Origin of the sequence: Rathayibacter sp. AY1B7 (genome assembly GCF_002932735.1) — a bacterium.
In the GTDB taxonomy this organism is placed as follows: Bacteria; Actinomycetota; Actinomycetes; order Actinomycetales; family Microbacteriaceae; genus Rathayibacter.
In genome coordinates, this window is sequence record NZ_PSWK01000026.1 from 1 (window position 1) to 53023 (window position 53023).

A 53023-nucleotide genomic window follows, 5' to 3' on the forward strand; every position below is an offset into this window, starting at 1 on the left:
GGCGAGTCGGATCTGCGCCTGCAGGTCGGCGGTCTCGAAGCGGACGTCCGGCTCGAAGCCCGCGACCCGGCAGGTCTGCTCGGCGAAGTGGCGGCTCGCGGTGCCGCGCGGCTCCATCACCCAGGCGGAGTCGCGGGCCGAGGCGAGGTCGACCACGGCGGAGTCGCGGCTCACGGCGAGGCGGATCGCGTCGGTCGTCAGGTCGCTGCGCACCAGTCCGGGCAGCCAGAAGGTCGAGTGGCCGGGGTACTGCTCGGCGACGACGAGGTCGAACTCCCGCGCCCACGACGTCTCGTGCAGCGCACCCTCGGGCTCGCGCTGCACCATCTCGACACGCACCTCGGGGAAGCGGTCGGCGACGGCCCGGAGCGCACCCGGCATGAGCGCGAGCGCGGCCGACTGGAACACCGCGACGCGTACCCGGCCGGTCACCGACTCCCCCGAGGCCGCGAGCGCCGCCTCCGCCCGCTCGAGCAGGGCCATCACCTCGCCGGCCGCCTCGACCAGGATCTCGGCCTGGGGTGTGAGCTGCATGCGCCGGCCCGCCTTCCGCAGCAGCTCGACGCCGGCCTCGCGCTCGAGCACGGCGAGCTGCTGCGAGACGGCGGAGGGACTGTAGGCGAGGGCCTCGGCCGCGGCGGCGAGAGTGCCGCGGATGGCCACCTCGCGGAGCAGGACCAGGCGGCGGACATCGAGCACGGCGTCCCTCCGATCGTTCAGCTGAGCTGACCGGTACCGGTAAGGAACGGTCGCTTCTGCTCAACGGTAGTCGGTCGAATACTGAAGGCACCCACCTCAGAGCAGAAGGACCGCACCATGACGGATCTCGCCAGCCCCGCTCTCGCCACCGGCCCCGCGGCCGACGGTCCGTCCGCCGATTCGATCGATCCCCGCCTGGTCGACGAGAGCGTCGCCCTGGTGCGGCGCTGGCTGCGCGAGGCGTCCGCGATCCCGATCGACGCCTCCGGGGCGCAGCTGGCGGGCGTGCTGAAGGACCCGGCCGGCCTGGACTTCACGGTCGGCTTCGTCGACGGCGTCGTCCGCCCCGAGGACACCCGCGTCGCGGCGGCGGCGCTGAAGGCGATCGCGGGCGGCGTGCCGTCCTTCCTCCCTGCTCCGATGCGCGGCGCGGTCGCCCTCGGCGGCGTCATGGCGCCGCTCCTCCCGGACGTCGTGGTGCCGATCGCGCGCCGGGTGCTGCGACGGATGGTCGGCCACCTGATCATCGACGCGACCGACTCGCGCCTGGGCCCGGCCATCGCCGCGATCCGCCGCGACGGCGTCCGGCTCAACATGAACCTGCTCGGCGAGGCCGTCCTCGGCCGCGAGGAGGCCCACCGCCGCCTGGAGGGGACGCACCGGCTCCTCGCCCGCGACGACGTCGACTACGTCTCGATCAAGGTCTCCTCGAGCACCGCCCCGCACAACCCGTGGGCCTTCGACGCCGCGGTCGACGACATCGTGGAGGAGCTGGCGCCGCTGTTCGCCCGGGCCGCCGCGTCCTCGCCGCAGAAGTTCATCAACCTCGACATGGAGGAGTACAAGGACCTCGACCTCACCATCGCGGTCTTCACCCGCATCCTCGACCGACCGGAGTTCCTCGGTCTCGAGGCCGGCATCGTGCTGCAGGCCTACCTGCCGGACGCGCTCTCGGCGATGATCCGCCTGCAGGAGTGGAGCGCCGCCCGCCGGGCCCGCGGTGGCGCCGGCATCAAGGTGCGCCTGGTCAAGGGCGCGAACCTGCCGATGGAGCAGGTCGAGGCCTCGGTCCACGGCTGGCCGCTGGCGACCTGGAGCAGCAAGCAGGACTCCGACACGAACTACAAGCGCGTCGTCGACTACGCGCTGCACCCGGAGCGGATCCGCAACGTGCGGGTCGGCGTCGCCGGGCACAACCTCTTCGACGTCGCGTACTCGTGGCTGCTCGCCGGCGCCCGCGGCGTCCGCGAGGGGATCGAGTACGAGATGCTCCTCGGCATGGCACAGGGCCAGGCGGAGGCGGTGCGCCGCACGGTCGGCTCGCTCCTGCTCTACACGCCGGTCGTCGCGCCGGCCGAGTTCGACGTGGCGATCGCCTACCTGATCCGCCGGCTGGAGGAGGGCGCGTCGAGCCAGAACTTCATGTCGGCCGTCTTCGAGCTCGAGGCCGACCCGGCGCTCTTCGCGAGGGAGGAGGAGCGGTTCCGCGCCTCCGTCGCCGCCCTCGACGGGGCCGTCCCCCCGGCGCACCGCGTGCCCGACCGGTTCGCCGCGAGCGGCCGCCCGGGACCGGGCGACTTCCGCAGCACCCCCGACACCGACCCGTCCGTCGCCGCGAACCGCGAGTGGGCGCAGGCGATCCTCGCGCGCGTCCCCTCCTCCCGGGCCGGCGCCGACGCGATCGAGGCCGCCACGATCGGCACCCTCGACGAGCTGGAGTCGGTGCTCTCCGGCGCCCGCGGCAGCGGCTGGAGCGACGTCCCGGCCGAGGAGCGTGCCCGCATCCTGCACCGCGCCGGCGACGAGCTGGAGGCGCGCCGCGCCGAGCTGCTCGAGGTCATGGCGGCCGAGGGCGGCAAGACCCTCGACCAGGGCGACCCCGAGGTCTCGGAGGCCGTGGACTTCGCCCACTACTACGCCGAGCGCGCCCTCGAGCTCGACGCGGTCGACGGCGCCCGCTTCCACCCGGCCGCGCTGACCCTGGTCGCTCCGCCGTGGAACTTCCCGGTCGCGATCCCGGCCGGCGGCGTCCTCGCGGCGCTCGCGGCCGGCTCCGCCGTGGTGCTCAAGCCCGCCGGTCCGGCTGCGCGCTGCGGCGCCGTGGTGGCGGAGGCGCTGTGGGCGGCGGGCGTGCCCCGCGAGGCCCTGCGCCTGCTCCGCCTGCCGGAGGAGGAGCTGGGGCGCGACCTGATCGCCTCCCCGCAGGTCGACCGCGTGATCCTCACCGGCGCCTACGAGACGGCGGAGCTGTTCCGCTCCTTCCGGAACGACCTCCCGCTGCTCGCCGAGACGAGCGGCAAGAACGCGATCGTGGTCACCCCCTCGGCCGACCTGGACCTGGCGGTGAAGGACGTGGTGGCGAGCGCCTTCGGGCACGCGGGCCAGAAGTGCTCCGCCGCCTCGCTCGTCGTGCTGGTGGGCTCCGTCGCGCGCTCGAAGCGGTTCCGCGCGCAGCTGCTCGACGCGGTCTCCTCCCTCACGGTCGGCTACCCGACCGATCCCGCGACGCGGATGGGGCCGGTGATCGAACCCGCCGAGGGCAAGCTGTTGCGCGGCCTGACCGGGCTCGGCGCCGGTCAGACCTGGCTGCTGCAGCCGCGGAGCCTCGACGACTCCGGACGCCTGTGGAGCCCCGGCGTCCGCGACGGCGTGCGCCGCGGCTCCGAGTTCCACCGCACCGAGTACTTCGGGCCGATCCTCGGGATCATGACGGCGGCGACCCTCGACGAGGCGATCGCGATCGTCAACGAGGTCGACTACGGGCTCACCTCGGGCCTGCACGCGCTCGACCCGGAGGAGATCGGCACCTGGCTCGACGGGATCGAGGCGGGCAACCTCTACGTGAACCGCGGGATCACCGGGGCTATCGTGCAGCGCCAGCCGTTCGGCGGCTGGAAGAAGTCGGCGGTCGGCCCAGGCACCAAGGCGGGCGGACCGGACTACCTGCTCGGCCTGGGCTCGTGGACCGCGGCGCCGTCGGAGGCGACCGCTCCGGTCGTCGGACCGGCCGCCCGCCTGCTCGCCGCGTCGCGCGCGGAGCTCCCGGCGGAGGAGCACGCCGCGGTGGAGCGGACGGCGCGCAGCTGCGCGGCGGCGTGGGCCGCGGGCACTCCTCGCGACGTGACGGGGCTGGAGGCGGAGCGCAACGTCTTCCGCCGCCTGCCCTACGACTCCGCCGTGCTGGTGCGCCTGGCCGCCGGGGAGCCGCTGGGCTCGCTCATGCGGGTGGCCGTCGCGGCGGCGACCGCGCAGGCACGCGTGGTCGTCTCGAGCGCCGCGGCGCTGCCTCCGCAGCTCGCCGCCGGTCTCGACGAGGCGGCCGGCGCCGTCGTGGTCGAGGACGACGCGGCGTGGGAGGCGCGGGTGCGCGCGCACGGCGCCGGACGGGTGCGCCTGCTGGGCGCGTCCGCCGCGACGGTGACGGCCGCGACGGGCGGGCGCCCCGACCTCGCGGTCTACGCCGGCCCGGCGACCGAGGCGGGCCGGCTGGAGCTGCTGCCGTTCCTCCGCGAGCAGGCCGTGTCGATCACGGCCCACCGCTTCGGCACGCCGGACAACCTCACGGACGGGCTGCTCTGACCGGCGTGATCCGACCGGCGTGACCCGACCGCCTGCCACGAGGTGCCGCTCCGGTACGCCCGCTCCGGTACGCCCCCTCCCGCGTGTCGCGTACCGGAGCGGCGTCTCGCGGGAGAGGGCGACGGAGGGACGACGGGGCGGAGAGGGATCAGCCGCAGGCCGCACGTCAGTCCGCGTCAGCTCCGCGACGGGGCCGCAGGGGTGGAGCGCGCGTCGTTGCTGGCGCGCGGGCCCTCCGGGAGGAGCGCGGCGCGTCCCACGCCCGATCGACGGCGGCGGCCGGGGTCAGCAGGATGTGCGCATGACCCGCCAGGAGAACGGCCGGCGCACCGCCGCGCCCGCCCGCGCGCCACACCCGCGCACGCGCCCGCGCCCGACCATCGGCTCCGCCTTCGACCCGCGGTCGAACAGCATCAACGCCCTGCGGCTCGGGCTTGCGGTCCTCGTCATCGTGTCGCACTCCTTCCCCCTCGGCGGCTACGGCGACGACCCCGGGTTCGGAGGCTCGACCCTCGGCGCCTGGGCGGTCGGCGGGTTCTTCGCCACCTCCGGCTTCCTGATCACCGCGAGCCGGCTGCGCTCGCGATCGCTGGTCGACTTCCTCTGGCGGCGCTTCCTCCGCATCTATCCCGCCTTCCTCGTCTCGCTCCTGGTCGTGGCGTTCGTCGCCGCACCGCTCGCGTCGCTCCTCCTCGGAGCCGGCGAGTACAGCGCGGCCGGGGCGGTGCGCTTCGTGGTCGCCAATGCGGCCCTCTACATCCGGGAGTACGGCATCGCGGGGATGCTCGGCTCCGTGCCCTACCCGGGCGCGTGGAACGGCTCGCTCTGGAGCCTGTTCTACGAGTTCGTCAGCTACGTCGTGATCGGCCTGCTCGTCTCCCTGGCGCCCGCGCGCTGGGTGCGCCCCCTCGTGGTCGCGGGATTCGCGGGCCTCACCCTCGTCGCGGCGGTGCTCGCGACGGACCTCGTCCCGTTCCCGGCGCCCCTCAACCAGACGGTGACGCTCGTCGGGTACTTCCTCGCCGGCGCGCTCGTGCACCTGTACCGCGACCGCCTCCCCCTGACGGGCGCGCTCACCGCTGCCGCCGCCGTGCTGCTCGTCCTCGTGATCGCGGCCGGCCTCTACCGCGTGCTCGCCGGCCTCCCCCTCGCCTATCTGATGGTCGCGCTCGGCGCCCGGCTCCCCCTGCGTCGAGTGGGCGCGACCCACGACGTCTCCTACGGGATGTACATCTACGCGTTCCCCGTGCAGCAGCTGCTCTCGCTGGCGATCGTCGGAGCCGGAGCCGCCGTGCCGCTCTGGGCGTACATCGCGCTCTCGGTCGCAGCGACGGTCCCCCTCGCGTGGGCGAGCTGGCTGCTGGTCGAGCGCCCCGCGATGCGGCTGAAGCGCCTCACCGCCCGGGCTCCCGTCGACGTCGAGGGCCACGTCCTGCGCTGAGGCCCGGAGCCGCGAGCCCGGAGCCGAGAGCCCGCGGCCGAGAGCCGAGCCGAGAGCACGGAGCCGCGAGCCCGGAGCCGTCCTCGCACATCCGCCTGCCCGCAGCCGTCCATGCCCGGTCGCGCCCCCGGAGCCGCCCGCCCACAGCCCCCGCCGGTACCCGCGAGCCCCGCGCAGCCGCCGGACTCCGACTCTCCGCGTCAGCCGTCCCAGCCGCCGGGGAGGTCGCGGACCACCCGCCAGCGAGGGTCGAGCTGCGTCGCCGCCCCTCCGTTCCACGCGCGGCTGTGGAACCACGGCGCGATCACGTCGGCTCCGCCGTGCACGTGGTCGCCGAGATGCGCGCCCCAGTACGAGAAGGTCGAGTTCGTCAGCACCAGGCGGCGGGACGCGGCCAGCAGGGCGAGCTGCTGCGGCACCGGCGTCCCCGCCCCCGGGAAGCGCACCTCGAGGCCCTCGAGGACGCGGGCCAGCTTCACCCGGCACCAGTCGAGGTCGTCCGACACGATCAGGACGCTGCGCACGGGCTCCCGCTCGCGGGCCAGGGCGAGCGCCGCGTCGACGTACTCGACCACGTCGAAGGAGTAGCGGCCGCGGAAGGCCGGGACGCTGTAGTAGTCGCCGCGCCGGATGTTCACGGTGAGGTCCGCCTCCGGTCGCGCCGCCGCCACCAGAGCGGTGAAGGGACCGCCGGGCGGGAGCAGCATCGTCGCGACGAAGTCCGCCAGCTCGTCCGTCGTGAACTCCACGCCGAGCTCCTGGTGGACGCTCCCGAGCTCGCGGGGGCTGAAGAACGACATCCCCGCCGGGGGCACCACGAGCTCCTCGACGACCCGCGGGAAGACCTCCGCCCACTCCGCGGTCCTCCGCGTCGAGCGCACCGCGGTCGGCACCCCGCGGCTCCGACGGGCGTGGGCCTGCAGCCAGAAGTAGGCGAGGTTCCCGACCCCGAACGACTCGCCGGGCAGCAGCACCGTCGTGCCCCGTCGGCGGAGGGGCGCCAGCAGCGTCGAGCGGACGTCGCCGAGCGTCACCACCGCGGGCCTCCCCCGCTCACGAGAGCTCTCCGAGCGCCACGAGCTGGGCGAAGCCGGGGTGCGCGGCCCGCACCTCCTCGAAGGTGCCGGCCCCCTCGATCCGGCCGCCGTCGAGGAAGAGCAGCCGGTCGGCGCCGCGCACGGTCGAGAGCCGGTGGGCGACCACGAGGACGGTCATGCTGCCGTGCAGCTCGGCGACGGCCCGCGAGATCTCGTGCTCCGTGCGGTTGTCGAGCGCCGACGTCGCCTCGTCGAGGACGAGGACGGAGGGGCGCCGGTACAGCGCCCGGGCGAGGCCGAGCCGCTGGCGCTGGCCGCCGGAGAGGCGGACGCCGCGCTCGCCCACGCGGGTGTCCAGACCCTGCGGCAGCCCGCCGACGAACTCCTCGAGCTGCGCCGTCCGCAGCACCTCGCGCACGCGCTCGTGGTCGACCTCGGCCGCCGGCACCCCGAAGGCGACGTTCGCGGCGACCGTCGCGTCCAGGAGGAACACGTCCTGCGGCACCACGCCGAGCCCCGCGTACCAGGCCGCCGGGTCCTCGTCGATCGGCCGCCCACCGCAGAGGATCCGGCCGCTCGTGGGCGGGAGCAGGCCGAGGACCAGGTCGAGGAGGGTGCTCTTGCCGGCGCCGCTGGATCCGACGAAGGCGGTCGTGGCGTTCCGCTGGATCACCAGCGAGACGTCCCGCACCACGTCCACGTCGGAGTCGGCGTAGCGGTACGTGACGTGCTCGAGCGCGATGTCGCCGGAGTAGCGGCCGCCCGGCCCGGGCGTCTCGTCGTGCGCCCCCTCGGAGGCGAGCTCCTCGGCCGCCTCGGAGACGATCCGCAGCCCCGCCTGCCCGCTGCGCACGATCGCGAACGTGGCCGAGACGCGGTTGAGCGTCGGCAGGGCGCGGAGGGAGGCGGCCGCGAAGACGCCCAGGACGGAGAGCGCCTCGGCGCCGGAGCCGGTGGCGACGAGGATCCCCGAGACGCCCACGACGGCGACGACGAAGCCGATCTCGAGCAGGTACTTCGGCAGCTCCGAGACGAGCGAGAGGGAGCGCAGAGCCTGGGCGCTGCGGCGCTTGGCCCCGCTGAAGCCGGCGACCAGGCTCGCCGCGCTCGAGGTCAGGCGCGCCTCGCGGAACCCGTCGAGCGAGGGGAGCAGGAACTGCCACGACTCCAGCGCGGCCTCCGCCATCTCCTCGCCGATCCGGCCCTGCCGCCGCCGCAGGAGCGCCTGGACGCCGCCGAGCAGCACCGCGAAGAAGACGGCCGCGAACAGGGTCGCGACCGGCGAGGCGACCAGCAGGATCGCCACGATCGCGACGAGCACCAGCAGGTCGGAGGCGATGCCGATCACGCCGAGGAGCACGCCGGCCGCCTGCGCGCTGGCGTCGTTGATGGTTCGGTACACCTCGGCGAGGCGCCGGGAGCGGTGGACGGCGTAGGGCGCGAGGACGTACCGCCGGAGCAGCTCCGTCGCAGCGTCGGCCGATATCCGCGTGGTGCGGCCGAGCAGCCACCACCGGAAGACGATCGTCCCGGCGCTCTTGAGCACGAAGACGACCGCGACGAAGCCGGCGATGATCGGGAGGAGGGTCTGGACGTCCGTCGAGCCGAGGACGCCGGAGAGGACGCCGAGCGCGCCCGTGGTGGTGTCGGTCCCGGTGAGCAGCGCCATGAGCGGCACCATCGCGGCGACGCCCAGGGTGTCGAGGACCGCGAGCGCGAGGGAGCCCGCGACGGCGGCGGTGATCCAGCCCGGAGAGGCGGCGCCGGCCAGCGAGAGGAGGGTGCGCAGCCCCGGCCGCAGGGACCCGCCGCTCACGCCGCCACCCCCTCGTACACGGCGGCGATCCCGCCGCACATGGCGGCGACGTCCCGCACGGCGCGAGGAGCCGCGGCCCTCGACGCCTGCCGCTCCAGCGCCGCGGCCACCGCCTCCGGGTCGTCGGCGTCGACCAGCGAGTCCCGCTCGACGATCTCGGGGTTCCCGCCCACCGCGGAGGCGACCACGCCGATCCCGCGGGCGGCCGCGTCGAGCAGCGTGTAGGAGCAGTTCTCCCAGACCGAGAGCTGGGCGACGACGTCCGCCGCGGCGAGCGCCGCCTCCGGATCGGCGAAGCCGGGGAACGACACGGCGTCGCCGAGGCCGAGCCGCTCGGCCCGGGCGCGCAGGGCGCCGTCGAGCGGTCCCTCGCCGGCGACGGTCAGCGTGGCGCCGGGGACGCGCCGGCGCAGCACCGCGAAGGCCTCGAGCAGCGCGTCCAGGCGCTTCTCCGGCGCCAGGCGCGCGAGCGAGAGGACCCGGAGGGAGCCCGGCTCCCCCGGCTCGCGGTCGCGGGGCGCGGCGTCGACGCCGTTCAGCACGACCTGCACCGGCAGGCTCGGCCGCCACTTCTCGATCATGGTGCGGCGGGTGGCCTCCGAGACGGCGATCGCGCCGTCGAAGGACCGCAGCCGCGCGTGGTGCGCCGCCGCGGTCGTCCGCGCCCGCAGGGCGGTGCGGTGGTAGACGTCGGGCCCGGCGATGCCGTGCTCCGTCGTGACGCGGCGGACCCCGCGGGGCAGCGGGGTCGCCGCGGTCACGAGGTCGGCGTGGGCGAGGTGGGAGTGGACGACCGCCGGGCGGAGAGCCGCCGCGGTCGCGCGCAGGGTCGCCACGGAGGCGGCGGCACCGGCGGACACTCCGAAGCGCCCGGTCGTCACGGCCGAGCCCTGCTCCCGCAGCCGCTCGGCGAGCGCTCCCTCCGGGCAGAGCACGACGAGCCGGTGGCCGGGGATCCCGTGCCGGGCGGCGTCGAGGACGTGGCGGGCCACCCCGCCGAACTCGCCGACCGGCACCGCCCAGAGCGCGAGCGGGGTCACAGCCACTCCTCCAGCCGCTCGAGCGCGGTCCAGAAGCCCTCGCCGCTGTTGACGTGCCCCTGCCAGATCTCGGGGATGAACGGCACCCCGGGCGCCAGCTCGTCGAGCGACGCCGCGAAGTCCGGCCAGTCGATCTCGCCCTCGCCGATCTGCACCCCCTCGCCGTCGACACCCGTCGCATCGACGAGGTGCAGGTGCGCGCTGAGCGGAGCGAGCAGCGCCACCGCCTCCGAGAAGGCGAGCCCGAGGTGGTTCGCCGCGAGCTTGGTGTGCGAGGCGTCGAGGCAGAGCGGCGTGCCGGTCGCGGCCGCGAACTCGGCGGTGTCGCGCGGGTCCACGAAGAGGTTGTGGAACTGCTGCCCGCCCATGAGCCACGGGTAGGGCGGGAGGGTCTGCGCCAGCACGCGGACGCCGCTCGCGTCGATCCGCTCGAGGGCGTCGGCGACGCGCTCGTAGAGGGGAGCGCGCTGATCCGGAGCCACGTGCGCGTGCCGGGTGAAGCCGCCCATCGTGACGACCATCATCGGGTCCTCCTCCTGGCGGAACCAGCGCGCGAGGCTCCGGGTGGTCTCGACGGTGCGCTGCACCTCCGCGATCGAGCGCTCCCACACGTCGTCGTCGAAGGAGGCGAGGTCGACGAGGAAGTCGCCCGCGAACAGGTCCGGCAGGTGGGTGGTGAAGCCGGAGTCGAGGCGGCGGGTGAACACGTCGTCCGGCTCGATCTCCAGGTCGCGGTACGAGAAGTGGAACTCGAGGAAGTCGGCGTTCGACTCCGCGGCGAGCGCCGCGTGGTCGTGGTACCGCACCGGCAGACCCCAGGGGCGGCGGAACCGGAACGGCCGACCGGACGGCGTGCTCTCGCGCAGGTCGCCGGCGAAGAAGAACCCGCCCTCCTCGACGTCGCGGTGGAGCGCGCGGCCGAGCAGCTGCGGCAGCTCGTTGGGCTGGAGGCCCCGGCCGGGGCTGCGGACGACGACGTCGGCGGCGCGCACCACGTCCCCGATCGAGAGGTCGCGGGAGGCGACCAGCGACTTCGCGAGCGAGACGCGGTTCATCGACTCCCCCGTCGAGACCGATCGGGCGTCGCGCGTGCCGAGCGAGTCCTCGATGTCGCGGATCTCGCCGACCATGCGGCGGAACTCGTCCGGGAGCAGGGATACCGTGTGGTCGTTGCCCTCCATCCCCCGGTCGACCGTGAAGTGCTTCTCGACGATGCGGGCCCCGCGGGCGACCGCGGCGACGGGGACGTGCCAGCCCCGCTCGTGGCCGGAGTAGCCGACGACGCCGCCGCCGATCTCGGCGAGCCGGTCGAGGTAGGCGAGGTTGAGGTCGCGGTAGGGCGCCGGGTACGTCGACTGGGTGTGCAGCAGGGCGAAGGAGGTGCCGAGCGAGCGCAGCAGCGCGACCGACTCGAGGATCTCGGACTCGCGGGACATCCCGGTGCTGAGCAGCAGGGGCAGTCCCCGGGTGCCGGCGTCCTCGATCAGCCCGTGGTTGGTGAGGTCCGCCGAGGCGATCTTGAGGCCCGGGATCCCGTAGTCGACGAGCGCCTGCACGCTCGGGGCGTCCCACGGGGTGCAGAGGACGTCGATCCCGGCCTCGGCCGCGTGGTCGAAGACCCGGAGGAGCGGCTCGGCGGGCAACGAGAAGCGGCGCAGGAGGTCGATCGTGTACTGGGCGCCGAGGTCCTCCCCCGCGGTGGCCCCGCCGGCGCGCCGGTAGAGAGAGTCGAGGTCGCGCAGCTGGAACTTCACCGCGTCGGCTCCCGCCTCGACCGCGAGGTCGACCAGCCGCCGCGCCAGATCGACCGAGCCGTTGTGGTTGTTGCCGATCTCCGCGATCAGGAAGGCCGGGTGGCCGTCGCCCACCTCGTGGCGGCCGATCCGCAGCGCCCGATCGCCCTCGACCGCGATCGCGACGAGGTGCCCGCGGTCGTCGACGAGCGGGAGGTGGCTGATCCCGTCGCGGCCGAGCCGGGCGGCGATCGCGGTGGCCGGCTCGTCCGCTCCCGCCGTGCGGACGGCGGTGTTCGCGACGGCGAGGGCCGGGACGTCGAGGGAGGCCGTCGGGTTCGCGATGACCCAGCGGCGGAAGTCGCCGTCGGACACCGACCCGCGGAGGATCCCGTGCCCGTCGACGCAGAAGACGATCCGCTGCTTGTTCGCGTTGATCTTGGCCAGCGCGGCGAGCACCGGGTCCTCGGCGAAGACGATGAACGGGGCGAGGTGCCGGTCGATGATCATGCGCCGCCTCCCGCCGACAGGCCGAGGAGGGTCTGCTCGACCACCGCGAGATCCGCCTCGGTGTCGATGTCCCCGCCCTCCGCCTCGTCCATGACGAACAGGCCGACCCGGCCGCCGATCCGGTTGCGCTCGCGCTCGTAGACCTCGGTGCGGGTGAGGTAGAGGGACCCGGTCTCGCGGTAGAAGAAGTCGGCCTCGGCGAGGTCCTGGCGCCGCGGCCGGGCCGTGACGTCGTACTGCGGCACGGAGGCGCCCTCCTGCAGCCGCCAGAGGAACGGCGTCTGCGGGACGACGCCCACCAGCGAGTCGACCCCCGTCGAGGCGAACTGCTCGAGCGCGCGGGCGAGGGTGCCCGGGAGCCGGATCGGCGAGGTCGCCTGGAGGAGCATCACCGCGTCCGGGCGGCGCCCCAGCGCGGCCCGGTGCTCGATCGCGTGGAGCACGACGGGCTCGGTCGCCGTCTCGTCGCGCGCCAGCTCGGCGGGCCGGAGGAACGGCACGTCCGCTCCCGCCCCCTCCGCGATCGCGGCCAGCTCGGGGTCGTCGGTCGACACGAGCACGTCGAGACCGGCGGCGAGCGCCTGCTCGATGCTCCAGACCACCAGCGGGCGGCCCGCGACGGGGCGGGCGTTCTTGCGCGGGACGCCCTTCGAGCCCCCGCGCACGGGGATGACGCAGAGAACGGTCACGGGGTGCCTCCTTCGGCGATGGCGAGTGCCCGGCGGGCGACGGCGACGGCCGGCTCGACGGACGGGACGGGCGGAGCCGCGGTCGGCGTCTGCCCGCCCCAGCGCGCGAGCCGGTACCGGCTCCAGAACTCGAGCACCCAGGCGGGCGGGTCCTCGCAGACGACCCACGCGGGGATCCCGGCGGCCGCGGCCTCGAGGACCCCGGTCGAGAAGATCGAGGCGACCGGCCGGGCCTGCGCGGCGAGGTCGCCGCCGCGGAGCACCCGGATGCCGCGGCGCTCCCACCGCGCGTGCTGCCAGCGCGAGCGGCGGTCGGCCTCGGCGGGGTGGGGGCGGTAGTCGGCGCCCGCCTCGCGGCAGAAGCGGGAGGCGGTGGCCGCGGCCGTCCGCCGGGGCAGCTCCGCGCCGTGCAGCTGGCCGAGGAACAGGGGCCGCTCCTCGAGCCGCTCGGGGCGCGGGCGGCGCGACGCGGTCCAGAGCAGCTGGCTGCCGACGACCTCGGTCTCCACGTCGCTGCGGCCGGAGGTCCAGAAGGTCGCGTCCTCCTCTGAGAACGCCAGCAGCGTCGCTCCGGGCGGGAGCGGCGGGGCGGAGGGGGTGAGCAGGCCGTGCTGCACGACCAGGAAGCGGGCGCCGAGGATTCCGGACCAGCGGTGGGCGGCCGCTCCCGCCGCGAGGAAGTGGCCGGTGGCGATCACGGCGCGGAGGCTCCGCAGCTCGGCGGGCGGGTCCGCCTCCGGGTCGACCGGGTGCGCCCTCCAGCGGCCCGGCAGCAGCCCGGACAGCGCGTCGCCGGCTCCGGAGGGAGCGAGGACCGCCGCGGGAGCCCCGCCGAGAGGAGCGAGCGAGGCCGCGGTCGAGGCGAGGGCGCTCGCCGTCGACGCCTCCACCGCGAGCAGGACGGCGGGCCGGTCGCCGCGCACGTGCAGCACCAGGCGGGTCGGCTCGGAGCGCCGCAGCGCCGCCCGGGCGGTGCGCAGCGGGTCGCGGCCGCGCTGCCAGCGGCGCCAGGCCTCCAGGTCGGTCGGGTGCGTCAGCGCCACAGGGCCCTCACCTCCCGCATCCGGTGCACGAAGGTGTGCTCGGCGCCGGTGCGGCGCGCGCCCGCCTCGCGGATGCGCCGCGCCCAGGAGGGGTCCGCGCCCGCCCGCCGCACGTGCTCGACGAGCTGGTCCCGCTCCTCGAAGACGAGCACCTCGCTGCCCACCTCGTAGAACTCCGCCACCTCGGGGCGGTCGATCAGGGTCAGCGCCCCGACGCCCGGCGCCTCGAAGGCGCGCATCGAGAGCCCGCCGTGGCCCGCGCCGTGCAGCGCCAGGGTCGCGGTCGAGCCGGCCATCACTCCGTAGTAGCCCGCCCGCGGGACGTCGCGGCGGGCGGGGACGCCGGCCGAGCGCCAGCGGCCGGTGCGCGCCACGTCCCAGGGGTGCCGCGACCACTGCCGCCCGTACGCCTCGACCGCGACCCCGCCGGCCGCGAGCTCCCGCAGCACGCGCTCGCGCTCGGGGTAGCGGGCGCCGACGAAGGTCACCGCGGCGGAGGGGCGGGGGCGGAAGGAGAGGAGGGAGTCGAAGGCGTCGGGCAGGTGCCCGGCCGGAACCCCCGCGCGGGCGAGCTCGGCGACGTCGGCGGCGGAGTAGCTGACGATCGACACCGCCTCCCCGGCGAGGGAGCGCAGGCGGTCGACGGGGTGCCCCATGTTGCGGAGCTCGTCGTAGAGCCAGAGCACCACGGGGACGCCGGCGCGGCCGATCTCCTCCCACCAGGCGTCGCCGAGGGAGTCGCCCTTCACCACGAGGACGGCACGGGGCCGGACGGCCCGCAGCGCCGCGATCGCGCGGTCGGTCTCGGCGCGCATGGACGAGCGCCGGAGCCGGCCCCCGGGGAGCCGGTGGCCGAGGGCGTCGCGCACGTGGCCCAGCCCGGTCGCGGCGTCGTAGCGGTGGACGACCACGTCGTCGCCCAGGTGGGCCAGCGCCGATTCGAGCGCCTCCCAGTAGCCGTGGAAGACCGGGCTCACCACGAGCACGGGCCCGCTCACCGGGACGCCGCCTCGGCGGCGGCGACGAGCCGGAGCTCGCGCCGGAGGACGGTCAGCGGGCGCACGTCGCTGCCGGCGGCGGCACGCACCGCGTTGGCGGCGAGGTTCACGGCGGAGGCGGCGCGCAGGGCCGCGGCGAGGGCGGCGGGGCGCCCGCCCCACTTGCGGGCGTAGCGCAGGCGCGAGGCGACCAGCCAGATCAGCCGGCGCGCGGGGTCGGAGGAGCCGCCTCCCGTGTGCTCGGCGACGACGGAGCCGGCGAAGACCGAGGGCACGCCGCGCTCGCGCAGCCGGCGCTGGAGGTCGACCTCCTCGCAGTTCATGTGGAAGGACTCGTCGAACCCGCCGACCGCGCGGAACTCGGCCACCGGCAGCAGCATCACGGCGCCCACCACCCAGTCCACCGGCACCGTCGCGCCCGGGGCGCACCGGGTGTCGTGGCCGACGGCCGCGTGCAGCCGCGGTCGCCAGCGCGCGAGCGGAGTGAGCCACTCCACGACGTAGTGGTGCGGCCGCGGGAAGCGCCGGCCGACCCACTGCCGCTCCCCGCCCGCGTCGACGAGGTCCGGAGCGACGACCGCGGGCAGCCACGGCCGTCCCGCCTCGAGCAGGTCGCGGAGGAAGGAGGGCCCGACGACGAGGTCGCTGTTGAGCACCAGGAGCAGCGGGTGGCGCGCCCGGGCGGCGCCCGTGTTCACCGCGGCGCCGAAGCCGCCGTTCCGCTCGCGCCGCACGACCTCCACTCCGTCGATCCCGGCCGGGAACGGGACCGGGGAGGCGTCGTCGACGACGACGATCTCGAGGGCGGGGGGCGACTCCTGGCTGCGGAGCCGCTCGACGAGGGCGAGCGCGGGCGCGGGGTCGCCGTAGTGCGGGATCACGACGCTCACCCCCTCGGCGGTCACCTCGCGACCGTCTCGGCGGCGCGGTCCCGGCGGAGCGAGCGGCGGGTGCTCCGGACGGTGGCGGCCGGGGGCTCCGCGCCGACGGGCAGAGCGCCGAGAGCGGGGAGGATCACCCGGAGCAGGGCGTCGATGTCCTCGACGGCCGCCGCGGCGACGTCCGGTCCGCGCCCGAACGGGTCGGCGAAGTCGTCCTCGGCGCCGTAGGGGGCGGTGTCGTCGGCGAGCAGCCGCAGGAGCGGGACGCCGGGGGCGGCTCCCGCCAGCCGCGCCGCCCGGCGGACCGTGGTGGTGCGGCGCGCGGCGGCCGGGAAGTGGCGGGTGACCCACTCCCGCTGGCCCGCCTCGAACACCAGCACGGGATCGGTGCCGGCGAGCATCCGGCCGTCGGCCTGGCGCGCGCGGTGCCCGGCCGTGGAGAGTCCGCGGGCCCGCAGCGCATCGCTGAGCTCGGGGTCGATCCCGCGGCCGGCCTCCGCGTGCGTTCCCGCGCTCTCGACCCGCCAGTCGGAGCCGGCGCCGAGCAGGCGCGCCGCGATCAGCTCGGCCGAGGGCGACCGGGCCACGTTCGCATGGCAGAGCAGGAGCAGGCGCCCGCTCATCGAGCCGCCCGGCGGGACGTCTGCGGAGGCAGGGCCCGCGACTCCACCGGGGCGAGCTCGGACCGGCGCGGTGCCGCCGCCGCGCGCTTGCGCCCCGTCGCCGGCTGCGGCTCGGCGTAGTACGCGTTCTTGCGGTCGTAGTAGTAGTACCCGGTGTCGCCGTCGCGGGCGGTGACCATGTTGAGCACGGTGCCGAGCACGCGGGCGCGGACCTGCTGGACGATCCGCCGGGCGGCGACCACCTCGGGCCGGTGCGTCTGGTTCGAAGCGACGACGAAGACGACGCCGTCGACGACGGTCGCGACGATGGAGGCGTCGGTGACGGGCAGCACGGGCGGCGCGTCGATGATGACGAAGTAGTCCTTCGAGAGGCGCGCGACCAGGGCGCGCATCGCCTCGGAGCCGAGCATCTCGGACGGGTTCGGCGGGATGTGCCCGGCCGGGAGGGCGTAGAGGCCCGCGGTACCGGTGGGGCGGATCGCGTCGTCCACAGGGATCTGGTGGCTGAGGACCTCGCTGAGGCCGATGGCGCCGTCGATGTCCAGCATCCGCGCCACGGAGGGCCGGCGGAGGTCCGCGTCGACCAGGAGGGTGCGCTGCCCGGACTCCGCGGTGACGCGGGCCAGTCCGGCGGCGATCGTGGACTTGCCCTCGGCCTGGTTGGCGCTGGTGATCACGACGCTGCGCGTCTCCTCGTCGACGCTGGAGAAGCGCAGGCCCGTCCGGAGCGAGCGGAACGCCTCCGCGGTGAGCGCGTCGGTGCCGCGGCGGCCGCCGGTCCGGCCCGGGCGTCCGGCCTTGGGGATGCGCCCGAGGACGCCGACGCCGAAGAGCTCGGTGAGGTCGTCGACGGTCCGCACGCGGATGTCGAGGGCCCGGCGGAGGAAGGCGAGACCGAAGCCGAGCACCAGGCCGCCCAGGGCGCCGAGCAGGATGTTCCGCACCCAGTCGGGGCTCGTCGGGGCGGCGGGCGGCTCCGCGTTCTCGAGCGGGACGACGGTGATCTGCGGTGTGCGGTCGGCGGTGGACTGCGTCTCGATGTCGGTGATGACGGCCGCCAGCGCCGCGAGCGCCCCGTTGGCCAGGGCTGCGGCGTTCTGCGCGGTCCCGGCCGCGGCGGTGACCTCGATCAGGGTGCTGCCCGGAGCGACCCTCGCGGTGAGGCGGCCGCTCAGGGCCTCTCCGCCGGGGTTCGCCTCCGGGTCGGCCTCGATCCGCTCGGAGACGGCGCTGCTCGAGATCAGCGGCAGGTAGGCGTTCGCCCGGGTCACCGCGGTCTGCGACCCGCTGATCGCATCGGCCGAGCTGCCGTCGCTCGCGGCGATCACAAATCCGGCCGAGCTCGACTCGTAGACCTTCGGAGTGAGGAACGAGAAGGCGGCCATCGCCAGAGCTCCGACGAGCACGGCGCCCACGAGGGTCCGCCAGTTCCGCCGGATGAATGCGATGAGATCGACGACAGTCACTGCGCACCTTTCTGCGTGCCGCGCATGCGCCGCGCGACGATGCTGAGGTGTCGGTCACGCTAGCAATGCGGAGCGCCTTTCCCTAGGCGGTCCCCGACCCCTCGGGAGGCCCTTTCTGCGAGGATGACGACATGTCCGCGCCAGGGGGAGAGATCGTCGTCGAGAGGCGTTCCCCGCTCGTTCACGAGGCCTTTCCGATAGCACATTCCGCTCGGATACTCGATGCCGTCCTGATGGGCCTCCTGGTCTACCGGCTCCCCACCCCCTTCCTCCCGGGGAGCGTCCCGCTGGCCCAGACGGCGCTGGCCGCCCTGGTCCTCGTCAGCCTCTTCCGGCGGCCCACCCGCCGTCTCGGACGGGCCGCCTGGTACCCGTGGCTGTGCCTCGCCCTGCTCGCCTTCGTCCTCGCCGGCTCGTCCTTCGACGGCCTCGACGCCCTGCGCCGGGCGGCGAACATCGCGCTCGTCATGCTCGCCGCGGGCTTCCTCGCGAGCGGGCGGATCGACGTGGTCTCGGGGCTCAAAGGACTCGCCGCGGCGCTGTCGCTGAACGCCGTGCTGTTCGTCGCGGGACTCGCCCCGGACAGCTACCAGGGCGCCCTGACCGGCTACCTGCAGGACAAGAACGTGGCCGGTCTCGTCTACGGAGCGGCGGCGCTGCTGGTCTCGGCGCTCAGCTCGCGGCTGTGGCTGCGGGTCGGCGTGCTCGCGCTCGGGGCCGCCGCGGTCGTCGCCACCGACTCCCGCACGTCGATGGCGGCCTACGCCTGCGCGCTCGTGTGGCTCGTCGCGGCGCCGTACCTGCGCCTGCTCTTCCGCGCGCTCCTCGGCGGCGGCCTCGTCCTGCTGTTCCTCTGGGCCGAGCGGAACCTGGCGACGGCCGGCGGCTACGGGGTGGAGCGGGCCGGCTCCGACGCCCTGCGCGCCCGCATCCTCGACGCCTCGGTCGACAAGGTGGCGCTCTCGCCGTGGACCGGCTCCGGGCTCGGCGAGGCGACCGCGCGGGTCGACGGGATCGACTGGTTCTTCCACAACTCCTACCTGGCGCTGATGGCCGAGGGCGGCGTCGTGCTGCTCGTCGGCGTCGTCGGCACCGTGCTCGTGGCCGGCTTCGCGACCACGGCCGCCGGGGCCGGGAGCCGCCCGGGGCACGCGGTCGGCGCGGCGAGCATCCTGGTGCTGCTGTGCGCGACGCAGCTCGGCGAGGTGTTCTTCGCCCCGATCTCGTTCGTCGTCGTCGGCGCGGGTCTCGCTCTGCTCGCGGAGCAGTCCGCCCGCGTCCGCGCTCTGCCGCCGGAGTAGCGCCTCCCGCGTCCACCCGATCCGGCGCGTATCCGCGGATCCGGGGCGCGCAGGTCCCGGTCGGCGGGCGCTTCCCGGTGGGGCGGAGCTCGCCTGGTGCGGCCCCGGCCGACCGCCGCTCAGGCGCGGCCGCGCTCGCGGACCGCGTCGCGGAGTACCGCGCGGACGCCCGCCCACATGTGCCGCGCGTTCAGCTCGGCCAGCACCCGCTCCCGGCCCGCGCGGGCGACCTCGGCCCTCTTCCCGTCGTCGCTCAGCACCGCCTCCAGCACCGCCGCGATCCCCGCCGGGTCGTGCAGGGGCAGCGCGAAGGACGTCTCGCCGTCGCGGACGTAGCCGGTCATCGCGGCGCTCGCGGTGACCGCCGTGCAGGTCCCGCAGCCGGAGGCCTCCAGCAGGACGCTCTGGCCCGTCGGGTAGGCGAGGTCGTGGCTGGTGACGACGACGAGCTCGGCGTCGCGCAGGTTGTCGCGGTGCCGGCCGACCGGGACGGGATCGTGCAGGACGACGTTGGCCGGCAGCGCCCGGGACGGCCGCCGCGCAGGAGTGGTCACGATGTCGAACCGCCGGTGCGGCAGGCGCTCGGCGGCGGCGACCAGCGAGTCGAAGTCGCGCCCGCGGTCGACACCGACGGCGAGCACCTCGAACCGCTTCGGACGCGGCGGAACGGGCCGGTAGTAGTCGGAGTCGACCCCGAAGAGCACCGGTGCGATCCGCCGCTCGTCGACGCCGTGGCGGGCGAAGACCCCGCGCTGGTTCTCGCTGAGCACGATGATCCGGTCCACGCCCTGGAGCAGCCGGACCACCTGTCGGCGCCGCTGCGGCGAGCCGGTGAGCAGCTCCTCCGCCCACCAGCAGGAGAGGACCACGAGCGGCGTGCGGCCGTACGGCCCGAGCCGCGCGCGCCGGAGCAGGGCGGGGAGACCCGCCTCCGGCTCGAGGACGCAGAGCACCGCGTCGGCCGAGCGGACCGCCCGGAGCGCGCGCAGCTGCGTGTCCACGTTCAGCCCCGTGCGGTGCTCCACGACGTCGCGCAGCTTCACGTGCGCGGGCCGAGACGCGTGACCGGGGACGAGGAGCCGCGTCGAGTCGTCCCGGAGGAGGTCGGCCCGGTACGGCAGCCTCCCGCGGGCGAAGGGCTCGCCCGGAGCCAGGCGCAGGGTCGGGTGCTTGAGGAACAGTCCGAGCACTCTCAGGACTTCCGGTTCGGGGGTCATCGTCGTCCTTCTCTGAGTAGATGAGGAGATGCTCCTGGCGGCATACTCCGGAAAGCGGATCGATCCCGTGGCGGGAGGATCAGGAATCACCGGAGAGTGCCATTCGCGCCAGAAGTCCGTCGATAGCCGACTTCCCGGAGGACGGGGAGTAGGAATCGTTCCAGCGGGCACGATCACTCTCCCGCGACTCCGATAGTCCTCTCTTCTTCCGGGCTCTGATCAGCTCGGCCAGAGCCCGCGGATCCCCGGCTCGGAACGTGGCGTCGATCGACGGGCCGACGACCTCGGGGAGCGCACCGGCATCGCTCACCACCACGGGGACGCCGGCCGACATCGCCTCCGTCACGACCAGGCCGAACGACTCCGGCTGCACCGACGGCACCACCAGGAGGTCGATCCGCGAGAAGAGGTCGCCGGGCTGGATCCACCCCGGCCGGTCCACCAGAGCGGCGACCGGGGCGAGGGCCGCCTCCACCTCGCGACGCTCCCGCTCCGCCACGAACCGGGGCTCGCCCGCCAGCACCAGGCGATACGCGCCCGGTTCCCCGGCCTCCAGCAGCGCCAGCGCCTCGGTGAGGACCCGCACCCCCTTCGCGAGCGAGGGACGCCCGAGGAAGCCGAGGACGGTCGTCCCGTCCTCCCGCGGCCACGCCTCCGGCAGGTCGACGCGGCGGCTCCAGTTCGGCAGCACGGTCGACCCGGGGACGACCCCCGCCAGGTAGCGGGAGGGGACGAGGGTCGCCAGGGCGCCGCGGCGGGCGACGGGCGCGAGCAGCCGCTGCAGGCCGGACGGGCGCTGGTGCAGGTGCACGATCCGCCGCGGACGCCCTGCCGTCGCCACGGCCGGCACCAGACCGTTGCACCACAGCACGCCCTCGCGGGAGGAGGCGTCCCAGCGCCGCAGCGCGCGCATCCAGGCGGGTCTGCCCACGGCCTCGAGCTCGACGACCCGGTGGCCGGCGGCGAGGGCGGCGACGACGAGCGCACGCGGCTCCGAGGGGCCGACGACCACGACCGGGACCTCGAGCGCCTCGAGCGCCTCCGCGATGCTCAGCAGCATCACCTCGCCGCCGCCGATGTCGCCGTTGTTGGTCGCGAGCGCCACCGGAGGCCGCCCGGCGCCGCCCGCTCCCCCGTGGATCATCCGCCGCCCCGCCCGCCTCCGCGCGGCGCCCCCGCGGCCCGCGGGCCCATCCTCACCGAGACGAGCGCTCCGCTCCACCGCCCCCGGCCGGGCTCCGCGGGCCGCAGGAGCGCTGGAATACTGACCGGATGGAGCTCGTGGGCGTTCTCTGGGCCGACGAGGCCGTGCCGCTGGTGTCGGCGTTCGTCCACCGGCGGGCCGACGCGGCGGGCCTGCGCGCACTCGTGCTCAAGGGACCGACCGCCGCCGCCGACCGGCTCCGGCCGCCCCGCGCCTCCGGCGACGTCGACCTGCTGGTCGCCCCCGACGACCTGCCCCGGATCCTGGCCCTCCTGGCCGCCGACGGCTGGACCGAGCGGCCCTGGCCGGACGGACCGACGCTCGCGGCCAAGCACTCGCGCTCCTACCGGCACGCCGCGTGGCCGGTCGACATCGACGTGCACTGGCGCTGGCCGGGATTCCTCGTGCCGCCGCGCGACGCCTTCGAGGCGCTGTGGAGCCGGCACCGGATCGTGGAGCTGGCCGGCCGTCCGGTCGCGACCGCGAGCGTCGCCGACTCGGCGCTCGTGCTGGCGCTGCACGCGCTCCGCGACGCCTGGCAGATCACCGACCCGCGCCTCACGCGGCCCTCCGACTACGACCTGCTCGTCGAGGCGGTGGCCGCCCGCGCGGAGCTGCACGCTCCGCTCCGGGCGGCGGCGGAGGAGCTCGGCGCCGTCCAGACCGCGCAGCCCTTCCTCGACGCGCTCGGCATCCGCGCGCGCGCCGGGGAGGTGCCCGCGGCCGAGCTGCGGGCGTGGCGGATCAACGCGAGCTCGCCCCACGCCTCCGCGGGGTGGGTGCAGGCCGTGCGCGCGGCCGGCTGGCGGCAGCGGCCGCTGCTCCTCGCCCGCGCCGTCTTCCCCGCCCCCCACGCCCTGCGTGCCGCCGACCCCGCCATCGGCCCGCGCCGGATCGACGTGGCGGCCGGCTGGTGGCGGCGGCTGCGCCGCGGCGCCCGCACGGCTCCGCTCGCGTGGGACCACCTCCGACGGACGGACAGGACCTGACATGACCCGCCGGCTGATCCGCGCCCCCTTCGGGCTCGGCGTGCGCTTCACCTTCGACGACACCGTCCCCGACCGCTTCGTGACGGAGGTGGAGGAGTCGTGGAACGACGTGGACGACGACGCCGATCGCCCGGGCTCCGAGTACCGGGTGTCGCTGACCGAGCCGGTCGGGGAGCCGGGAGTGATCGCGCAGCCGACCGAGGACGCCCTCGCCGAGCACATCGGCGCCGCGCTCACCCTCGCGGCGGCCGACGCCTGCGAGGGCCGGCTGCTCAGCGTGCACGCCTCCGCGGTCGCCCTGACCGACGGCCGCGTCGTCGCGTTCGTCGGCCGGCCCGGTGCCGGGAAGTCGACCCTCGTGAGCCTCGCCGCTCGGCGGTACGGGTACGTGACCGACGAGACGCTCGCCGTCCGCCGCGACGGGCGGGTGCTGCCGTTCCGGAAGCCCGTCGCCCTCCTCGACGGCGGCGACTGGAAGCGGCACCGCTCCCCCGCCGCGATGGGCCTGCAGCCGCTGCCGGACGCTCCGCTGCGCCTGGCCGCCCTGCTCCTGATCGCCCGCGACCCGTCCGGCCCGGCAGAGTCCCGGCTCGAGCCGATCGCCTTCGACGAGGCGCTCTCGGTGCTGCTGCCCGAGCTGAGCCACTTCGCACGGCTGCCCGCGGCGCTGCACCACCTCGCGGGGCTGCTCGACTCCGTCGGCGGGGCCCGGGTGCTCCACTACCGCGAGGCGGAGACGGTGCTGCCGCTCCTGGAGCGCCTCGGGGAGGCGTCGCCGGTCGTCGCCGACGCGCCCGAGGCCGATGCGGCGGCGCCCGGCCCGGGCCTGCTCGCGCGCGCCGCCGGCGTCGAGTGGGTCGAGCGCGACGGAGTGGTCAGCTGCCTCCTCGACGAGCGGGTCGAGACGCTCACCGGGATCGGCCCGGTGCTGTGGCGTGCTCTCGGGACGCCCGCGACGGTCGACGCGCTGACCGGGGCCGTCGTCGCCGAGCACGGCGCCCCGCCCGCGGGCGACCCCCGGGCGCACGTCGAGGCCGTGCTCGACGCGATGGTCGAGCACGGCCTCGTGGTCCGCGGCGCCTGACGGCGCCGAGCGCGGCTAGCCCGTGCGGACGTTCGGCCCGACGGAGCCGCGGGCGATGAACAGGTCGAGCAGGTTCACGAGCCCCACCGCGCGGATGTAGAGCGCCGCGACGTCGTAGCGGCCGACGGGGAGCGCCTCGAGGGCGGCGGGCCCGGTCGGGTTGGTCGAGCGGTTCTGCGCGTTGACGTCGATCTGGATGACGTCCCGCAGCGCGGTGAAGACTGGGGTGAGGACCGCGTTCTGCAGCGTCGTGAGCAGCGGCGGGAGAGTGACGGTGAGCAGGGTGGTCACCAGCGTCTGGACGCCCAGACCGACGACACCCGCACTGACCAGCGGGACGCCGTTCACCCGGATGGCGGCCCCGAGCCGGGTCGTCAGGGTGGAGAGGAGCGCGGCGGTGAAGTTCCCCACCGCCGTGCCCGGCACCTGCAGGGCGTTGTCGACGAAGAGGGTCGAGTTCGGCGGAAGGCCGTTGACGTAGGGCGAGGTCGCGCCCTGGCCCGGTGCTCCGCCGAGCAGCGAGAAGAGATCGACCGTGATGGTCGCGGGGTTCGTCGACAGCTGCGCCTGGATCGGCTGCGTGCCGCCGGGGATGCTGCCGCCGAGGACCGACGTGGTGTCGACCGTGACCGTCAGCCCGAGGCCCGAGAGGTTCACCACGGCACCGAGCAGCGTGTTGATCGCCGTCGTGATCGCGGTCAGCGTCGGCGAGGTCAGCACCAGGTCCAGGCGGCCGACCTGGTAGTCGCGCTGCAGGTTGTCCGACCCGGGCACGCAGGCCGACTGGAGGGACGCGCGACCGGTCAGGGCGCCGATCCGCAGGGTCAGGTCCGTCACGTTGGTGAGCAGAGCGGCCACTCCCGCGCCGCCGGACGCCGCGAGGATCGCCCGGAGGTTCACCGTCCCGAAGTCGGGGAAGCTCCCCGCCGTCGAGTCGAGCGCCAGCTGGCCCGCGTCCGTGATCGCGCCGGAGGCGCCGCGGACGGTGCCGTTCGTGTTCGCCGACGCGTACTGGTTGAGGGTGCCGACGGTGGCGGGAGCCGCCAGCGTGAGGAGGGAGGAGAGCGTGCCGGTCAGCCCGGTCGCGTTCACGTTGATCGCGTTCAGCACCGTGGCGTTGACGCCGCCGGTCACGACGGCCGGATTGCCCTGGTCGGGAGCGATCGCCGTCACGCCCGCGACACCGGCGACGGTGTCGAGGTTCACGCCGCCGAGGAAGCCGCTGAGGAGGCGTCCGCGGGCGACCGCCTGGAAGACCGTCCCCACCGGGAAGCAGCTGATCGAGACAGCGGAGGCGGACTGCGCCAGCATCACCGCGGGCACCGACCAGACCGCTCCGGCCACGACCGTCCGCCGTGCGAAGACGCCCGCGGAATTCGCGCTCTTCTTCTCGCTCTTATCGCTGATATCGCTGGATGCGAGCGGATTAGACTCCGACATTGGCGGCCCTCCGGTGCTGTCGCTCGACGTACACCCCTTGGCGCGTCGGCGGCAAACATAGCGAGAGAGGCGTCGCGATAAGAGGCGCTGGCGGATTTCTACTCGCACTGGCGGTGATCAGCGGAGAGGACGCGGAGAAGATGGCAGAGGACCCCCGGCTCCTTCTCTGGCGGCGCCGCCCGGACACGGCCTCCGTCGATCTGAACGGGCGCGTCCTGGTGCTCCCGCTGGACGTCTCCCCGATGGGCAGCCCCTACGCGCTGCGCGAGAGCGTGGCCGCGACCTGGCGGGCGCTCGACGACGAGCCGCAGGACTTCTCCGGCCTGGTTGACCGGCTCGCCCGCCTCCACTCCACCGATCCCGGCGCCATCGCCGACGACCTGGCGCGCGTGCTGAGCGGGCTGGAGGAGCTGCTCCTGGTCGAGAGCAGCCCGCGCGGCGAGGAGTCCCGATGAGCGTCGCGAGCGTCGTCGTCCCCAGCTACGCGGGGGCGGCCCGCCTGCCCCGCCTCCTCGCCGCCCTCGCGGCTCAGACCCACCGCGATCTCGACGTGGTCGTGGTCCTCGACGGCGTCGTCGATGCCAGCGAGCGCGCCCTCGACGCCTCCCCCGTGCCCGTGCGCCGCGTCGTGCTCCCCGAGAACCGGGGGCGCTCCGCCGCGCTCACCGCCGGCTTCGACGCCGCGCGGGGCGACGTGCTGATCCGCTGCGACGACGACCTCGAGCCCGGCCCGGGCTGGGCCGCCGCGCACGTCGGGGCCCATCGGGACGCGGTCGCCGGCGTCGTCGGCCTCTGCCCCGACGTCGACCCGGGCACCGCCTACTCCCGCGCCTACGGCCGGCCCGCCGGCGAGCGCTTCCGCCGCGGCGCCTACGCGGCGGGTTCCGACGCCTCCTGGCGCTACTGGGGCGGCAACGTCTCGGTGACGCGGGCGACGTACGACCGGGTCGGCGGCTACAGCACCGACTACCGCGAGTACGGCTGGGAGGACGTCGACTGGGGCTACCGGCTGCACCGCCTGGGAGTGCCGGTGCGGATCGAGCCCGGCGCCGAGGCCCTGCACCACGGCGCCTCCGTCTCGGCGGCGGTCCGCAGCCGGCGCGCGTTCCTCTCGGGGGCGGCCCGCCGCACCTTCGAGCGGCTGCACCCCGAGCAGGTGCGGGAGGCGGTGCCCGCGGCCGGCGCGTGGGACGCGGCCGTGCGCCTCCTGGCCCGCGGCGGGAGCGAGCGGCGGACGGCACTGGTCGCGGGAGTCGCGGACGCCGCGCTCGGAGTGGTGCCCCGCCCGGTCGGCGAGAAGCTGGTCGCGCTCGCCGTCGAGTCCGCGGCGATCGCGGGCTACGACCGCGGCAGAGGGCGTCCCGCGCACGGGTGACGGCGGCGCGGATCGACGGACCCGCGGGCCCGGCAGCGGCGCCGACGCCGTGCGGGAGCCGATCTAGGCTCCCCCGCATGCGAGTCCTTCTGGTGGGCGGAGCGGGCTACATCGGGAGCCACACCGCCGTCGCGCTCCTCGAGAGCGGCCACGAGGTGCTGGTCGTGGACGACCTCTCGCACGCGAGCGAGCGGACCCTCGACGCGGTGGAGGAGCTGACCGGCTCAGTGGTCCCCCGCCTGATCGCCGACGCGCGCGACACGGCCGCGCTGACCCGCTTCCTCGCCGCCCACGGACCGGTCGACGCCCTGGTCCTGCTCGCCGGGCTCAAGTCGGTCGGCGACTCGGTGCGGCGGCCCCTCGAGTACTGGACGGTCAACGTCGGGCTCGCCACCGCGGCGTTCTCGGTCGCGGCGGAATCGGGGATCCGCACCGTCGTGTTCTCGAGCTCGGCGGCCGTCTACAGCCCGGGCGGCGCGATGCCGGTCGGGGAGGACTCCCCCGCCGGGCTGAGCGCGGCGAGCCCCTACGGCGCGACCAAGCGCGTCATCGAGGAGATCCTCGGCGACGCTGCGCGCGCCGATCCCCTCCTGCGCGCGGTCAGCCTCCGCTACTTCAACCCCATCGGCGCGCACCCGTCGGGGCGGATCGGCGAGGATCCGGCCACGGCGCCGGGGAGCCTCCTGCCCGTGCTGACGCGGGCCGCGGGCGACCCCTCCCGGTGCGTCGACGTCCTCGGCGACGACTACCCGACCCCCGACGGCACGGGGCTGCGCGACTACATCCACGTCTGCGATCTCGCGGCCGGGCATGTCGCGGCGCTCGAGCGCGCGCGGCCCGGGCACCGGGTCTACAACCTCGGCACGGGCTCGCCGACGAGCGTCCTCGAGCTGATCGACGAGGTCGAGCGCGCGAGCGGGGAGACGGTCCGGTGGCGGGCCGTGGGGCGCCGGCCGGGCGACCTCGCGGCGAGCTGGGCCGACCCGGCACGCGCCGAGCGGGAGCTGGGCTGGCGGGCGGTGCGCACCGTCCGCGAGGGCGTCCGCGACCAGTGGCGGTGGCAGACCCTGCAGCGCATCGGCGTCTCCTGATCCTTCCGGCACGGCGTCACTGAAAGAGTGATTTCTTCCTCTCCGCGACTCTCCTCCATCGTTGTGATCTCCGAGGGAATAGCGCCTCCGCGACGCACTCCAGACGATCCTCGCCATTCCACTCGCGGCTTATCCGGATCATCGGACTCTCCTTTCCCCGTCGTTCTGCGACGACTCGTACTCGCCTTTCGATTCCTTCTCCACGAGCCGGTTAGCTTCTACTGCACTGCTGATCGGTCACCGACGACGGATAAGCATTCGGAGCCGCTCCCGTCTCCGGATGGCCGCCCGATCCTCACCGCACGCCCGGGGGAAGGGGCCCATCATCACTGCCGTCATCGACGCGACCACCCGTTCCCGATCCGTCCCGCCGGTCGGTCCCGGCCTGATCGTGCACGAGTGGGTCGAGCGTCGCGGAGGCGCCGAGCGCGTGCTCGAGGCGATGACCGAGGCCTTCGCCGACGCCGACGTCCGCGTCCTCTGGAGCGACTGCGCCGAGGTCGTCGGCAGGCCCGTCTCGGAGTCCTGGCTGGCGCGCACGCCGCTGCGCCGCCACAAGGTCCTCGCCCTGCCGGCGATGCTGCCCACGTGGCGGCTCCCGGTCGGCGCCTCCCGCGAGTGGGTGCTGGTCAGCTCGCACCTCTTCGCCCACCACGTCCGCACCAGCGGACCGACCCGCAAGCTCGTCTACGCGCACACCCCGGCCCGCTACATCTGGGAGCCCGACCGCGACGGCCGCGGCAGCAGCCTCGCCGCCCGCACCGCGAGCCTGCTCCTCAAGCCGATCGACCGCCTCCGCGCCGCCGAGGCCTCCTCCATCGCCGTGAACAGCCTCTTCACCGGGCAGCGGGTGCGCGACGCGTGGCACCAGCCGTCGCGGGTCATCTACCCGCCGGTGAACACCGAGCTGCTCTCGACGATCACCGACTGGCGCTCCCCGCTCGACGACGACGAGCTGCGCCTCCTCGACTCGCTCGCCCGGCCGTTCATCCTGGGCGCCTCGCGGTTCGTCCCCTACAAGCGCCTCGAGAAGGTCATGGACGCCGGAGCCCGCACCGGGCTCCCGGTCGTCATCGCCGGGCACGGCCCCTGGGAGGCGCGGCTCCGCGCCTACGCCGAGGAGATCCGGGCCGACGTGACCTTCGTCATCTCGCCCTCCGACCAGCTGATCCGCGCGCTCTACGCGCAGGCGCTCGTGTACGTCTTCCCCGCCGTCGAGGACTTCGGGATCATGCCCGTCGAGGCGATGGCCTGCGGGACGCCGGTCATCGGGACCGACATCGGCGGAGTGCGCGAGAGCGTGTCCCTCGCCGGCGGGGGCGTCATCGCCGACCTCGAGGGCGATCCGGACTGGAGCGACCTGCTGCGGCGTGCGCTCGCGCTCGACGTCGACGCCTTCCGGGCTCGCACCCGGGTCTTCTCGCGCCGGCGCTTCATCGCCGAGATCCAGGACTGGGTCGCCGAGCAGACCGCCTGACGACGGCGCTCCCCGCCGCGGGAGGCCGTCCGTGCGCGCGTCACCGTGCGTGCGGACGACGCCCCCGCGGAGGGATCAGAACAGGCCGCGCGGGGGCTCGATCGAGGCGAGGACGCCGGGGGCGGCGATCACGCTGAGGCGGCCGACCTCCTCCGGGGTCAGCTCGGGCAGGCGCTGCGCGAGGTCGAGGAAGCGCTCGATCTCGGACTCCTCGAGCACGTCGGCGGCGAGCGTGCGGAACTTCGACACGTACTGCTCGCGGCTGAACGGGTGCGCGCCCAGCGGGTGCGCGTCCGCCACCGCGATCTCGTCGACGATCGTCGTGCCGTCCGTCATCAGGATCTCGACGCGGGCGCCGAACGCCTTCTCGCCCGGATCGGTGGAGTGGTAGCGGCGCGTCCACTCCGCGTCCTCCTGCGTCGTGACCCGGTGCCAGAGCGCGATGGTGTCGGCGCGGGCGGCCCGCTCGGGGGCGTAGCTGTGCACGTGGTGCCAGGCGCCGTCCTGCAGCGCCACCGTGAAGATGTACGGCACGGAGTGGTCCAGCGTCTCGCGGGACGCGGCCGGGTCGTACTTCTGCGGGTCGTTCGCGCCCGAGCCGATCACGAAGTGCGTGTGGTGCGAGGTGTGCAGGACGATCCGCTCGACGCGCTCGGGATCGGCGGCCTCGGGGTGCGTGCGGTGCAGGCGGCGGGCGAGGTCGATCAGCGCCTGCGCCTGGTACTCGGCCGAGTGCTCCTTCGTGTACGTGTCGAGGATCGCGCGCTTGGCCTCGCCGCGGTCGGGCAGCGGGACGTCGTAGCTCGCGTCAGCGCCGTCGAGCATCCAGGCGATGACGCCGTCCTCGCCCTCGTAGATCGGCGACGGGCTGGTCTCGCCGCGCATCGCCCGGTCGACCGCCTCGATCGCCATCTTGCCCGCGAAGGCCGGCGCGTACGCCTTCCAGCTCGAGATCTCGCCCTTGCGCGACTGCCGCGTGGCGGTCGTCGTGTGCAGGGCCTGCGCGACGGCCTGCTCGATCGTCGCGACGTCGAGGCCGAGCAGCGTGCCGATCCCGGCGGCGGCCGAGGGGCCGAGGTGCGCGACGTGGTCGATCTTGTGCCGGTGCAGGCTGATCGCGCGCACCAGGTCGACCTGGACCTCGTAGCCGGTGACGATGCCGCGGACGAGCTGCGCCCCGCCGATGCCCGCGTGCTGGGCGACGGCGATCAGCGGAGGGATGTTGTCGCCCGGGTGCGAGTACTCGGCCGCCAGGAACGTGTCGTGGTAGTCGAGCTCGCGCACGGCGACCCCGTTGGCCCAGGCCGCCCACTCGGGCGAGACCCGGCGGGCCGGGTCGACGCCGAGGACGACCGAGCCCTGGCCGCCGATGGAGGCGGGGTGCGCGAGAGCCTGCGCGCGGGCGGCGACGACCGGGCGGCGCAGGAGCGACGCGGTGGCGACGGCGGCGTTGTCGATGACCCGGTTGACCACCATCTCGGCGACCTCGTCGTCGATCTCGACCGGATCGGCGGCGACCTCGGCGATCGCGTGGGCGAGCTGCCCGTGTCGCGGGAGCTCCTCGTCGCTGCGGTGGACGCGGACGTGGTGTTCGTGCACGGGCGGCTCCTTCGTCTCTCCCCCAGGCTATCGCCCGCCTCCGGCCCCGGCCGCGCGGGCAGAATGGGCGGATGTCCTCCCCCACGCGCGTCGCGGCGCTCGACTGCGGCACCAACTCCCTCCGCCTGCTGATCGCCGACGTGGAGGGCGGCCGCCTCCGGGACGTCCAGCGTCGCACCGAGCTCGTGCGGCTGGGCCGCGGGGTCGACCGCACCGGCCGCTTCGACCCGGCCGCGCTCGAGCGGACCCTCGCCGTCACCCGCGAGTACGCGGCCGCCGCGCAGGAGGCCGGCGCCGAGCGCCTCCGCTTCGTCGCCACCTCGGCCACCCGCGACGCGGCCGACCGCGAGGACTTCCTCGCCGCCGTCGAGCGGATCCTCGGCGTCACCCCGGAGACGATCTCCGGCGAGGAGGAGGCGCGGCTCTCCTTCCGCGGCGCGGTCTCGGCCGTCGACTCCGCCCGGCCCGTGCTGGTCGTCGACCTCGGCGGCGGCTCGACCGAGCTCGTGCTCGGCGGAGCGGAGCCGGAGCAGGCGCACTCGATGGACGTCGGCAGCGTCCGCCTGACCGAGCGCCACCGCCGGGCCGCCGCACCGACGGAGGGCGAGCGCGCGGCGATGCGGGCGGACGTGGCCGCCGCGCTGGCCGCCTCCTCCGTCGACCTCTCGCAGGCCCGGAGCGTCGTCGGCGTCGCCGCGACCGTGCTCACGATCACCGCGCACGTCCTCCGCAGCACCGACCGCGCCGCGCTCGAGACGTCCCTCCCCCTCTCCGACGTCCTCGCCGCCTGCGACGAGCTCGCCGCGCTGTCTCCGGAGGGGACGGCGGCCCTCCCCTGGGTGCGCCCGGGGCGCGAGGACGTGCTGGCGGCCGGCGCGCTGGTCTGGGGCGAGGTCCTCCGCGCGGTCCACGAGGCGTCGCCGGGCGTCGACCGGGTCCGCTCGACCGCGCACGACATCCTCGACGGCATCGCGCTCGGCCTCGCCTGACGCCCGCGCGGGTCAGGCGGTGAGGGCGCTCCCGGAGTCGCGCGGGAGCCGGGCGGCGGCGGCGAGCGGCACGAGGGTCAGCACCGCGAGGGCGAGGAAGGCGACGCGGTAGGGGACGAGGCCGGGCCCGATCGCGGTGCCGACGGCGAGCGCCACCGCGCCCACCGCGACTCCGAGTCCGGCCGCGATCTGCTGCGTGGTGGCGTTGAGGGTGTTCGCGCCCGACATCCCCTCCTGCGGGACCTCGGCGAACGTGACGGTGTTGTAGGCCGTGAAGCCCGCCGAGCGGGCCACTCCGCTCAGCACCAGCAGCGCTACCATGAGCGCCACCGGAGTCGCCGGCTCGAGGAACGCCATCGCCGCCATGCACGCCGCCCCGACCGCGCTCGCCGCCACCAGCACCCCGCGGAAGCCGAGGCGCCGCAGCAGCGGAGTCGTGGCCGGCTTGATCGCCAGGTTGCCGGCGAAGAGCGCCAGCACCACGGAGCCGGCCTGCACAGGGCTCCAGCCGAACGCGTCCTGGAACAGCAGCGGGAGCAGGAACGGCACCGCGTTCACGGTCGCCCGGTAGAGCGATCCGCTCGCGTTGGCGACCCGGAAGGTGCGGAAGCGGAAGGCGTCGAGCCGCACGAGCGGATGCTCGGCGCGGCGCAGGTGCCGCACGGCGAGCGCCGTCACGACCGCGCCGACGAGCAGCGGCGCCACCGCCCGCCCGTCGAGCTCGGAGCCGGTGAGGAGCCCCGCCGCTCCGACCAGCGCGCCGAGACCGACCGCGACGAGCGCCAGCCCCGTGACGTCGAGCGGGGTCGGCGCGCTCTCGGAGGTGGCGGGGACGATCCGGCGCGCGATCGCGAACGCGACGACCCCGAGGGGCAGGTTGATCAGGAAGATCCAGTGCCAGGAGGCGACGGTCGTGAGAAGGCCGCCGAGGAGCGGCGCGATCACGGGGGCGACCAGTCCCGGCCAGACCAGGATCGCGATGGCGTGGATGATCCCCTCCCGCGGAGTCGCCCGCAGCACCGCGAGCCGGCCGACCGGCACCATCAGCGCACCGCCGACGCCCTGCAGGACCCGGGCGCCGACCAGAAGCGGCAGCGTGGGGCTGAGCGCGCAGAGCAGGGAGGCGAGGGTGAAGACGGCGATCGCGCTGGTGAAGACGCGGCGCACGCCGAAGCGCTCGCTGAGCCAGCCCGAGGCCGGGATGAGGACGGCGACGGTGAGGAGGAACGCGGTGACGGTGATCGAGACCGCGGCGGAGTCGACGCCCAGGTCGGCGGCGATCGCGGGCGCGGCGGTCGTCACGATCGTGGCGTCGAGGTTCTCCATGAAGAAGCAGCCGGCGACGAGCAGCGCGAGGGAGCGGTGGCGGGGGTCCGTGCTGTCCTCCTCGGCGTGGGGCTGTCGGCGGCGAGCGTAGCGCGGCGACGGCGCGGCCGCCGGGCGGGTACCGTCGCAGCATGAGCGCTGCAGCCGAGACCAGGACGATCCAACTCCGACGCTACGAGCTGATGGACGGGGTGATGGACGACTTCCTCGCCTGGTTCCCCGAGCGGATCGTGCCGGCGCGCGAGGCCCACGGCTTCCGGATCGAGTTCGCCTACGCCGACCGCGAGGTGAACGAGTTCGTCTGGGCGGTCAGCACGGCCGGCGACGCCGACGCGTTCGCCGAGGTCGAGCGGGCGTACCTGGCCTCGCCCGAGCGCGACGCCGCCTTCGCGGGCGAGCCGAAGCGCGTCGCGGTGCAGCACGTGCGGCTGGTCGAGCGGATCGTCTGACCCGGGCGGCGTCCTGCCGGGGCGCCGCCGACTCCGGGCGCCGTCGGGTCCGGGCGCCGTCGGGTCCGGGCCCGTCAGCTCCGGGCGCGCCGCACGGCCGCGAGGACGCCGCGGACCACGAGCGTCCCGACCGCGATCGACCCGATCGCTCCGGTCAGGCGCGCCCAGACGTGCTTCGGCCGGTCGATCCCGGCGCGGTCGGCGGGCGAGGGGAGCGAGGCGGGCGCGAGCGTGCGGCCCGCGGCTCCCGCCTCGGCCATGTGGGCGAGCCGGCGCACGGCCTCGCGGTTGCGGATCCAGAGGAACGAGTGCATCAGCGGCTTCGGGACGAGCGTGCCCGGGCCCTTCACGGGCGCCTCGTGCATCCGCACCTTCGCGCCGCGCGCGTGCGGCTCGACCTCGACGCGCACCCGGGCCTCGCCGAGCGGCCAGCCGGCGGCCTGGATGACCATCCGGCGCGGCGGGTCCCACTCGAGAACCGTGGTGCGGTCGTCGATCACGAGCGGCCAGAGGCCGAAGGAGTGGTGCAGCTGCGAGCCCACGTGCGGGAAGTCGGCGTCGACCTTCCGCATCCGCGACGCGCCGACGACCCAGCTCGGGAACAGCCAGCCGGAGGCGAGCACCGCGAAGACGGACTCGGGCGGGCAGTGGACGACGCGGGTGGTGCGGGACATCGCGGGCTCCTTCGAGTGGTGGTGGGGCGCGTGGCGGCGCCGTCCCTCAGCCTGGCAGGCCGGGGGCGGCGACGGGCGCAGCGCAACAGCGGCGGCTCAGGCCGGGCGCGCCTCCGGCGACAGGTCGGGCGACTCGCGCACCCCGAACTCGTGCCGCAGCGCGCTGCGGGCGGCGTGCCAGCCGGCCATGCCGTGCACGCCCGGCCCGGGCGGGGTGGACGAGGAGCAGAGGTAGAGCCCCTTCGCGGGCGTCCGCCACGGGTCGGTCGTGGGGACCGGGCGCGAGAGCAGCTGCGCGACGCTCGCGGCGCCGGCGGCGATGTCGCCGCCCAGATAGTTCGGGTTGTAGGCCTGCATGTCGCGGGCGGTCATCGAGGAGGCGCCGATCACGCGGTCGTGGAACCCGGGGGCGAAGCGCTCGATCTGGGCGGTGATCGCCTCCTGCTGGTCGGCGGGCGAGTACCGGGGGACGTGCGTGTACGCCCAGAGGACGTGCTTGCCCTCGGGCGCCCGGGTCGGATCGGCGATCGAGGGCTGCGCCACCAGCACGTAGGGGCTGCGGCTGTGCCGGCCGCGCTTCACGTCGCGCTCGGCGGCCGCGATCTCGGCGCGGCTGCCGCCCACGTGCAACGTGCCTGCGCCGGCGAGCTCCGGGTTCGTCCACGGCACCGGCCCGTCGAGGGCGAAGTCGACCTTGGCCACGCCGTTGCCGTAGCGGAAGCGCTGGAGGGCCGCGGCGTACGCCGGGGGCAGCCGGTCCCCGGCCATCGCGAGCAGCGCCGTCGGCGTGCCGTCGACGAGCACGGCGCGGGCCGGGGGCAGCTCCGAGAGCGAGGTCACCTCGACGCCGGTCTCGATGGTGCCGCCGTGCGCCCGGAGGTCGTCGGCGAGCGCGTCGACGATCGACTGGCTGCCTCCGATCGGCACCGGCCAGCCGCGCGCGTGGGCGTAGGCGCCGAGCGCCAGGGCGGCCGCGGCCGTCGACGGGCTCGGCATCGGGCGGATCGAGTGCGCGGCGACCCCGGAGAACATCGCCGGGGCGACGTCCTCGCGGAAGCGCAGATTCCACACCGGGGTGCCCTGCTCGAGCACCCGCAGTCCGAAGCGGATCAGCACGCTCGGGTCCGTCGGGATCCGCAGCAGCGCGTCGTTGGTGAAGCCCGCGACGCGGTCGGCCCGCTCGGAGAGAGGTCCCATCAGGGCGCGCCACGCCGCTCCGTCGCGCCCCAGCGCCTCGACCGTGCGGTCGAGGTCGCGGTAGGCGATGCCCGCGCGGCCGCCGTCGAGCGGATGCGCGTACGAGATCTCGGGGACGACCAGCTCGATGCGCCGGTCGAGCCCGAAGGCGCGGAAGAAGCCGGACGCGAGCGCCATCGGGTGCACCGCCGAGCAGACGTCGTGGTGGAAGCCGGGCAGCGTCAGCTCCGCCGTGCGCGCGCCGCCGCCGATCGTCTCGTTGCGCTCGAGCACGGTGACCGAGAGCCCGGCCCGCGCGAGCGTGACCGCGGCGGCGAGGCCGTTGGGCCCCGCCCCGATGACGACGGCGTCGACCACGGTCACTTCCTCCGCAGGGCCGAGACGACGCCCGCGGCGCCGGCGGCGAGGGCCGCGGCGGCCCCCGCGTAGCTCAGGGCGCGGTGGCGGATCATCCAGATCTGGGGCGTCATGGTGTGCGCGCGGTCGCTGAAGAGGCCGCGGGCGCCGTGATCGCCGGGGACCGGCTCGTACACGTTGTTCGGGAGCATCGGCTCCGTCTTGTCGGGGGCCTGCTGACCGTCGAAGGCGCTGCGGGCGAGGTACCAGTCCATGAAGCGCCCGGCGAAGCGGTCGCCGAGGATGGTGCCCGCGGTCGGCTCGCCGACCCAGGTGCGGCGGCGCGGCTTGTCGGCCACGTCGGCGATCGCGATCGCGCCCACCTCGGGCTCGTAGATCGGCGGCACGGGCTGCGGGTGGTGCGGCAGCTGCGACTTCACCCAGTTGAACTGGATGGTGTTGAGCGCCGGCATGTCGACCTCGGACAGGCGCACGCGGCTCTTCGCGTGCAGCAGCTCCGCGGTGACGGCCTCGGTGAAGCCTCGGGCGCCGAACTTGGAGGCGCAGTACGCGGCCTGCAGCGGGATGCCCCGGTGCGCGAGGGCGGAGCCGACCTGGATGACGTGCCCGCGGTCGCGCGGGGTCATCCGGGAGAGGGCTGCGCGGGTGCCGTTGACGAAGCCGAAGAAGTTGACGCCCACGGCGCGCTCGAAGTCGGCGGGCTCGGTCGAGAGGAACTCGCCGAAGACGCCGACCATCGCGTCGTTGACCCACAGCTCGATCGGGCCGAGCTCGGCCTCGACCCGGTCGGCCGCCGACTCGACGGCCTCGCGGTCGGCCACGTCGGTCGGGATGCCCAGCCCGCGCCGGCCCTTCTGCTCGATCTCGGCGACCGTGGCCGCCAGTCCGTCCTCGCCGCGCGCCAGCACGGCGACGTCCCAGCCGCGGGAGGCGAGCTCGCGGACCGTGGCGCGTCCGAGCCCGGCCGTGCCGCCCGTGACGACGGCGACTCCGCGGCTCATGCGCGGGCCTCGCGGGAGGAGGTCTCGAGGCGGGGGTGCTGCGTCATGGTGCGGGCTCCTTCGTGAGGGCGCGGTGTGCGTCGGGAGTCCCACGCTAGGCGGGAGCGGCGGCGCGGCGCGCGGGGTTGCGCCCGATCGGTGGAGAGCTCGGTGGATCCGCGCCCGGGGAGGAGAATCGCTCCCGACAGCTCCCGGCTCTCCTCCAGAGACCGCCGCCAGACTGACGCCCGCCCGAGCACCCTCCGACCGGATCGACGCATGACCTCTCTCCTCGACCTGAGCCTCGTCTCCGGCCCCCTCGTCGTCGCCGTCTACGTGCTCGCGATCGGAGCGCTCCTCCTCCTGCTCGCCGCCCACGTCCGCGCTCCCCGCCGCGGGCGCTCCCGGCGCGGCGGGATCGCCGTCGCGGTCCTCCTCCTGGGCCTGATCGGCGGCGCCGCCCTGGCCGCCCTCGTCGACGGGCCCGACGGCCCGTTCGGCGTCGACTTCACGCCGGTCACCCGGGTCGCGATCGGCCTCGGGATCGGCGGGCTGGGCGTCGCCCTGGTCGTCCTCGGGCACGCGATCGCCCGCCGCCGCGCGCGGGGGGTTCTCGCATCGCTCGCGGCCGGAGTGCTCGTCGTCGCGGCGGCCGCGATGACCGTCAACATCGACTTCGGCCAGTACCCCACGGTGCGCAGCGCGCTCGGGATCAGCGCGTACTCCGACTCCTCCGTGCCGGTCGCCGCCGCGGACGGACCGCACTCGGACCTCGCGACCTGGACGGCCCCGGCCGGGATGCCCGCCGTCGGCTCGGTCTCGACGGTCGCCATCCCCGCCACCGCGTCGGGCTTCCCGGCCCGCGACGCCGTGGTCTACCTCCCGCCCGCGGCCCTCACCGCGGCACCGCCGCTGCTGCCGGTGATGATCATGCTCTCGGGGCAGCCGGGGTCGCCCTCCGATCCGCTCTCGACCGAGAAGTTCCAGCAGACCCTCGACGCCTACGCCGCCACGCACGCCGGCCTCGCGCCGATCGTCGTGTCGCCCGACCAGCTGGGCGATCCGGACAGGAACCCGATGTGCGTCGACTCGCCGCTCGGGAAGTCCGCCACCTACCTCACCGTCGACGTCCCGAACTGGATCCGCGCGAACCTGCCGGTGCTCGGCGACGCGCAGCACTGGGCGATCGGCGGCCTCTCGCAGGGCGGGACCTGCTCGATCCAGTTCGGCGCCGGCCACCCGTCGCTCTTCGGCAACATCGTCGACGCCTCGGGCGAGCTCGCGCCGACCCTCGGCAGCGAGGCGGCGACGGTCGCGCAGGGGTTCGGCGACGACCAGGCCGCCTACGAGGCCGCGAAGCCGGTGAACGTCCTCGCGGCGAACGCCCCCTACACCGGCACCGTCGCGATCTTCGGAGTCGGCGCCGAGGACACCTCGTTCCTCCCCGGAGCGAAGACCGTCTACGCCGCGGCCGTCGCCGCCGGCATGAGCGCCACCTACCTCGAGGTGCCGGACAGCGCCCACGACGTCACGGCGTGGTCGGCGACCTTCGACAAGGGCCTCGAGATCCTCGCCGACCGCTGGAAGCTCGTCCCCGCCTCCTGAACGGCTCCGCGCCTCAGGCGCTCTCGACCAGCCGGACCGCCGCCTCGACCCCGCCGCTCCACGGCGCTCCGTGGCCCGGAACCACCCAGCGCGCCCCGGTGGGCAGGAGCGCCCGGAGCGACGCGAGCGCCTGCTCCGGCTCGTCGGTGAAGGGCGCGGGCTGCGGACCCGTGCGGCCGGTGAGCACGTGGCGGGTGGTCAGCCCGTCGCCGACGAAGACCGCGTCGGCCAGCGGCACGTGCACGGCGATGCTCCCCGGGGAGTGACCCGGGAGCGCGATCACGCGGGGAGCGCCCGGCAGGTCGAGCGTCTGCCCGTCGTGCACCTCGACGACCTCGGTGAGCGGCGGGACCGTCGCGATGCCCTTCCGCAGCGCGTAGGCCGCGAAGCCGAGGAGCGGCAGGACGCGCAGCCGCGGTGTCGCGGTCCTCGGCTTCGCCCCGCCCTTCGCCCGCTCGGCGTCGGCGGCGTGCACGTGGACCGGCACGCCGTGGTCGCGGCGCAGGCACTCGGCGAAGCCCACGTGGTCGGAGTCGCCGTGGGTCAGCACGACGCCGCGCACGTCGTCGAGGGTGCGGCCCATCGCTCGCAGCTCGGCGAGGAGCTCCGGCCAGAGACCGGGCAGGCCGGCGTCGATGAGCGTGACGCCCTCGTCGGTGTGGACGAGGTGGACGGCGACGATGTCGGTGCCGATGCGGCGCAGGTGGGGTCCGAGTTCCATGATGGCTACGCTAATTAGCCATCATGGCTACTGTCAATAGCTATACTCGGCCCATGCCCACTCCCGACCGAACCTCCCTCGAGGCGATCGTGCGCGCCGCCGGCGAGCTCCTCGAGCGCGACGGGCTCGCCGGGGTCACGATGCAGGCCGTCGCGCAGAGCGTCGGGGTCCGCGCCCCCTCCCTCTACAAGCGCGTCGAGGGACGCGAGACGCTGATCCGCCTCGTCGCCGCGGACGCCCTGACCGTGCTCGCCGACCGCCTCGCCGACGCCCCGGACGCCGCCGCGCTCGCCGACCGCCTCCGCGCCTTCGGCCACGAGCGGCCGGCCGCGTTCCTCCTCGTGACGGCCCCCGCTCCCGGCACGCCCGTCACCGCCCAGGAGTACCGCGACGCGGCGAGCGCCCGCCTGCTGGACCTCACCGCGCAGCTGGCGGGCGAGGAGGACGCCCTCGAGGCGGCGCGCACGCTGACCGCCTGGGCGACGGGGTTCATCGGGATGGAGATCACCGGCGCCTTCACCCTCGGCGGCGATGTGGAGAGCGCCTGGCGCTTCGGGCTGGGGCGGATCGTCTCCGCGCTCGCTCCGGCCGCGTCGCGCTGAGCGCCGCCGCTCAGGCCCGGCGGAGCGCCGCCTCGTCCTCGAGGAACCGCGGACGGCACGCGACGATCCCGCTGACCAGCAGCACCGCCACTCCGGCGAACAGCAGCGCGTACGCACCGCTCCAGTCCCCCTGCGCCTCGTAGAGCACGCCGATCAGCAGCGGACCGAGGCAGGCGAGCCCGTAGCCGAGCCCCTGCGTGGCGCCGGAGAGGGTCGAGGAGCCGGTGGTCGTCCGCGTCCGCGCGTTCACGAGCGTCAGCGTCATCGGGAACGTGCTGACGCCGAGCCCGAGGCAGACCACCCACGCCACGGCACCCTCCAGCGGAGCGACGACGAGGCCCGCGTAGCCGACGGCGAGCAGCGCGCAGCACACCACCACGACCACGACCGGGTTGCGCATCCCCAGCGTCAGCGGCGGCACCACGAAGGCGGCGGCGAGGCCGAACACCGAGAACAGCGCCAGCAGCGCACCGCCCTGCGCCGGATCCGCGCCCGCGTCGACGAGGATCGTCGGCAGCCAGGTGATGATCCCGTAGGTGTGCAGACCGGTCATCCCGAGCATCAGCACCATCGCCCAGAGCAGCGGCGTGCGCCAGGCCCCGTCCACGCGGCCGCCGGCGGCGGCCGGAGCCGCCCCGCCTCCTCCGCGGGCCGCGAGCGCCGCCCAGAGCAGGCAGGCCGCGGCCGTCATCACGGCCCAGATCCCGATCGCCCAGCGCCACCCCGCCGTCGAGGCCAGCGGCACCGCGACCAGCGGAGCGACGAACTGGCCCACCTGCAGCAGCGCCAGGTAGAGCGAGCTGACCGTCTTGATCCGCTCGGCGAAGTACCGCTTCACGATCGGCACGATGAGCACGTTCGTGGTGCCCACGCCCGCGAAGGCGACGACGGTCGAGAGCACCAGAGCGACCGGGCTCGGGCTGAGCGCGCGGAGGGCGATGCCCAGTGTGGTCACCAGCGTCGCGATCGCGAGCGTGCGCTCCAGGCCGATCCGGCGCGAGACGGCCGCGGCGACGAAGCCGAAGACGGCGAAGGAGGCGGTGACGATCGTCCCCAGCGCCCCGTAGAGCGAGGGCCCGAAGCCGAGATCGGCGCCGATCGTGTCGAGCAGCGGGCTGAAGCCGGTGACGGCGGTGCGGAGGTTCAGCGCGGTGATCGCGATGGCGGCGAGGGCCAGGAGGGCGGTGGCGCGGAGCGTCGGTGCTGCGGTCATGGAGTCCCCGAGAGATAGGATGATGGGATGAATTCTGGCGAGTCTAGCCCCGCGGCGCCGTTCCAGCGCGAGAGCGTGATCGACCACGTCACGGCGCTGTTCCACGAGGAGATCCGCTCGGGCCGCTGGGCCGTCGGCGAGCGGATCCCGGTGGAGGCCGAGCTCGCCCGCTGGACCGGCGCCGGCCGCAACTCCGTCCGCGAGGCCGTCCAGGCCCTCGTGCAGGCGGGCCTCGTGCGGCGGGAGCAGGGGCGCGGCACGTTCGTCACCGCGCGCTCGCAGCTCGCCGAGTCGCTGCGCCGCCGCATCCCGAGCGCCGCCCGCCGGGAGGGCCTCGAGCTGCGGTTCGCGATCGACGGGGCGACGGCCGCGCTGGCGGCCGAGCGCCGCACCGGGGAGGACGTCGCCTCCCTCCGCGCCCTGCTGGCCCGCCGGGCCCGCTCGTGGCAGGCTCCGGAGCTCGCCGAGCGGATCGCCGCCGACACCGCGCTGCACCGGGCCGTCGTCGTCGCGACTCACAACGACCTGTTCGTCGAGCTCTACGACGGCCTCACCGGCATGTTCGAGTCGGTACTGGAGGAGGACGTCGTCGGCGAGGAGGACGTGCACGCCCGCCAGCACGCCGAGCTGGTCGAGGCGATCGCCGCGGGTGACGCCGAGGGGGCGCGGCGCCGGATCGAGGAGCTGCTCGCGCCGCTGCTGGCCGAGGCGCAGCAGGGCGGCGGCTGAGGCTGAGGGGATCCTCAGCGGCGGGCGGCGAACGGCACGCGCTCGCGGCCGGCGCCGTGCCGCCCACCGAGCGGGATCAGCCGAGTGGGATCAGCCCCGCGGACGACGGGTCGACCAGAGCGCCCACGCCACCAGCAGCGGCTGGAACGCGAGGCGCACGGCGCGCTTGCGGTCGGTGTCGAGGCCGAAGGCGCTCGTCCGCGTCACCCACTGCGAGACGTTGCCCGGGAAGATCGCGGTGAAGAAGGCGGCGGCCGCGGCTCCGACCAGCGGCGCCCGGCGGCGCGCGAGCACCAGGGAGGCGCCCAGGCCGATCTCCACCACGCCCGAGGCGAGCACGACCGCGTCCTTGTCCAGCGGCACCCACTCGGGGACCTGCGCCTGGAACTCCTCCCGCTTGCGGGTGAGGTGGCTCACCCCCGCGAAGAGGAGGGCGGAGCCGAGGAGCACCTTGGCGCCGGTGCGGAGGAGGGACGGGGAGGAGGATGTCATGCGCTCCATCGTTCCCGATGCGGGCCGCCGCCGCCGCCGTGGCGCGGCCAGTGCGCACGAACGTGCCGGTGTCGGAGGCGGCGCCTAGTCTGATCGTGTGACTGACCGCATCCTCGTCCTCACCACCGGTGGCACCGTCGACAAGGAGTACTCGCTCGCGGGCGAGCTCGAGATCGGCGCCCCGATGGTGCCGCGCCTGCTCGCCCCGGTGCTCACCACGCTCGAGTTCCGCGTCGAGGAGGTCCTCGCCAAGGACAGCCTCGAGCTCGACGACGCCGATCGGGCCCTCATCCGCGAGCGGGTGCTCGCCGCCGAGGAGGACCGGATCGTCCTCACCCACGGCACCGACACGATGACCGCGACGGCCGAGGCCCTCGGCGTCGTCCGCGATCGGGTGGTCGTCCTCACCGGCGCGATGCAGCCCGCACGGATGCTCGACAGCGACGCCGCGTTCAACCTCGGCACCGCGGTGGCCGCCGTGCAGCTGCTGCCGCCGGGCGTCTACCTCGCGATGAGCGGACGGGTGCTGCCCGCCGGCTCCGTGGTGAAGGACCGGTCGATCGGCGTGTTCCTCCCGGCCTGAGCCGAACGCCGGGCCAGGGTCGCCCGCGGACGGGCTCCCGGCCGGACCGGCGTCAGGCCTCGGCGAGCTCCGCGGTGCAGGCCGCGCAGAGCCCGAAGACGTCCACGACGTGGTGCGCGTCCGTGAATCCGTTCTGCGACGCGACCGAGCGCGCCCACTCCTCGACCTCGTCGGCCGCGATCTCGACCGTCAGCCCGCAGCGGCGGCAGATCAGGTGGTGGTGGTGCGTCCCCGGCGTGCAGGCGCGGTAGAGGCTCTCGCCCTCGGGCGACTGCAGCGAGTCGGCCTCGCCCTCCACGGCCAGGTCCGAGAGCGCGCGGTAGACCGTCGCGAGCCCGATCGGCGAGCCGGAGGCGTGCAGCGCACTGTGCAGGCCCTGGGCGCTGACGAAGTCCTCGCGACGCCCGAGAGCCTCGCGCACCGCCTCGCGCTGCCACGTGTTGCGCTTGACCACTGGACCACCTCCACTCCGCACGACCCGGGCCACGCTACCGCCCCCCGCCGACGGCGAGCCGGGAGCGCCGGACGCCCTTGCGGCCGATGATCCGGCAGACCGCGTAGATCGCGAACGAGATCGTCGTCACGTAGGGGCTGATCGGGATCGATCCGCCCAGCGCGAGCAGGATGCCGCCCACCAGCGCACCGACGGCGAAGAGCACGCTCAGCAGCGGCACGACCACCGGCGAGGCGGAGAGGCGCAGCGCCGCGGCCGCCGGCGTCACCAGGATCGCGAGCACGAGCAGCGAGCCGACGATCTGCACCGAGACGGCGACCGCGAGGCCGAGCAGGAGCATGAACGCGATCGAGAGCGCCCGGGTGGGGATGCCGCGCGCGGCCGCCACGTCGGCGTCGACGCTCGCGAAGGTGAGGGGGCGCCAGATCAGCGCGAGACCGACGAGGACGACCACCGAGATGCCGATCAGCCACCCGAGCTGCGGGTCGTCGACCGCGACGATCTGACCCGTGAGCAGGCCGAACTTGTTCGCGCTGCGGCCCGGGTAGAGGGCCAGGCAGAGGATGCCGATGCCGAGTCCGAACGGCATCAGAACCGCGATGATCGAGTTGCGGTCGCGGGCGCGCGAGCCGAGCACGCCGATCAGGACCGCCGCGATCAGCGAGCCGACGATCGATCCCTCGACGACGCCGACGCCCAGCAGCAGCCCCGCGGACGCCCCCGCGAACGAGAGCTCGCTGATGCCGTGGACCGCGAAGGCCATGTCGCGCGACATCACGAAGACGCCGATGAGCCCGCCGACCACTCCGAGGACCGCGCCGGCGATCACCGAGTTCATCAGGAGCGACAGCAGCGCTCCGTAGTCCGAGAAGTCGAAGATCTGCGACCAGACGTCCGTCACGACTGCCCCTCCTCGTGCTCGTGCACGTGCGAGTGGTCGGGTGCGCCGACCACGATGACCCGGCCCCGGGCGCGGATCACGTCGACGGGTGCATCGTAGAGCTCGCTGAGCACCTCCGAGCGCAGGACCTCGTCGGGGGTGCCGATCCGGAACCGGCCGCCGGCGAGGTAGAGCACGCGGTCCACCATGCCGAGCACCGGATTCACGTCGTGCGTGACGAAGAGGACGCCGAGGTTCCGCTCGCGGCGGTGCCGGTCGATCAGCTCGCTGACCGCCCGCTGGTGGGCGAGGTCGAGCGCGATCAGCGGCTCGTCGCAGAGCAGGAGCGCCGGGTCGCCCGCGAGCGCCTGGCCGACGCGGACGCGCTGCTGCTCGCCGCCGGACAGGCTGCCGATGGGGGCGTCGGCGAAGGCGGTGGCGCCGACGGCCTCGAGCAGCGCGTCGACGGCCGCGCGCCGGGAGCGGGAGGGCAGGGGCAGGCCGAACCGGTGGCCGTCGATCCCGAGCCCGAGCAGATCGCGGGCGCGCAGCGGAGTGCCCTCGTCGGCGAGCTTCTGCTGCGGGATGTAGCCGATGCGCCGGTTGCCGCGGTGCACGGGCTCGCCGAGCACCTGCAGCTCCCCCGCGCTCAGCTGCTGCTGGCCGAGCACCGCGCGCAGGAGGCTCGTCTTGCCGGAGCCGTTCGCGCCGAGCACCGCGACGAACTCGCCGGCGCGCACGTCGAGGTCGACGCCGCTCCACAGCTCGCGGTCGCCGAAGCGGAGGCCGGCGCCGCGCAGCCGCAGCACGGACGCCGAAGGGCCCGCCTCCGGGGAGACCGGCCTGGTCGGGGAGTCGTGGCTCACTGGGAGAGGGCTCCCTCGATCGCGTCGAGGTTGGCGGTCATCCAGCCGGTGTAGTCGTCGCCCTCGGTCAGCGTCTCGGTGACGGGGACGGCCGGGATCCCGGCGGCTTTCGCGGCGTCGAGCACCGCGTCCGTCTGCGCACCCTCGGTCTGCTCGTTGTAGATCAACGCGTCGACGGCCTTGCCGGAGAACAGCGCCAGCGTCTCCTGGAGCGTGGTCGCGGGGACGTCGGTGCCCTCCTCGACCGCCTCGCTGAAGGCCTCGGGAGTCGCGTCGGTCAGGCCGAGCGCGTCGGTCATGTACAGCGGGACGGGCTCGGTGATCGCGATGGAGCGGCCGGAGAGCGTGCCCTTCAGCCCGCCCTCGCGGGCGATCAGGGCGTCGAGCCCCTCGTCGAGAGTGGCGAGATTGGCGGAGTAGGCGGAGGCGTTGTCGGGGTCGAGCGCGGCGAGCTCGTCGCCGATCCGCCCCGCGACCTCCTTCATCACCGAGAGGTCGTACCAGACGTGCTCGTTGAACTCCGCGTGCTCGTGCGCGCCCTCCGACTCCTCCTCCTCCGCGTGGTCGTGGACGTCCTCCAGGCCGGCGATCACGGTGGCCGTGATGACGGGGGCCTCGGTGCCGGCCGCGCTGATCATGGTGTCGAGGAAGTGGTCGTAGCCGCCGCCGTTCTCGATCACGAGGGTCGCGCCGGACACGGCGAGCTGGTCGCGGGCGGTGGCCTCGTACTCGTGCGGGTCCTTGTCCGGGCTGTCGATGATGCTGGTCACCTCGACCAGGTCGCCGCCGATGCTCGAGACGAGGTCGCCGTAGACGTTCGTCGACGCGACGACCTTCACGGGCCCGCCCGCGGCGGCGGCGGAGGAGCTGTCGGAGGCGCTGCCCGCTCCGGAGCAGCCGCTCAGGGCGAGCGCGGTGCCGCCGAGGAGGGCGGTGAGGGCGAGGAGGCGGGTCTTCACGGTGAGCCGATCTGGGTCAGGGGCCGGGCGGGCGCCCCCACGCTAACGGCTATTGATAACGATTGTCAAAATCGTGCGGAGGCGCCCGCCGGTCATCCGCCGACACATGCGGACACGGGGCGACACGCGCCTCGCTCCGGCCCCCTCGCCCCTGGCACAGTCGCTGCACACCGCCCCCGACGAGACGAGGACACCGTGACCACCACCGCACCCACGACCACCGACGCCGCGACGACGATCGGCGCCGCCGCCGAGCACTGGTCGACCGCCCCCCGGCCCGACTCCCCCGACGCCTGGCTCGCCCGCGCCGAGGAGGTCGCCGCCGTGCTCGCGACCGACGCCCTCGAGCGCGACCGCGCCGGCGCCGCCCCCTTCGCCGAGGTCGCCCTGCTCAAGGCGTCCGGCCTCGTCACGCTGCTCGGGCCCGCCGAGCACGGCGGCGGCGCCCAGGAGTGGACCACCGCCCTCCGCGTCGTCCGCACCGTCGCGCGCGGCGACGGCTCGATCGGCCAGCTGCTCGGCTACCACTACCTCTGGGCCTGGGCGGCCCGCCTCGTGGGGACCCCCGAGCAGATCATCGCGGTCGAGCAGCTCGCGACCGAGGGGGACCTCCTCTACGGAGGCGCGGTGAACCCGCGCGACTCCGACCTCATCGTGCGGGAGGAGGGCGACGAGCTGGTCTTCACCGGCCGCAAGTCGTTCTCGACCGGCGGCGTGATCAGCGACCTGACCGTGCTCGAGGGGGTGCTCGAGGGGACGGACACCCACCTCTTCGCGATCGTCCCCACCGATCAGGAGGGGATCGTCTTCGGCCGCGACTGGGACAGCCTCGGCCAGCGGCTCACCGAGTCCGGCTCCGTCGAGATCCGCGGCGTCCGCGTGCCGTGGGCGGCCGCGGCCGGCTTCGTCGACAAGGTCTACCGTCCGCTCGTCTACAACACCCTCAACGTGCCCGTCATCCAGCAGGTCTTCGCCGAGTTCTACCTCGGCATCGCGCAGGGAGCTCTCGAGCGCGCGGCGCAGTACACCCGCGAGCGCACCCGGGCCTGGCCGTACGGCGGCGACGACAAGGAGCGCGCCGGCGACGAGTGGTACGTGCTCGAGGGATACGGCGACCTGCAGTCCCGGCTCTGGGCCGACGAGGCGCTGATCGACGCGACGGGGGCCGCGCTCTCGGCCGCGCTGCACGCTCCGCGCGAGGAGCTGACGCCTCGGCGCCGCGGCGAGATCGCCGTGCGGATCGCCGCGGCCAAGGCGCGGATCGTGGAGGACGGCCTCGCGACGGCGACCCGCGTCTTCGAGCTGACCGGCGCCCGCGCCTCCGCGAGCTCGGTCGGACTCGACCTCTACTGGCGGAACCTCCGCACCCACTCCCTGCACGATCCGCTGCCCTACAAGCGCCGCGAGGTCGGCGTCTTCGCCCTGCTCGACACCGTCCCCGAGCCCAGCTGGTACACCTGATCGGCCGCGGGGCGCGTCCTGCTCCGGCGGCGCGCCCCGCCCGCACGCCGCCCCGGCGTCGATCCGCGACAGGCCGGAGCGGAGCCCCGGGGTAGCGTGAGGGCCGAGCGGAGGGAGGACCGTGGCCGTCACGCTGCACGACGTCGCCCGCGCCGCCGACGTCTCGATCAAGACCGTCTCGAACGTGATCAACGACTATCCGCATGTGCGCCCGGCCACCCGCTCCCGGGTGCAGGCGGCCATCGCGCAGCTGGGCTACCGCCCCAACCTCTCCGCGCGGAGCCTGCGCCGCGGCCGCACCGGCGTGATCGGCCTCGCCCTGCCGGAGCTGAGCCTCCCCTACTTCGCCGAGCTCGCCGACAGCGTGATGCGCGCCGCCGACGAGCGCGGCCTGACGGTGCTGATCGAGCAGACCGGCGGCGACCCCGAGCGCGAGCGGAGCGTCCTGGCGAGCGAGCGCCGGCAGCTCACCGACGGCCTGCTCTTCAGCCCGCTGGGCCTCGCCGACGAGGACGCACTCGCGGTCGGCTTCCCCCTGGTGCTGCTCGGCGAGCGGATCTTCACCGGGCTGGTCGACCACGTCACCATGCAGAACACCGCTGCGGCGCACGCGGCCACCGCGCACCTGCTCGCCTCCGGAAGGCGCCGGATCGTGGCGCTCGGGACCCACCCCGACGCCGCCGTCAGCTCGGCGTCGCTCCGCCTCGAGGGCTACCGCGCCGCGCTCGCCGAGGCCGGCATCGCCTACGACGAGCGGATGATCGGCGTCTCGGGCCCGTGGCGGCGCTCCGGCGGCGCCGAGGCGATGCGCCGCGTGCTCGCCTCCGGGCTCGACTTCGACGCCGTGTTCGCGCTCAACGACACCCTCGCGCTCGGCGCGGTCCGCGCGCTCCAGGAGGCGGGGGTCCGCGTCCCCGAGGAGGTGGCGGTGATCGGCTTCGACGACATCGACGAGGCGGGCTACTCCTCCCCCAGCCTCTCCAGCGTGGACTCGGGGCGCGACGAGATCGCGCGCACCGCGGTCGAGGTGCTGCAGGCCCGGATCGAGGGCACCCGCACCGGCCCCGGGACGCTCCACGAGGCGGCGTTCACCGTGGTCGCCCGGGAGTCGACCGCGGGCCGGCCGATCGCGGAGGACCCGCCGGTCGGCCGGGCGTCGGCCGGGGCCTAGGCGCAGGTCCCGCTGCCGCAGATCTCGCGGCGGATCCACGCTCCCGCGTCCGCGACGGCCAGCTCGCCGCGGCGGAGTAGCCGGCTCCACTCCACGGCCCGCGTCGTCAGCCGGTCGTCGGCCGAGCCGCGGACGTCGCCGCCGACGGTGCGGAGGAACAGGTGCGCGAGCGGGCCGCCGAGGTACAGCGTGGCGCCCGCGACGCCGGCGAAGTGGCGGGCCTGGCCGCGGGTGCCGTCGTCGTAGGGGCGGCGGAAGCCCTTCCCCCGGACCCGGTTGCGGCCGCCGTGCGCCAGGTCGAGGGCGCCGAGCGGGGCGCTGCGGATGCCGGCGACGTCCTTCGCGACGGCCGCGACGAACGCGCGCGGGCGGGGATGCGACGCCGCGAGGGCGTCGGCGCGGTCGGCGAGCTCGGAGCAGGCGTCGGTGACGGCATCGGAGGAGGGCACCCGCCCAGTCGAGCACAGGTGCGCTGAGCGGCGGCGGGGAGGGCCGACGCGCGAGGAGGTCTGCCGACCTCGGCAGCGGCGCAGCGAGGCGGGTGGGGCCCGTGCCGCTCTTGACAGCAGCGGAGGCGGGGCGGACCATCGTGTACAACGTTAGAAAGACCGCTCGCCGCCGAGCCCGCTGCGGGAGCCCGAAGCCCGAAAGGCCCTCATGACCGACGCCTCCGCCGCCACCGCGCGCATCAGCCTCGACCCCGCCGCGGTCGTCGCCCCCGTCACTCCGCGCCTCTTCGGCTCGTTCGTCGAGCACCTCGGCCGCTGCGTGTACGACGGCATCTACGAGCCCGGCCACCCCGCCTCGAACGAGGACGGCTTCCGCCTCGACGTGGTCGAGCTGGTCAAGGAGCTGGGCACCACGACGATCCGCTACCCCGGCGGCAACTTCGTCTCGGGCTACCGCTGGGAGGACGGCGTCGGCCCGCGCTCCGAGCGCCCCCGCCGCCGCGACCTGGCCTGGCACTCGCTCGAGACCAACGAGGTCGGGCTGGACGACTTCGCGAAGTGGGCGGAGCTGACCGGCAGCGAGATCATGTACGCCGTCAACCTCGGCACCCGCGGCGTCCTCGAGGCGCTGGACGTCCTCGAGTACGCCAACGGACCGGCCGGCACCGCTCTCGCCGACCAGCGCATCGCCAACGGCGGGACCGAGCCCTACGACATCCGCATGTGGTGCCTCGGGAACGAGATGGACGGCCCCTGGCAGGTCGGCCACATGAGCGCCGACGACTACGGCAAGCTCGCCTCCCGCACCGCCAAGGCCCTCAAGATCGCCGACCCCTCGCTCGAGCTGGTCGTCTGCGGCTCGTCGAGCTCGTCGATGCCGACCTTCGGCGAGTGGGAGCGCGTGGTCCTCGAGCACGCGTACGACGACGTCGAGTACGTCTCGTGCCACGCCTACTACCAGGAGTACGACGGAGACCTCGGCTCCTTCCTCGCCTCCTCCCTCGACATGGAGTACTTCATCGCGACCGTCGCGGCGACCGTGGACCACGTGAAGTTCAAGCTCAAGAAGACGAAGGACATCAAGCTCTCCTTCGACGAGTGGAACGTCTGGTACCTCGAGGAGTGGCAGGCCAAGGAGAAGGCCGACGCCGAGGGCGACCAGAGCACCCGCGAGTGGGCCTACGCCCCGCACCTGCTCGAGGACGTCTACTCCGTCGCCGACGCCGTCGTCCTCGGCAACCTGATGATCACGCTGCTGAAGAACTCCGACCGGGTCACCTCCGCCTCCCTCGCGCAGCTCGTCAACGTGATCGCGCCGATCATGACCGAGCCGGGCGGAGCCGCGTGGCGCCAGACCACGTTCTTCCCGTTCTCGACCACCGCGCGCCTGGCCTCCGGCTCGGTGCTGCGCCCCCGGATCGACGCGGGGACCTACTCGACCGCCCGTCACGGCGACGCTCCGCTCATCGACTCCGTCGCCACCGTCGACGAGGGCCGCGCGGCCGTCTTCCTGGTGAACCGGTCGCAGACGGAGCCGATCGAGGTCACCGTCGACGTCAGCGGCCTCGGAGTCTCGAGCATCGCGGAGGCGCTGGCCCTGTTCGACGAGGACCCCTACGCGAAGAACACGCGTGACGACCAGAACCGCGTGCGCCTGCGCGAGGCCACGGCGACGCTCGAGGACGGCGTGCTGACGCTGACCCTCCCGCCCGTCTCGTGGACGGCGGTCGCGCTCACGGCGTAGCGACGTCCGACCCGCGGGACCGCGTCCGGCTTCCCGGAGCCGCGCGGTCCCGCGGGCCCCGTCGGCAACCGTCCCGGCTCAGGCCGCGGGCCACAGCGGGGAGGAGGCGCTCGAGCTGGTCCGCGAGGTCGTCCGCCACCCCCACCAGTACGTGGCGGGGATCGGGCTCGACAACCTCGAGACGGCGGGTCCGCCCGAGCGCTTCGCCGACGCCTACCGCCTCGCCGGGGAGGCCGGCCTGGGCCGGACCGCCCACTCCTCCGAGCACGCCCCGACCGCGGCCAACACGACGACCTGCCTCGATCTGCTGGGCTGCGACCGGATCGACCACGGCTACTTCGTCCTCGAGGACCCCGCCGTCGTCGAGCGCGTCCGCGAGCAGGGCGTCGTGTTCACCGTCGCCTCGACGACCTCGCGCCGCTCCTGGCGGCCCTGGCGGCGCGCGTCCATCCGGGCGATGCTCGACGCGGGACTGCGGGTCGTGCCGTGCTCCGACGATCCCGGGATGTTCCCGACCACGCTCGCCGACGAGTACCGCCTCGCCGCCGGCCCGATCGGCGCGACCGCCGCTCAGCTGCGCGCGATGGCGCTCACCGGAGCGGAGGCCTCCTGGCTGCCCGCCGACGAGAAGGAGAGTCTGCGCGCGTCGTTCGCCGCGGAGCTGGACGCGCTGGACGCGGAGTTCGGGCTCGTCTGAGGCCCGGGACGCGACGGGCTCCCCGCCCTGACAGAGTGGACGGATGAGCCCCCTCCCCGATCCCCTGGCCTTCGACCTCGAGGCGCTGCGCCGGGAGGTGCTGCCGGACGACGGGGGCGAGGTCGACGACAGCATCCCCGCGCTCGCGGACGCCGACCCGGGACTCTGCGCGATCGCGCTCGTCCTGCCCGACGGGTCCGTCCGCGCGAGCGCCGACGCGGAGTCGGGGTTCAGCATCCAGTCGGCCGTGAAGCCGTTCCTGTTCGCGCTCGCGCTCCTCGACACCGGCGGTGACGCGCTCGACCGCGTCGGCATCGAGCCCACCGGCGAGGCCTTCGACGCCCTCAAGCTCGAGAGCGGCACCGGGCGCCCGCCGAACCCGATGGTCAACGCGGGAGCGCTGCTGACCGCCGCCCTGGTCGACGGCGGCGACGCCGACGGCCGGAGCGAGCGGATCCTCCGCGGCCTCTCCGCCTTCGCCGGCCGCCCGCTCTCCGTCGACGAGAGCGTCGCCGCCGACGAGCACCTGCTCGGCGACCGGAACCACGCCCTCGCGCACCTGATGCGCGCGGAGGGCACCCTGCACCGCAGCGCCGACGACGCCGTCTCCGCGTACGCCCGGGCGTGCGCCGTGCTGGTCGACGTCCGCGACCTGGCCGCGATGGGCGCGACGCTCGCGTTCGGCGGCGTGCACCCGGGGACCGGCGAGCGGGTCGTGCCGGCCTCGGTCGCGCGCGACGTGGTCGCGGTCATGGCGACGTGCGGCGTCTACGACGGCTCGGGCCGCTGGATGCGCGCGGTCGGCGTCCCCGCCAAGTCGAGCGTCTCGGGCGCCCTCGTCCTCTCCGCTCCCGGCCGCCTCGGCGCCGCCGTCGTCAGCCCGCCGCTGGACCCCCAGGGCACCAGCGTCCGCGGCGCCCGCGTCGCCGCCCGCCTGAGCGACGCCCTCGCCCTGCACTCCTTCGCGGTCGCCCCCCGCTGACCGCTGCCGTTCCCCCCGCTCTCCCCGCTCCCGCCGGCGCAGCCGCGGCCCGTGCCCCGCACCCTCAGCGGAGACCACCCGCCCTCCCTCGACAGCGAAGGGCCGAGCCGCATCCGTGCACGCTCGCCCTCAGGGCCGAGCCACGTCAGCGCACGCTCGCCCGCAGGGCCGAGCTCACCGCCGAATCGCGTTCCAGCGAATCGCCGTAGCGGTACGCTCCCCGCTCCACGAAACGCCCCACCTCGGAAAGCCGACCGCGGAGCGGATGACGACGAAGGAGGAATCCGCTCAATCCAAGAGCAGCGCCGGTTCCTCCAGCACGCTGGCGACGTCGGCGACGAAGCGGCTGACCACGTCGCCGTCGACGACGCGGTGGTCGAAGGAGCCGCCGACCGTGGTGACGAAGCGGGGGCGGACCTCGCCGTCGACGACCCAGGGCTTCTGCTTGATCGTGCCGAGGGCGATGATCGCGACTTCGCCGGGGTTGAGGATCGGTGTGCCCGTGTCCATCCCGAAGACGCCGATGTTGGTGATGGTGATGGTGCCGTTCTGCATGTCGGCGGCGGTGGTCTTGCCGTCGCGGGCGTCGAGGGTGAGCTTCTCGAGGGCCTGGGCCAGTTCGAGGAGGCTCATCGACTGGGCGTCCTTGACGTTGGGGACGAGCAGTCCGCGCGGGGTGGCCGCGGCGATGCCGAGGTTGACGTAGTGGCGGACGACGATCTCGGTGTCGGTCCAGGCGGAGTTGACGGTGGGGTTGCGGCGGACGGCCCAGATGATGGCCTTGGCCATGATGAGCAGCGGCGAGACCTTGACGCCGGCGAAGTCGGGCGAGTTCTTGAGGCGCTTGACGAACTCCATGGTGCGGGTCGCGTCGACGTCGACGAAGACGCTGACGTGGGGCGCGGTGAATGCGCTCGTCGACATCGCGGCGGCGATCGCCTTGCGGACGCCGCGCACGGGGATCCGCTCCTCGCGGTCGTCGCCCCAGGCGGGGGTCTGGATGTTGCGGAAGACGCTGGCCTGGGAGGCGTGGCGGATGACGTCGTCGCGGGTGACCTCGCCGGCGAGGTCACCCGCGACGACGTCATCCGCCACGCCTCCCAGGCCAGCG

Annotated in this window: 47 protein-coding genes and 1 pseudogene; 20 read left to right on the forward strand and 28 right to left on the reverse strand. The window is 74.8% G+C overall.

Annotation, left to right across the window (positions count from 1 at the left end):
* Positions 1–699: LysR family transcriptional regulator (locus C5C95_RS13400; RefSeq protein WP_104324631.1), on the reverse strand; the 699-nt coding region annotated here is incomplete at its 3' end.
* 117 nt (positions 700–816) lie between these two features.
* On the opposite strand from C5C95_RS13400, the gene C5C95_RS13405 reads away from it, so the two are divergent.
* Together C5C95_RS13405 and C5C95_RS13410 are read left to right on the forward strand one after the other, a co-directional pair.
* The gene (locus C5C95_RS13405; RefSeq protein WP_104324632.1) at positions 817–4278 is read left to right on the forward strand and encodes a bifunctional proline dehydrogenase/L-glutamate gamma-semialdehyde dehydrogenase; all 3462 of its coding nucleotides are present in this window, start codon (positions 817–819) and stop codon (positions 4276–4278) included.
* Positions 4279–4579: 301 nt separating this feature from the next.
* Positions 4580–5719 (forward strand): acyltransferase, encoded by a 1140-nt coding sequence (locus C5C95_RS13410; RefSeq protein ID WP_104324633.1) that lies wholly within the window; start codon positions 4580–4582, stop codon positions 5717–5719.
* Positions 5720–5919: 200 nt separating this feature from the next.
* On the opposite strand, the gene C5C95_RS13415 is transcribed toward C5C95_RS13410, so the two are convergent.
* Genes C5C95_RS13415 through C5C95_RS13460 form a run of 10 tightly spaced genes read right to left on the reverse strand, consistent with a single transcriptional unit; the run spans position 5920 to position 17555 of the window.
* Entirely contained in the window at positions 5920–6756 is an 837-nt protein-coding gene (locus C5C95_RS13415; protein WP_104267852.1) for an alpha-1,2-fucosyltransferase, read from the reverse strand.
* A gap of 16 nt (positions 6757–6772) precedes the next feature.
* Positions 6773–8572, reverse strand: coding sequence for an ABC transporter ATP-binding protein (locus C5C95_RS13420; protein WP_104224510.1), 1800 nt, complete (start codon positions 8570–8572; stop codon positions 6773–6775).
* Positions 8569–9612, reverse strand: coding sequence for a glycosyltransferase family 4 protein (locus C5C95_RS13425; protein ID WP_104324634.1), 1044 nt, complete (start codon positions 9610–9612; stop codon positions 8569–8571). Before C5C95_RS13425 ends, C5C95_RS13420 begins: the two co-directional genes overlap by 4 nt.
* A complete protein-coding gene (locus tag C5C95_RS13430; RefSeq protein WP_104324635.1) occupies positions 9609–11855 on the reverse strand; it encodes an N-acetylneuraminate synthase family protein in 2247 nt (748 codons plus the stop codon). The genes C5C95_RS13425 and C5C95_RS13430 overlap by 4 nt, the downstream gene beginning before the upstream one ends.
* Complete coding sequence (locus tag C5C95_RS13435) at positions 11852–12544, reverse strand: cytidylyltransferase domain-containing protein (RefSeq protein ID WP_104273571.1); 693 nt, start codon at positions 12542–12544, stop codon at positions 11852–11854. The genes C5C95_RS13430 and C5C95_RS13435 overlap by 4 nt, the downstream gene beginning before the upstream one ends.
* Positions 12541–13587 (reverse strand): hypothetical protein, encoded by a 1047-nt coding sequence (locus tag C5C95_RS13440; protein WP_104324636.1) that lies wholly within the window; start codon positions 13585–13587, stop codon positions 12541–12543. The genes C5C95_RS13435 and C5C95_RS13440 overlap by 4 nt, the downstream gene beginning before the upstream one ends.
* Positions 13578–14585 carry a glycosyltransferase gene (locus C5C95_RS13445; RefSeq protein ID WP_104324637.1) on the reverse strand — a complete coding sequence of 336 codons (1008 nt, stop codon included), beginning with the start codon at positions 14583–14585 and terminating at the stop codon, positions 13578–13580. Before C5C95_RS13445 ends, C5C95_RS13440 begins: the two co-directional genes overlap by 10 nt.
* On the reverse strand, positions 14582–15490 hold the full coding sequence (locus tag C5C95_RS13450) for a glycosyltransferase family 2 protein (RefSeq protein ID WP_104324638.1): 909 nt from the start codon (positions 15488–15490) through the stop codon (positions 14582–14584). Before C5C95_RS13450 ends, C5C95_RS13445 begins: the two co-directional genes overlap by 4 nt.
* The gene (locus C5C95_RS13455; protein ID WP_104224517.1) at positions 15487–16089 is read right to left on the reverse strand and encodes a hypothetical protein; all 603 of its coding nucleotides are present in this window, start codon (positions 16087–16089) and stop codon (positions 15487–15489) included. Before C5C95_RS13455 ends, C5C95_RS13450 begins: the two co-directional genes overlap by 4 nt.
* Positions 16086–17555, reverse strand: coding sequence for a polysaccharide biosynthesis tyrosine autokinase (locus tag C5C95_RS13460; RefSeq protein WP_104247947.1), 1470 nt, complete (start codon positions 17553–17555; stop codon positions 16086–16088). The genes C5C95_RS13455 and C5C95_RS13460 overlap by 4 nt, the downstream gene beginning before the upstream one ends.
* A gap of 233 nt (positions 17556–17788) precedes the next feature.
* Here C5C95_RS13460 and C5C95_RS13465 point away from each other — a divergent pair, with 233 nt between their 5' ends.
* Positions 17789–18856 carry an O-antigen ligase family protein gene (locus C5C95_RS13465; protein WP_104247946.1) on the forward strand — a complete coding sequence of 356 codons (1068 nt, stop codon included), beginning with the start codon at positions 17789–17791 and terminating at the stop codon, positions 18854–18856.
* 119 nt (positions 18857–18975) lie between these two features.
* Here C5C95_RS13465 and C5C95_RS13470 read toward each other — a convergent pair whose 3' ends face one another.
* Positions 18976–20073: a glycosyltransferase family 4 protein gene (locus C5C95_RS13470; RefSeq protein WP_104324639.1), complete on the reverse strand. Its 1098-nt coding sequence runs from the start codon at positions 20071–20073 to the stop codon at positions 18976–18978.
* Positions 20074–20152: 79 nt separating this feature from the next.
* Positions 20153–21217 carry a glycosyltransferase family 4 protein gene (locus tag C5C95_RS13475; protein WP_104324640.1) on the reverse strand — a complete coding sequence of 355 codons (1065 nt, stop codon included), beginning with the start codon at positions 21215–21217 and terminating at the stop codon, positions 20153–20155.
* 128 nt (positions 21218–21345) lie between these two features.
* Between C5C95_RS13475 and C5C95_RS13480 the strand changes: the two genes are divergently transcribed.
* A complete protein-coding gene (locus C5C95_RS13480) occupies positions 21346–22266 on the forward strand; it encodes a nucleotidyltransferase family protein (RefSeq protein WP_104248013.1) in 921 nt (306 codons plus the stop codon).
* Between the two features lies 1 nt (position 22267).
* A complete protein-coding gene (locus tag C5C95_RS13485; protein ID WP_104324641.1) occupies positions 22268–23350 on the forward strand; it encodes a PqqD family protein in 1083 nt (360 codons plus the stop codon).
* Positions 23351–23365: 15 nt separating this feature from the next.
* Here C5C95_RS13485 and C5C95_RS13490 read toward each other — a convergent pair whose 3' ends face one another.
* Positions 23366–24790, reverse strand: coding sequence for a choice-of-anchor G family protein (locus C5C95_RS13490; RefSeq protein ID WP_146087088.1), 1425 nt, complete (start codon positions 24788–24790; stop codon positions 23366–23368).
* Positions 24791–24930: 140 nt separating this feature from the next.
* On the opposite strand from C5C95_RS13490, the gene C5C95_RS13495 reads away from it, so the two are divergent.
* The 4 genes from C5C95_RS13495 to C5C95_RS13510 all read left to right on the forward strand — a co-directional run bounded on the left by C5C95_RS13495 (position 24931) and on the right by C5C95_RS13510 (position 28733).
* The gene (locus C5C95_RS13495) at positions 24931–25245 is read left to right on the forward strand and encodes a hypothetical protein (RefSeq protein WP_146087089.1); all 315 of its coding nucleotides are present in this window, start codon (positions 24931–24933) and stop codon (positions 25243–25245) included.
* On the forward strand, positions 25242–26165 hold the full coding sequence (locus tag C5C95_RS13500; RefSeq protein ID WP_104248009.1) for a glycosyltransferase family 2 protein: 924 nt from the start codon (positions 25242–25244) through the stop codon (positions 26163–26165). Before C5C95_RS13495 ends, C5C95_RS13500 begins: the two co-directional genes overlap by 4 nt.
* Before the next feature lie 77 nt (positions 26166–26242).
* The gene (galE, locus tag C5C95_RS13505; RefSeq protein WP_104324644.1) at positions 26243–27256 is read left to right on the forward strand and encodes a UDP-glucose 4-epimerase GalE; all 1014 of its coding nucleotides are present in this window, start codon (positions 26243–26245) and stop codon (positions 27254–27256) included.
* A 280-nt stretch (positions 27257–27536) separates the two neighbouring features.
* On the forward strand, positions 27537–28733 hold the full coding sequence (locus C5C95_RS13510; protein WP_104224527.1) for a glycosyltransferase: 1197 nt from the start codon (positions 27537–27539) through the stop codon (positions 28731–28733).
* A gap of 75 nt (positions 28734–28808) precedes the next feature.
* Here C5C95_RS13510 and C5C95_RS13515 read toward each other — a convergent pair whose 3' ends face one another.
* The gene (locus tag C5C95_RS13515; protein ID WP_104227214.1) at positions 28809–30332 is read right to left on the reverse strand and encodes an MmgE/PrpD family protein; all 1524 of its coding nucleotides are present in this window, start codon (positions 30330–30332) and stop codon (positions 28809–28811) included.
* Between the two features lie 71 nt (positions 30333–30403).
* Here C5C95_RS13515 and C5C95_RS13520 point away from each other — a divergent pair, with 71 nt between their 5' ends.
* Complete coding sequence (locus C5C95_RS13520; RefSeq protein WP_104324645.1) at positions 30404–31321, forward strand: exopolyphosphatase; 918 nt, start codon at positions 30404–30406, stop codon at positions 31319–31321.
* A gap of 12 nt (positions 31322–31333) precedes the next feature.
* On the opposite strand, the gene C5C95_RS13525 is transcribed toward C5C95_RS13520, so the two are convergent.
* Positions 31334–32647: an MFS transporter gene (locus tag C5C95_RS13525; RefSeq protein ID WP_104324646.1), complete on the reverse strand. Its 1314-nt coding sequence runs from the start codon at positions 32645–32647 to the stop codon at positions 31334–31336.
* A gap of 131 nt (positions 32648–32778) precedes the next feature.
* On the opposite strand from C5C95_RS13525, the gene C5C95_RS13530 reads away from it, so the two are divergent.
* The gene (locus C5C95_RS13530; protein ID WP_104224531.1) at positions 32779–33096 is read left to right on the forward strand and encodes an NIPSNAP family protein; all 318 of its coding nucleotides are present in this window, start codon (positions 32779–32781) and stop codon (positions 33094–33096) included.
* Positions 33097–33170: 74 nt separating this feature from the next.
* On the opposite strand, the gene C5C95_RS13535 is transcribed toward C5C95_RS13530, so the two are convergent.
* From C5C95_RS13535 to C5C95_RS13545, 3 genes are all read right to left on the reverse strand, one after another.
* Positions 33171–33770 carry an SRPBCC domain-containing protein gene (locus C5C95_RS13535; RefSeq protein ID WP_104233566.1) on the reverse strand — a complete coding sequence of 200 codons (600 nt, stop codon included), beginning with the start codon at positions 33768–33770 and terminating at the stop codon, positions 33171–33173.
* 96 nt (positions 33771–33866) lie between these two features.
* Positions 33867–35324, reverse strand: coding sequence for a phytoene desaturase family protein (locus C5C95_RS13540; RefSeq protein ID WP_374954316.1), 1458 nt, complete (start codon positions 35322–35324; stop codon positions 33867–33869).
* Positions 35325–35326: 2 nt separating this feature from the next.
* The gene (locus tag C5C95_RS13545) at positions 35327–36325 is read right to left on the reverse strand and encodes an SDR family oxidoreductase (RefSeq protein ID WP_104233564.1); all 999 of its coding nucleotides are present in this window, start codon (positions 36323–36325) and stop codon (positions 35327–35329) included.
* A 258-nt stretch (positions 36326–36583) separates the two neighbouring features.
* On the opposite strand from C5C95_RS13545, the gene C5C95_RS13550 reads away from it, so the two are divergent.
* A complete protein-coding gene (locus C5C95_RS13550; protein ID WP_104324648.1) occupies positions 36584–37909 on the forward strand; it encodes an esterase family protein in 1326 nt (441 codons plus the stop codon).
* A gap of 13 nt (positions 37910–37922) precedes the next feature.
* Here C5C95_RS13550 and C5C95_RS13555 read toward each other — a convergent pair whose 3' ends face one another.
* Entirely contained in the window at positions 37923–38630 is a 708-nt protein-coding gene (locus C5C95_RS13555; protein WP_104324649.1) for an MBL fold metallo-hydrolase, read from the reverse strand.
* 53 nt (positions 38631–38683) lie between these two features.
* On the opposite strand from C5C95_RS13555, the gene C5C95_RS13560 reads away from it, so the two are divergent.
* Positions 38684–39232, forward strand: a complete 549-nt coding sequence (locus C5C95_RS13560; protein ID WP_104324650.1) for a TetR/AcrR family transcriptional regulator — start codon at positions 38684–38686, stop codon at positions 39230–39232.
* 10 nt (positions 39233–39242) lie between these two features.
* Here C5C95_RS13560 and C5C95_RS13565 read toward each other — a convergent pair whose 3' ends face one another.
* Positions 39243–40445 (reverse strand): MFS transporter, encoded by a 1203-nt coding sequence (locus C5C95_RS13565; RefSeq protein ID WP_104256448.1) that lies wholly within the window; start codon positions 40443–40445, stop codon positions 39243–39245.
* 27 nt (positions 40446–40472) lie between these two features.
* Here C5C95_RS13565 and C5C95_RS13570 point away from each other — a divergent pair, with 27 nt between their 5' ends.
* On the forward strand, positions 40473–41174 hold the full coding sequence (locus tag C5C95_RS13570) for a FadR/GntR family transcriptional regulator (RefSeq protein WP_104324651.1): 702 nt from the start codon (positions 40473–40475) through the stop codon (positions 41172–41174).
* Between the two features lie 90 nt (positions 41175–41264).
* Here C5C95_RS13570 and C5C95_RS13575 read toward each other — a convergent pair whose 3' ends face one another.
* On the reverse strand, positions 41265–41675 hold the full coding sequence (locus tag C5C95_RS13575; RefSeq protein ID WP_181027249.1) for a hypothetical protein: 411 nt from the start codon (positions 41673–41675) through the stop codon (positions 41265–41267).
* Between the two features lie 88 nt (positions 41676–41763).
* Here C5C95_RS13575 and C5C95_RS13580 point away from each other — a divergent pair, with 88 nt between their 5' ends.
* Positions 41764–42249: an asparaginase domain-containing protein gene (locus C5C95_RS13580; protein ID WP_104224541.1), complete on the forward strand. Its 486-nt coding sequence runs from the start codon at positions 41764–41766 to the stop codon at positions 42247–42249.
* A 52-nt stretch (positions 42250–42301) separates the two neighbouring features.
* Here C5C95_RS13580 and C5C95_RS13585 read toward each other — a convergent pair whose 3' ends face one another.
* From C5C95_RS13585 to C5C95_RS13600, 4 genes are read right to left on the reverse strand one after another with little or no spacing between them, the layout of a single operon-like run.
* Entirely contained in the window at positions 42302–42703 is a 402-nt protein-coding gene (locus C5C95_RS13585) for a Fur family transcriptional regulator (RefSeq protein ID WP_104238381.1), read from the reverse strand.
* Between the two features lie 34 nt (positions 42704–42737).
* Positions 42738–43541, reverse strand: a complete 804-nt coding sequence (locus tag C5C95_RS13590) for a metal ABC transporter permease (protein WP_104224551.1) — start codon at positions 43539–43541, stop codon at positions 42738–42740.
* A gap of 59 nt (positions 43542–43600) precedes the next feature.
* Entirely contained in the window at positions 43601–44449 is an 849-nt protein-coding gene (locus C5C95_RS13595) for a metal ABC transporter ATP-binding protein (RefSeq protein ID WP_104227225.1), read from the reverse strand.
* On the reverse strand, positions 44446–45408 hold the full coding sequence (locus tag C5C95_RS13600; protein ID WP_104324652.1) for a metal ABC transporter solute-binding protein, Zn/Mn family: 963 nt from the start codon (positions 45406–45408) through the stop codon (positions 44446–44448). The genes C5C95_RS13595 and C5C95_RS13600 overlap by 4 nt, the downstream gene beginning before the upstream one ends.
* A gap of 195 nt (positions 45409–45603) precedes the next feature.
* On the opposite strand from C5C95_RS13600, the gene C5C95_RS13605 reads away from it, so the two are divergent.
* On the forward strand, positions 45604–46869 hold the full coding sequence (locus tag C5C95_RS13605; protein WP_258072671.1) for an acyl-CoA dehydrogenase family protein: 1266 nt from the start codon (positions 45604–45606) through the stop codon (positions 46867–46869).
* A 121-nt stretch (positions 46870–46990) separates the two neighbouring features.
* Entirely contained in the window at positions 46991–48040 is a 1050-nt protein-coding gene (locus tag C5C95_RS13610) for a LacI family DNA-binding transcriptional regulator (protein ID WP_104224545.1), read from the forward strand.
* Here the strand turns inward: C5C95_RS13610 and C5C95_RS13615 are convergent.
* Positions 48037–48489 carry a hypothetical protein gene (locus C5C95_RS13615; RefSeq protein ID WP_104324653.1) on the reverse strand — a complete coding sequence of 151 codons (453 nt, stop codon included), beginning with the start codon at positions 48487–48489 and terminating at the stop codon, positions 48037–48039. The two genes, C5C95_RS13610 and C5C95_RS13615, sit on opposite strands and share 4 nt — an antisense overlap.
* A 208-nt stretch (positions 48490–48697) precedes the next feature.
* On the opposite strand from C5C95_RS13615, the gene C5C95_RS13620 reads away from it, so the two are divergent.
* The 3 genes and pseudogenes from C5C95_RS13620 (at position 48698) to glsA (ending at position 51912) form a co-directional block, all read left to right on the forward strand.
* Positions 48698–50233, forward strand: coding sequence for an alpha-N-arabinofuranosidase (locus C5C95_RS13620; protein ID WP_104324654.1), 1536 nt, complete (start codon positions 48698–48700; stop codon positions 50231–50233).
* Positions 50234–50345: 112 nt separating this feature from the next.
* Positions 50346–50930, forward strand: a pseudogene (locus C5C95_RS13625) (adenosine deaminase); the annotation flags it as partial.
* A 43-nt stretch (positions 50931–50973) separates the two neighbouring features.
* Positions 50974–51912 carry a glutaminase A gene (gene glsA, locus C5C95_RS13630; protein ID WP_104324656.1) on the forward strand — a complete coding sequence of 313 codons (939 nt, stop codon included), beginning with the start codon at positions 50974–50976 and terminating at the stop codon, positions 51910–51912.
* A gap of 288 nt (positions 51913–52200) precedes the next feature.
* Here glsA and C5C95_RS13635 read toward each other — a convergent pair.
* Positions 52201–53023: dihydrolipoamide acetyltransferase family protein (locus C5C95_RS13635; RefSeq protein WP_146082197.1), on the reverse strand; the 823-nt coding region annotated here is incomplete at its 5' end.

What these genes read in the sequence shown, in the direction of transcription:
- glsA (WP_104324656.1), top strand. Translation starts at nt 50,974, where the DNA reads ATGAGCCCCCTCCCCGATCCCCTGGCCTTCGACCTCGAGGCGCTGCGC.
- galE (WP_104324644.1), top strand. Translation starts at nt 26,243, where the DNA reads ATGCGAGTCCTTCTGGTGGGCGGAGCGGGCTACATCGGGAGCCACACC.
- C5C95_RS13510 (WP_104224527.1), top strand. Translation starts at nt 27,537, where the DNA reads ATGGCCGCCCGATCCTCACCGCACGCCCGGGGGAAGGGGCCCATCATC.
- C5C95_RS13545 (WP_104233564.1), bottom strand. Translation starts at nt 36,325, where the DNA reads ATGAGCCGCGGAGTCGCCGTCGTCACGGGCGGCACGGCCGGGCTCGGA.
- C5C95_RS13590 (WP_104224551.1), bottom strand. Translation starts at nt 43,541, where the DNA reads ATGAACTCGGTGATCGCCGGCGCGGTCCTCGGAGTGGTCGGCGGGCTC.
- C5C95_RS13430 (WP_104324635.1), bottom strand. Translation starts at nt 11,855, where the DNA reads ATGATCATCGACCGGCACCTCGCCCCGTTCATCGTCTTCGCCGAGGAC.
- C5C95_RS13475 (WP_104324640.1), bottom strand. Translation starts at nt 21,217, where the DNA reads ATGATCCACGGGGGAGCGGGCGGCGCCGGGCGGCCTCCGGTGGCGCTC.
- C5C95_RS13535 (WP_104233566.1), bottom strand. Translation starts at nt 33,770, where the DNA reads ATGTCCCGCACCACCCGCGTCGTCCACTGCCCGCCCGAGTCCGTCTTC.
- C5C95_RS13575 (WP_181027249.1), bottom strand. Translation starts at nt 41,675, where the DNA reads ATGGAGCGCATGACATCCTCCTCCCCGTCCCTCCTCCGCACCGGCGCC.
- C5C95_RS13480 (WP_104248013.1), top strand. Translation starts at nt 21,346, where the DNA reads ATGGAGCTCGTGGGCGTTCTCTGGGCCGACGAGGCCGTGCCGCTGGTG.
- C5C95_RS13550 (WP_104324648.1), top strand. Translation starts at nt 36,584, where the DNA reads ATGACCTCTCTCCTCGACCTGAGCCTCGTCTCCGGCCCCCTCGTCGTC.
- C5C95_RS13410 (WP_104324633.1), top strand. Translation starts at nt 4,580, where the DNA reads ATGACCCGCCAGGAGAACGGCCGGCGCACCGCCGCGCCCGCCCGCGCG.
- C5C95_RS13525 (WP_104324646.1), bottom strand. Translation starts at nt 32,647, where the DNA reads ATGGAGAACCTCGACGCCACGATCGTGACGACCGCCGCGCCCGCGATC.
- C5C95_RS13555 (WP_104324649.1), bottom strand. Translation starts at nt 38,630, where the DNA reads ATGGAACTCGGACCCCACCTGCGCCGCATCGGCACCGACATCGTCGCC.
- C5C95_RS13465 (WP_104247946.1), top strand. Translation starts at nt 17,789, where the DNA reads ATGGGCCTCCTGGTCTACCGGCTCCCCACCCCCTTCCTCCCGGGGAGC.
- C5C95_RS13495 (WP_146087089.1), top strand. Translation starts at nt 24,931, where the DNA reads ATGGCAGAGGACCCCCGGCTCCTTCTCTGGCGGCGCCGCCCGGACACG.
- C5C95_RS13520 (WP_104324645.1), top strand. Translation starts at nt 30,404, where the DNA reads ATGTCCTCCCCCACGCGCGTCGCGGCGCTCGACTGCGGCACCAACTCC.
- C5C95_RS13405 (WP_104324632.1), top strand. Translation starts at nt 817, where the DNA reads ATGACGGATCTCGCCAGCCCCGCTCTCGCCACCGGCCCCGCGGCCGAC.
- C5C95_RS13565 (WP_104256448.1), bottom strand. Translation starts at nt 40,445, where the DNA reads ATGACCGCAGCACCGACGCTCCGCGCCACCGCCCTCCTGGCCCTCGCC.
- C5C95_RS13485 (WP_104324641.1), top strand. Translation starts at nt 22,268, where the DNA reads ATGACCCGCCGGCTGATCCGCGCCCCCTTCGGGCTCGGCGTGCGCTTC.
- C5C95_RS13530 (WP_104224531.1), top strand. Translation starts at nt 32,779, where the DNA reads ATGAGCGCTGCAGCCGAGACCAGGACGATCCAACTCCGACGCTACGAG.
- C5C95_RS13620 (WP_104324654.1), top strand. Translation starts at nt 48,698, where the DNA reads ATGACCGACGCCTCCGCCGCCACCGCGCGCATCAGCCTCGACCCCGCC.
- C5C95_RS13490 (WP_146087088.1), bottom strand. Translation starts at nt 24,790, where the DNA reads ATGTCGGAGTCTAATCCGCTCGCATCCAGCGATATCAGCGATAAGAGC.
- C5C95_RS13560 (WP_104324650.1), top strand. Translation starts at nt 38,684, where the DNA reads ATGCCCACTCCCGACCGAACCTCCCTCGAGGCGATCGTGCGCGCCGCC.
- C5C95_RS13500 (WP_104248009.1), top strand. Translation starts at nt 25,242, where the DNA reads ATGAGCGTCGCGAGCGTCGTCGTCCCCAGCTACGCGGGGGCGGCCCGC.
- C5C95_RS13470 (WP_104324639.1), bottom strand. Translation starts at nt 20,073, where the DNA reads ATGACCCCCGAACCGGAAGTCCTGAGAGTGCTCGGACTGTTCCTCAAG.
- C5C95_RS13570 (WP_104324651.1), top strand. Translation starts at nt 40,473, where the DNA reads ATGAATTCTGGCGAGTCTAGCCCCGCGGCGCCGTTCCAGCGCGAGAGC.
- C5C95_RS13455 (WP_104224517.1), bottom strand. Translation starts at nt 16,089, where the DNA reads ATGAGCGGGCGCCTGCTCCTGCTCTGCCATGCGAACGTGGCCCGGTCG.